General features: G+C 65.9%; 48 protein-coding genes and 1 tRNA gene (2 of these 49 only partly in view). 18 read left to right on the forward strand and 31 right to left on the reverse strand.

The features are described from left to right. Positions 1–795: the 5' portion of an HPr(Ser) kinase/phosphatase gene (hprK, locus tag C7R54_RS12575; RefSeq protein ID WP_129150773.1), read on the reverse strand. It extends 132 nt beyond the left edge of the window; the window shows 795 of its 927 coding nt (coding positions 1–795); it begins with the start codon at positions 793–795; its stop codon lies off the left edge, out of view. Between the two features lie 16 nt (positions 796–811). Then, complete coding sequence (locus tag C7R54_RS12580; RefSeq protein ID WP_129150774.1) at positions 812–1267, reverse strand: PTS sugar transporter subunit IIA; 456 nt, start codon at positions 1265–1267, stop codon at positions 812–814. A gap of 196 nt (positions 1268–1463) precedes the next feature. On the opposite strand from C7R54_RS12580, the gene C7R54_RS12585 reads away from it, so the two are divergent. After that, positions 1464–3035, forward strand: coding sequence for an amidase (locus tag C7R54_RS12585; RefSeq protein WP_158021197.1), 1572 nt, complete (start codon positions 1464–1466; stop codon positions 3033–3035). Here the strand turns inward: C7R54_RS12585 and C7R54_RS12590 are convergent. Next, positions 3001–4374, reverse strand: a complete 1374-nt coding sequence (locus tag C7R54_RS12590; RefSeq protein ID WP_129150776.1) for a citrate synthase family protein — start codon at positions 4372–4374, stop codon at positions 3001–3003. The genes C7R54_RS12585 and C7R54_RS12590 overlap by 35 nt on opposite strands. Here C7R54_RS12590 and C7R54_RS12595 point away from each other — a divergent pair. Both C7R54_RS12595 and C7R54_RS12600 read left to right on the forward strand, forming a co-directional pair. Then, positions 4348–5553 carry a mandelate racemase/muconate lactonizing enzyme family protein gene (locus C7R54_RS12595; protein ID WP_129150777.1) on the forward strand — a complete coding sequence of 402 codons (1206 nt, stop codon included), beginning with the start codon at positions 4348–4350 and terminating at the stop codon, positions 5551–5553. The two genes, C7R54_RS12590 and C7R54_RS12595, sit on opposite strands and share 27 nt — an antisense overlap. 30 nt (positions 5554–5583) lie before the next feature. Further along, entirely contained in the window at positions 5584–6558 is a 975-nt protein-coding gene (locus C7R54_RS12600; protein ID WP_129150778.1) for a Bug family tripartite tricarboxylate transporter substrate binding protein, read from the forward strand. A gap of 242 nt (positions 6559–6800) precedes the next feature. Here C7R54_RS12600 and hpf read toward each other — a convergent pair whose 3' ends face one another. From hpf to C7R54_RS12630, 6 genes are all read right to left on the reverse strand, one after another. Beyond that, entirely contained in the window at positions 6801–7124 is a 324-nt protein-coding gene (gene hpf / locus C7R54_RS12605) for a ribosome hibernation-promoting factor, HPF/YfiA family (RefSeq protein WP_129150779.1), read from the reverse strand. Positions 7125–7321: 197 nt separating this feature from the next. Then, positions 7322–8110, reverse strand: coding sequence for an LPS export ABC transporter ATP-binding protein (gene lptB / locus C7R54_RS12610; RefSeq protein WP_192903645.1), 789 nt, complete (start codon positions 8108–8110; stop codon positions 7322–7324). A 93-nt stretch (positions 8111–8203) separates the two neighbouring features. Continuing rightward, entirely contained in the window at positions 8204–8932 is a 729-nt protein-coding gene (gene lptA, locus C7R54_RS12615; protein ID WP_129150780.1) for a lipopolysaccharide transport periplasmic protein LptA, read from the reverse strand. Then, the gene (gene lptC / locus C7R54_RS12620) at positions 8929–9609 is read right to left on the reverse strand and encodes an LPS export ABC transporter periplasmic protein LptC (RefSeq protein ID WP_129150781.1); all 681 of its coding nucleotides are present in this window, start codon (positions 9607–9609) and stop codon (positions 8929–8931) included. Before lptC ends, lptA begins: the two co-directional genes overlap by 4 nt. A gap of 14 nt (positions 9610–9623) precedes the next feature. Next, positions 9624–10235: a KdsC family phosphatase gene (locus C7R54_RS12625; RefSeq protein WP_129150782.1), complete on the reverse strand. Its 612-nt coding sequence runs from the start codon at positions 10233–10235 to the stop codon at positions 9624–9626. After that, positions 10232–11221, reverse strand: a complete 990-nt coding sequence (locus tag C7R54_RS12630; protein ID WP_129150783.1) for a KpsF/GutQ family sugar-phosphate isomerase — start codon at positions 11219–11221, stop codon at positions 10232–10234. Before C7R54_RS12630 ends, C7R54_RS12625 begins: the two co-directional genes overlap by 4 nt. Before the next feature lie 192 nt (positions 11222–11413). Here C7R54_RS12630 and purT point away from each other — a divergent pair, with 192 nt between their 5' ends. Next, positions 11414–12637, forward strand: a complete 1224-nt coding sequence (gene purT, locus C7R54_RS12635; RefSeq protein WP_129150784.1) for a formate-dependent phosphoribosylglycinamide formyltransferase — start codon at positions 11414–11416, stop codon at positions 12635–12637. Between the two features lie 146 nt (positions 12638–12783). On the opposite strand, the gene C7R54_RS12640 is transcribed toward purT, so the two are convergent. Further along, a complete protein-coding gene (locus C7R54_RS12640) occupies positions 12784–14400 on the reverse strand; it encodes an ABC transporter substrate-binding protein (RefSeq protein ID WP_129150785.1) in 1617 nt (538 codons plus the stop codon). Between the two features lie 594 nt (positions 14401–14994). After that, the gene (locus C7R54_RS12645; protein WP_129150786.1) at positions 14995–15204 is read right to left on the reverse strand and encodes a hypothetical protein; all 210 of its coding nucleotides are present in this window, start codon (positions 15202–15204) and stop codon (positions 14995–14997) included. Between the two features lie 273 nt (positions 15205–15477). Between C7R54_RS12645 and C7R54_RS12650 the strand changes: the two genes are divergently transcribed. From C7R54_RS12650 to C7R54_RS12665, 4 genes are all read left to right on the forward strand, one after another. Then, a complete protein-coding gene (locus tag C7R54_RS12650) occupies positions 15478–16137 on the forward strand; it encodes a TetR/AcrR family transcriptional regulator (RefSeq protein ID WP_129150787.1) in 660 nt (219 codons plus the stop codon). 18 nt (positions 16138–16155) lie between these two features. Then, positions 16156–17307 (forward strand): acyl-CoA dehydrogenase family protein, encoded by a 1152-nt coding sequence (locus tag C7R54_RS12655; protein WP_129150788.1) that lies wholly within the window; start codon positions 16156–16158, stop codon positions 17305–17307. Between the two features lie 120 nt (positions 17308–17427). After that, positions 17428–18654 (forward strand): CaiB/BaiF CoA transferase family protein, encoded by a 1227-nt coding sequence (locus tag C7R54_RS12660; protein WP_129150789.1) that lies wholly within the window; start codon positions 17428–17430, stop codon positions 18652–18654. 147 nt (positions 18655–18801) lie between these two features. Further along, positions 18802–20346, forward strand: a complete 1545-nt coding sequence (locus C7R54_RS12665; RefSeq protein WP_129150790.1) for a 3-hydroxyacyl-CoA dehydrogenase — start codon at positions 18802–18804, stop codon at positions 20344–20346. A gap of 100 nt (positions 20347–20446) precedes the next feature. Here C7R54_RS12665 and proB read toward each other — a convergent pair whose 3' ends face one another. The 4 genes from proB to rplU form a co-directional block, all read right to left on the reverse strand. After that, entirely contained in the window at positions 20447–21595 is a 1149-nt protein-coding gene (gene proB, locus C7R54_RS12670) for a glutamate 5-kinase (protein WP_129150791.1), read from the reverse strand. 148 nt (positions 21596–21743) lie between these two features. Next, a complete protein-coding gene (obgE, locus tag C7R54_RS12675) occupies positions 21744–22886 on the reverse strand; it encodes a GTPase ObgE (RefSeq protein WP_129150792.1) in 1143 nt (380 codons plus the stop codon). Between the two features lie 124 nt (positions 22887–23010). Beyond that, on the reverse strand, positions 23011–23271 hold the full coding sequence (gene rpmA / locus C7R54_RS12680; protein ID WP_129150793.1) for a 50S ribosomal protein L27: 261 nt from the start codon (positions 23269–23271) through the stop codon (positions 23011–23013). 39 nt (positions 23272–23310) lie between these two features. After that, positions 23311–23622, reverse strand: coding sequence for a 50S ribosomal protein L21 (gene rplU / locus C7R54_RS12685; RefSeq protein ID WP_094851156.1), 312 nt, complete (start codon positions 23620–23622; stop codon positions 23311–23313). Positions 23623–23946: 324 nt separating this feature from the next. On the opposite strand from rplU, the gene ispB reads away from it, so the two are divergent. Beyond that, positions 23947–24912, forward strand: a complete 966-nt coding sequence (gene ispB / locus C7R54_RS12690; RefSeq protein ID WP_129150794.1) for an octaprenyl diphosphate synthase — start codon at positions 23947–23949, stop codon at positions 24910–24912. Between the two features lie 43 nt (positions 24913–24955). After that, a tRNA-Pro gene (locus tag C7R54_RS12695) sits at positions 24956–25032 on the forward strand. Positions 25033–25119: 87 nt separating this feature from the next. On the opposite strand, the gene C7R54_RS12700 is transcribed toward C7R54_RS12695, so the two are convergent. The 8 genes from C7R54_RS12700 to C7R54_RS29420 form a co-directional block, all read right to left on the reverse strand. After that, complete coding sequence (locus C7R54_RS12700) at positions 25120–26478, reverse strand: Fic family protein (protein ID WP_240039498.1); 1359 nt, start codon at positions 26476–26478, stop codon at positions 25120–25122. A gap of 548 nt (positions 26479–27026) precedes the next feature. Next, the gene (locus C7R54_RS12705) at positions 27027–30779 is read right to left on the reverse strand and encodes a hypothetical protein (protein WP_129150795.1); all 3753 of its coding nucleotides are present in this window, start codon (positions 30777–30779) and stop codon (positions 27027–27029) included. A gap of 475 nt (positions 30780–31254) precedes the next feature. Further along, positions 31255–32361, reverse strand: a complete 1107-nt coding sequence (locus tag C7R54_RS12710) for an RCC1 domain-containing protein (RefSeq protein WP_129150796.1) — start codon at positions 32359–32361, stop codon at positions 31255–31257. A gap of 152 nt (positions 32362–32513) precedes the next feature. Continuing rightward, entirely contained in the window at positions 32514–33302 is a 789-nt protein-coding gene (locus tag C7R54_RS12715) for a hypothetical protein (protein ID WP_129150797.1), read from the reverse strand. A 198-nt stretch (positions 33303–33500) separates the two neighbouring features. Next, the gene (locus C7R54_RS12720) at positions 33501–36809 is read right to left on the reverse strand and encodes a hypothetical protein (protein WP_129150798.1); all 3309 of its coding nucleotides are present in this window, start codon (positions 36807–36809) and stop codon (positions 33501–33503) included. Between the two features lie 2 nt (positions 36810–36811). Then, positions 36812–37906 (reverse strand): hypothetical protein, encoded by a 1095-nt coding sequence (locus C7R54_RS12725; RefSeq protein ID WP_129150799.1) that lies wholly within the window; start codon positions 37904–37906, stop codon positions 36812–36814. Between the two features lie 497 nt (positions 37907–38403). Next, the gene (locus C7R54_RS12730) at positions 38404–39519 is read right to left on the reverse strand and encodes a porin (RefSeq protein WP_129150800.1); all 1116 of its coding nucleotides are present in this window, start codon (positions 39517–39519) and stop codon (positions 38404–38406) included. Positions 39520–39688: 169 nt separating this feature from the next. Then, positions 39689–40138: a DUF4148 domain-containing protein gene (locus C7R54_RS29420; RefSeq protein ID WP_338026162.1), complete on the reverse strand. Its 450-nt coding sequence runs from the start codon at positions 40136–40138 to the stop codon at positions 39689–39691. Between the two features lie 63 nt (positions 40139–40201). Between C7R54_RS29420 and C7R54_RS12740 the strand changes: the two genes are divergently transcribed. Further along, positions 40202–41143, forward strand: coding sequence for a LysR family transcriptional regulator (locus C7R54_RS12740; RefSeq protein WP_129150801.1), 942 nt, complete (start codon positions 40202–40204; stop codon positions 41141–41143). On the opposite strand, the gene C7R54_RS12745 is transcribed toward C7R54_RS12740, so the two are convergent. Beyond that, complete coding sequence (locus tag C7R54_RS12745) at positions 41144–42337, reverse strand: pyridoxal-phosphate-dependent aminotransferase family protein (RefSeq protein WP_129150802.1); 1194 nt, start codon at positions 42335–42337, stop codon at positions 41144–41146. It lies immediately after the preceding gene. A gap of 165 nt (positions 42338–42502) precedes the next feature. Between C7R54_RS12745 and C7R54_RS12750 the strand changes: the two genes are divergently transcribed. From C7R54_RS12750 to C7R54_RS12780, 7 genes are all read left to right on the forward strand, one after another. Next, positions 42503–43255, forward strand: a complete 753-nt coding sequence (locus C7R54_RS12750; protein WP_129150803.1) for a GntR family transcriptional regulator — start codon at positions 42503–42505, stop codon at positions 43253–43255. Positions 43256–43304: 49 nt separating this feature from the next. Beyond that, complete coding sequence (locus C7R54_RS12755) at positions 43305–43928, forward strand: flavin reductase family protein (RefSeq protein ID WP_129150804.1); 624 nt, start codon at positions 43305–43307, stop codon at positions 43926–43928. A gap of 99 nt (positions 43929–44027) precedes the next feature. Then, positions 44028–45281 carry an HlyD family secretion protein gene (locus C7R54_RS12760; RefSeq protein ID WP_240039499.1) on the forward strand — a complete coding sequence of 418 codons (1254 nt, stop codon included), beginning with the start codon at positions 44028–44030 and terminating at the stop codon, positions 45279–45281. Next, complete coding sequence (locus C7R54_RS12765) at positions 45278–46885, forward strand: DHA2 family efflux MFS transporter permease subunit (protein ID WP_129150805.1); 1608 nt, start codon at positions 45278–45280, stop codon at positions 46883–46885. Before C7R54_RS12760 ends, C7R54_RS12765 begins: the two co-directional genes overlap by 4 nt. A gap of 2 nt (positions 46886–46887) precedes the next feature. Further along, complete coding sequence (locus tag C7R54_RS12770) at positions 46888–48630, forward strand: efflux transporter outer membrane subunit (protein WP_240039500.1); 1743 nt, start codon at positions 46888–46890, stop codon at positions 48628–48630. Between the two features lie 50 nt (positions 48631–48680). Then, positions 48681–49601, forward strand: coding sequence for an endonuclease/exonuclease/phosphatase family protein (locus tag C7R54_RS12775; RefSeq protein WP_129150806.1), 921 nt, complete (start codon positions 48681–48683; stop codon positions 49599–49601). After that, entirely contained in the window at positions 49602–52298 is a 2697-nt protein-coding gene (locus tag C7R54_RS12780) for a penicillin acylase family protein (protein WP_129150807.1), read from the forward strand. A gap of 43 nt (positions 52299–52341) precedes the next feature. On the opposite strand, the gene C7R54_RS12785 is transcribed toward C7R54_RS12780, so the two are convergent. The 7 genes from C7R54_RS12785 to C7R54_RS12815 form a co-directional block, all read right to left on the reverse strand. Beyond that, positions 52342–53631, reverse strand: a complete 1290-nt coding sequence (locus tag C7R54_RS12785; protein ID WP_129150808.1) for an NAD(P)/FAD-dependent oxidoreductase — start codon at positions 53629–53631, stop codon at positions 52342–52344. Positions 53632–53643: 12 nt separating this feature from the next. Next, positions 53644–54375 carry an amino acid ABC transporter ATP-binding protein gene (locus C7R54_RS12790; protein WP_129150809.1) on the reverse strand — a complete coding sequence of 244 codons (732 nt, stop codon included), beginning with the start codon at positions 54373–54375 and terminating at the stop codon, positions 53644–53646. Beyond that, a complete protein-coding gene (locus C7R54_RS12795; protein WP_129151058.1) occupies positions 54372–55025 on the reverse strand; it encodes an amino acid ABC transporter permease in 654 nt (217 codons plus the stop codon). Before C7R54_RS12795 ends, C7R54_RS12790 begins: the two co-directional genes overlap by 4 nt. A gap of 4 nt (positions 55026–55029) precedes the next feature. After that, the gene (locus C7R54_RS12800) at positions 55030–55785 is read right to left on the reverse strand and encodes an ABC transporter substrate-binding protein (protein ID WP_129150810.1); all 756 of its coding nucleotides are present in this window, start codon (positions 55783–55785) and stop codon (positions 55030–55032) included. 240 nt (positions 55786–56025) lie between these two features. Continuing rightward, the gene (locus C7R54_RS12805; RefSeq protein ID WP_129150811.1) at positions 56026–56358 is read right to left on the reverse strand and encodes an FxLYD domain-containing protein; all 333 of its coding nucleotides are present in this window, start codon (positions 56356–56358) and stop codon (positions 56026–56028) included. Between the two features lie 131 nt (positions 56359–56489). Then, positions 56490–57131 carry a 3-oxoacid CoA-transferase subunit B gene (locus C7R54_RS12810; RefSeq protein ID WP_129150812.1) on the reverse strand — a complete coding sequence of 214 codons (642 nt, stop codon included), beginning with the start codon at positions 57129–57131 and terminating at the stop codon, positions 56490–56492. Next, positions 57128–57671 carry the 3' portion of a 3-oxoacid CoA-transferase subunit A gene (locus C7R54_RS12815; RefSeq protein ID WP_129150813.1) on the reverse strand. 146 nt of this gene lie beyond the right edge of the window, so only the last 544 of its 690 coding nucleotides appear in the window; its start codon lies off the right edge, out of view; the stop codon is at positions 57128–57130. The genes C7R54_RS12810 and C7R54_RS12815 overlap by 4 nt, the downstream gene beginning before the upstream one ends.

Genomic DNA, 57671 nt, shown 5'->3' on the forward strand with positions numbered 1-57671 from the left:
CACTTGCAGCATGACCTTGCGGATGGGCAGTCCCAGCATGTCCTGGGTGATGTCCTGCAGCGGCAGCCGTTCGAACTTGTCCTGCGCCGTGGCGCGCACCAGGTGCACGATCAGCTTCAGGCGCATTTTGCGGCGGACCGAGGTCTCGCCGAAGATGGTGCGGATGTCCAGCAGGCCCAGGCCGCGCACTTCCAGCAGGTTCTGTAGCAAGGACGGACAGTGGCCTTCGATCATGTTGGGCGCGGTGCGTGACAGCTCCACCGCGTCGTCGGCCACCAGGCCGTGGCCGCGTGAAATCAGTTCCAGCGCCAGTTCGCTCTTGCCCAGGCCCGACTCGCCCGTGATCAGCACGCCCAGGCCCAGTACGTCGAGGAACACGCCGTGCACAGTCGTGGTCGGTGCGAGCTTCTTGCCCAGGTAGATACGCAGCAGGTCGATCAACTGCGCGGCGGCCACCGGCGTGCCCAGCAAGGGCACCTGGTGCTGCTCGCACTGGTCGATCAGGTCTTGCGGCGGCGCCAGGCCGTCCGCCAGCAGAATGGCCGGCACGCCGCCGATCAGCAGCTCATCCATGTGGTGCATGCGGCGGCGCAGGTCGAAGCGGGAGTAATAGGCCAGTTCTTCCTGGCCGAACACCTGTATGCGCGAGGGGTGGATGAGGTTGAGGTGGCCGACCAGGTCGGCGGCCGCCATGCCGTCATCGGGTATCACGCGCTCGGCGGCGCCCTGTCCCGCGATCCAGTTGAAGGGGATTTTGTCGGCGTTGTCGTCGACCAGTTCCTGGACGGTAAGCATGGCGGTATCGAAGGGGTCAGAGTTTGCCCGTCGTCAGCATGCGGTGCACTGCAGCCGGATCGGTTTCGGTGTGGAGCGCTTCGCGCAGCGGCTTATTGGACATCAAATGCGCCAGTTCCGCGAGTATGTCCAGGTGTTGTTGCGTCGCCGCCTCGGGCACCAGCAGCACCAGCAGCAGCGTCACCGGCTGGGCGTCCGGCGAGTCGAAGGCCACGGGTTGCGCCAGGCGGATGAATGCGGCGACCGCGCGGTCGAGGTTCTTGACGCGCCCATGCGGCACGGCGACACCCTGGCCCAGGCCGGTCGAGCCGAGGCGTTCGCGTGCGAACAGACTATCGAAGACAGTGGAACGCGCCAGGCCGTTATTGTTTTCGAATAGCAGGCCCGCTTGTTCGAATGCGCGCTTCTTGCTGGTGGCCAGTAGGTCCAGCACGACATTGCCCGGGGGCAGAATACGGGACAAATGGTTCATTTGGCTGATTATAGGGCGATTGCGGCGCCGCAAAAAGATACGTGGGCGGCCTACCGACGCCCGGCCCCCGCCGCCCGCCCATTGTGGCGAAGTGGACGTTGCTTCGGCGAATCAACCTGGACGCCCACTGGATGCCCCAGGATCATGGGAACCCGATGGCCGTGCGTCCAGCCGCGGCCCGAAAGGGGAGTTTCCAGTGACAGTACGCATTATCCGTGGAATATTGGCGGCGAATGCCGCAGCGCTAGCCATCGGGGCGGTGGCCGCGCCGGCCCGGACGGTCGACCTGGCCTCGGCTTCCGTGTCCGGCCTGCTCGATGCCCAGGCTTCAGGGCGGCTGAGTTGTGCCGGGATTGCCCAGGCCGCCCTGAGCCGCATTCACCAATTGGATCCGCAACTGAAGGCATTCATCACGGTCAATCCGCGGTTGGCGGAGGAGGCGGCCGCCCTGGACGACCGGCGACGCGCGGGCGGCTCGCTACCCTTGCAGTGCATTCCCGTCGCCCTCAAGGACAATATCGAAGTGGCGGGCATGCCCACGACCGGCGGTTCCGTGCTGTTGCGCGACTATTACCCTGCGCGCGATTCGACCGCGGCCAGCCGGCTGCGCGCCGCTGGGGCCTTGATCGTCGGCAAGACCAATCTCGATGAACTCGCGGTCGCTGGCAGCACCATCAGCTCCATCCTGGGCCAGACCTTGAATCCCTACGATCGTACCCGCTACGCGGCGGGTTCCAGCGGAGGCTCCGCGGTGGCGGTATCGACGGGCATGGCTGTCTGCGCGCTGGGAACCGAGACCGTCAACTCCTTGCGCAACGCAGCCAGCTCCGCGGGCGTGGTCGCCGTGCGCACGTCGCATGGCGCCGTCAGCCGTGCCGGCGTCATGCCGCAATCGTCCACCATGGATGTGGTGGGCCCGCTATGTAAAAGCGTGGCCGACACCGTCCGCATCCTGGACGTTATCGCGGGTCGCGACACGCGCGATCCGGAGACCACTGCCTACGAGGGCATGGCGCCGTCGATTTCCAGCGCGAACGCGCGGGCCGCTCCGCTGGCGGGGAAGACCTTCGGTGTCATGCGCACGCTGTTCGGCAAGGATCCCGAGCACGCGCCCGTGAACGACGTGATGGCATCCGCCATCGCCCGCATCAAGCAGGCGGGCGCGACAATCGTGGAAATCGACGATGCCGAGTTCGACTCCGACGTCACGACACGGAAGCTGAACGTCAGCAACTATGAGTTCAGGCCCTTGTTCGAAGCCTATCTCGCCACGCTGCCGGCATCGATACACCTGGCCACCGTGCGCGAATACTACGACGCGGGGCGTTATCCCAAGGTGACGATGGAGAAATTCCTCCATAATGCCGTCACCTGGAAGGCTCCGCTGGACATGCCGGCGTACAAGGCGGCATTGGCCTATCGTGCGTACATGCACGACAAGATCATGGGCATGATGAGCGACCTGCGCCTGGATGCCATGATCTATCCATCCCAGAAGCGTCCCCCCGTCGCGCTGGATGACAAACCGCGCGCGGAGCGCAATGGCGTTTTCGCATCGGCGCTGGGCTTTCCCGCCATCGACCTCCCCGCGGGCTTCACCGCTCCTACCCCGCAGGCGCCGCAGGGCTTGCCGGTGGGGCTGGACATGCTGGGCAAGCCGGGCATGGACCAGCAGTTGCTGGAACTTGCGTTGGGCGTCGAAGGCGCGCTCAAGGGCAGGCAGGCGCCGCGCATCATTCAGGCACATATTGGGCACGCGGCCGAATGACGTAGGGGCTGTGATATTGCTCCAACGCATGGGCGTTCCAGCCTACGGTCCTGGAGATGATGAAAAGCGCGGCGCAGGCGTCGGCGGGCAAGCCCAGCACGTGCGCGGCGGCGGCCACCGCGAAGTCGTTCTTCGGCAGCACGCCGCATTGCGTCCGCGCGGCATCCAGGAAGGCATCGATGCGCTGCATGCTGCCGGGCGCCGCGTGCGCGCGTAGCGAATGAAGAATCGCGCCGGCACGTGGATCGCCCTTTGGATATAGCGGGTGGTTGAAGCCCGGGAGCGTTTCGCTTCCCGGCTCGTGAACGGAGACCAGCCGCATGGCGTCCTCGCCATCGACAATACGCGCGATCAGCGTATACGCTTGCGTAAAATCCGCATGCTTGACGCCGCGCGCCGCGCAGCAGCCGGCCAAGGTCGCCGCATAGGGGCTGGCCAGCGTCGACGCCGTGCATCGCACGACGAAGCTGGAAGGATTAAGCTCGTGGTCCGCATGCAGGACGAGGATGCGGCGCAGCACGTCATGGCGCGGCAGGGGCAGGCCCCACGCATCACCCAGCACCTCATGCACCGGCTTTCTCCAGCGCGTCGATCCCGCTGCGATCGATACCGCGGCATAAACGATGCGGCTGGCGACAGCGGTGAGGGCCGCGTGCGAGCGGAAGTCCAGGTCCGTATTCTTGCCGTCCTGCAGCAGCAGCCAGGCGCTGAAGCGGTTAAGGAAAGGGCCGCGTTCCAACGGACTGATTTTCAACCCGCCGCCTTCCTCGTCACCCGGGCAATCATCGCTCGCGCGGTCCTGTTGATCAAAAATTCCCGCTGATGTCCCTTTATCCCATAGCAAGGCCGCCGTGTCCTCCAGCGTTGCCGTTTCGCTATAGGCGATGGCGTCGATGCCACGAAACCAGGGACGCCCCCCCTTGATGGCGCAAACGGCGCTGTCCAGCACCGGCAAGCCGAAATTCAGTGACGCCCGTGCCGCGGTCTTGGGATTGCGACCGCGATCGCGGCGCCGCACGTAGTCCTGTACCTCGGCGCGGTTGAACAGGCTGCCGCCCGACACGTCATCGATCGTGCGGCCCAGTTTCCCCCGGCTGATATACGAATAAAGCGTGCGCAGCGATACGCCAAGCAGTTCGGAAGCCTCCCTTGAACTGATCATGACGCTCTCTTCTTTTTTGGTCATTGCGTGGTTTTTCGCGCGTTGATTTGCCGAATCTACGTATCGCCAGCGGAAGGCCGTCGATAACATCGAAGACTGTTCCCGCACCTCATTTCCTAGGCCGGCGTACGCCGCGATAAAGCGATTCTGATGAACATCCACGAAAAAATCCAGCAAGCCCTGCTCTTCAACGATGACGCCAGCGTGATCGACGTGGCGCTGACCGGCATGGCGGTGGCGCCGCGTTCGAACTGGCTGTTCGTCGAGCTGATACTGGACGACGGCCGTGTCGGCACCGGCGAGGTGACGCTGCGCGCCCACGAAGCGATGATCGCCACCTTGCTGTCTCAACTGATGCCCAGCATCAAGGGACGCAAGCTGGCGGAACTCGCCTCGTTGCGCCATGCCTATCCCGGGTTCCCATCGGGCAAGGTCGGCAATGCCTTGTTGAGTGCGCTGGACCAGGCCTGCATCGACCTGGCCGGTCAAGATGCCGGCATTCCCATCAGCGCCCTGTGGGGATCGGGGCCACATCGCTTGCTCGACGCCTACGCCACCGTCAATCGCAGCGTGAAGCAACGTACTCCCGAAGGCTACGCAGATGCGTGCGCGGCAGCCGTGCGGGCGGGCTTCCCCGCCGTCAAGGTGATGCCTTTCGACACGATAACGCCGGCCACGGCGCATACCGCCGACGCCGGACGGGAGATGGAGCGGGTCGTGGAACGGCTGGACGCGATACGCCAGGCCATCGGCCCCGACGCGGCGTTGATGGTCGACTGCCATTGGCGGCTGGACGAAGCCGCGGCGCACCGTTTTTGCGATGCCGTGGCAGGCCTGCGCCTGCATTGGCTGGAGTGTCCGGTGCCCGAATCCACCGAGTGGCATCCGGCGATCACGCGTCTGCGCGACCGCGCCCATCGTAGCGGCATGCTGCTGGCCGGCGCCGAGAACATCATCGGATGGTCCGGCGCGCTGCCCTTCCTGGAAGGCGGCCTCTATGACGTCATCATGCCCGACATCAAGTATTGCGGCGGCTATGCCGATTTCGCGCGCATCGTCGAGGGCGCATCGCGCTACGACGTGACGGTATCGCCGCACAATCCCTCCGGCCCCGTCGCGCACGCGCACACCGTACATCTTTGCGCGGGGATGGGTCTGCGGCAGCCCGTGGAGCAGCAGTTCGCGGAATCACCCCTGTTCGATACGTGCGTGGTGGGCGAGGCGCCGGCGTTCAAGGACGGACAGTTCTCCGCGGGAAGCGCGCCGGGCCTGGGGTTGCGGATCGATCACCGTGTCGCCGCGGCTTACCCAGCGGTGCCGGTGGCATTGTCCATGGCGGATCCCAGTTTCGCCTGACCCGGGAAAACAATCATCAAGGGAGCAAGCATGATCACTCGCCGGAAATTCCTTTCGACCTCCGCCGCCGCTGCCATGTGCACGGCCATCCGCCCCGCCGTGGCGGCGTCCAGCTATCCCGACCGACCCATCCGCCTCGTCGTGCCTTACGCGCCCGGTGGAGGTTCCGACGTATTGGCGCGCCTGGTCGCGCGCACCGTGTCGCGGCGGGCAGGCAGCAATATGATCGTGGACAACCGGGGTGGCGCGGGCGGCGCCATGGGGTTGGAGATGGTCGTGCGCGCCAAGCCGGACGGCTATACCTTGGTGCTCCTGTCCACTTCGCACGCGACGAATGGCGCCGTCATGCATCTGAACTACGACGTCGTGAAGGACACCCAGGCTGTCGGACAGATCGCCCAGGGGCCCTGGATACTGGTGGTCAATCCGCAAGTGCAGGTGAAGGACTTGCACGGCTTTCTCGAATTGGCGCGGGCAAGCCCGGGCCTGTACAACTACGCCAGTTCCGGGGTCGGCTCGTCCACCCATCTGGCGTCGGAATTGTTCGCCGAGAAGGCGTCGATCAAGGTCTCGCACGTGCCCTACCGCAGCTCCGGCCTGGCGCTCACCGACCTGCTTGCCAATCGTGTCCAATTCATGTTGGCCAGCGCGGCATCGGTGGCGCCGTACCTCCGTGACGGCAGGCTCAAGCCTTTGTGCATATCGACCGCCTCACGCAGCGCCTTGATGCCGGATATCCCCACCGCCCAGGAAGCCGGCGTGACCGGCTTCGACGTCACGCTCTGGCATGGCTTGTCCGCGCCGGCGGGCACGCCGACCGAAGTCGTCCATTTTCTCGCTGCGCGCCTGACCGAGGCGCTGGAATCGCCGGACCTTCGTCAGCAATTTGCCCTGGAAGGCCTGGAACCGCAGGCATCCACGCCGGAACAATTCGCCGACATGGTGGCCCGCGACGTGGCGCGTTGGCGCGACATCGTCCGGACGGCGCACATCAAGCTGGAGTGAACGTGTGCTGGCCCGAGCGGGTCGGCTGGCGTGAATAAGGTGTTTCTGGGGGAATAAGGCGGAGGTGTTGCCGAGGGGGAGGGGGCGGAGGTCTGTCAGGCACCGATGTGCCCCGGACTGCAAACGCGGGGACATCGGCGACTTACTGCGATGGCAGGCTTTGCACCTGCTTCATGGTTCCCTGGGCCGGTGGCCGGGAAATCAGCTCAGATGACGAGCATTCGTGAGGCGCTGCGCGGAACTCAGACCGCGATGGGTTGCCGCTTCACGGACTCGTTATCGTGGCTTTGCACCTTGTCCTTGTGCTTGATGACCTGACGGTCGATTTTGTCGGCTAGCAAGTCGATGGCCGCATACAGGTTTTCGTCCTGGGCCTCGCAGTGGATGTCCTTGCCGCGTAAACGCATGGTGATTTCCGCACAATGCCGCAGCGGTTCGACCGAAAGCATGACTTGTGTATCGATGACGTGATCGAAATGCCGGAGTACTCGCGCCAGCTTGTTGACTACATATTCCCGGAGAGCCGGGGTGACGTCGAGATGACGACCGCAGATGCTCAGATTCATAGTGCAATCTCCTTCTGCCAGAAAACAACGGGTTGCGCGCGATGCGCGTTAATTTCGTAACAATCCTCCTCTGCAGAATGGGTGGTCCGTAATCCTAGTGTAATGACTCTGGGTCGTAATTCAAGACCCTCGGAGACCCTATTGACGCCCTTTTACAAGCGGGCCGGGTGGTTACATATGCGGGTGGTAAGGCCGCGTCACATGCGGAAATGTTCACCCAGGTACACGCGGCGCACGGCGGGATCGCTGATGATGTCCTCGGGATTGCCGTCGGTCAGCACCTTGCCCTCGCTGATGATGTAGGCGCGATCACAGATGCCCAGGGTTTCACGCACGTTGTGATCGGTGATCAGCACGCCGATGCCGCGGCTTTTCAGGAAACGCACGATACGCTGGATTTCGATCACCGCGATCGGGTCCACGCCGGCGAAGGGTTCGTCCAGCAGGATGAAACGTGGGCTGGTCGCCAGCGCGCGCGCGATTTCCACGCGGCGGCGTTCGCCGCCCGACAGGGAAATGGCGGTGTTGCGGCGGATGTGGCCGATCTGCAGCTCGTCCAGCAGCGCTTCCAGGTTTTCGTTGATCTTGGCGTTCGAGATCGAACGGCCATTTCCATCCACCTGCAACTCCAGCACCGCGCGGATATTCTGCTCCACCGTCAGGCGGCGGAACACCGACGCATCCTGCGGCAGGTAGGACACGCCCAGCCGCGCGCGCTTGTGTATGGGCAGCGCCGTTATGTTGAGATCGTCGATTTCGATGCGGCCTGCATCGGCCGGCACCAGGCCGACGATCATGTAGAAACTGGTCGTCTTCCCGGCGCCATTGGGACCCAGCAGGCCGACCACCTCGCCGCTCGATACCGACAGCGACACGTCCTGCACCACGGTGCGGCTGTTATAGGTCTTGCGCAGGCCGGTTGCCCGTAGCTGGCTGGGCGGCCCCACCGGCTTGGCGGGGGAGGTGGAAGTGGCTTCAGTGATCATCGTGGCTGCAGTAGGGGGCGTGCGGCCCGCGCGCGGTATCGCGGTCGAGACCGCGGCGGACAGGAGCGGTGTTCAGGGGTCGCGCCGGAAAGCTCAACGCGTGTTCTTGGCCGGCGGAGGGGACGGCAGGGGCGCCTTGGCGGCCTGGGCACGGCGGCATTCCTCGATGGCGGCGTCGGTGCGCGCGCGCGGCTCCACGATGGAGCGCACGCGGCCGCCCGGCGCCGACGAGCCCGGGCCGCCCACGGCTTCGTAGGTGCCCGCCTTGTCGTTATAGCGAACGCGCTGGCCACGAATGGTATCGAACTGCTTGCCGCAGATATAGCGCGTGACGACCGCCTGGCCGATCAGGTCGAACTGGCTCTTCGGGCCGTCATACTCGGCGCGCTGGCCCACGCCTTCGATGAGTTCGAAGTTCTCGGGCCGTTCCTGGCGGATATTGACCATCCTGCCGGCGTTGTTCATCGTCGCCACGCCGAACTGGCCGCCCTGCGCGTCCTCGTGCAACTCCAGGTTGTCGGATTTCATGGTGAGCAGGCCGCGCGTCATGATGACGTTGCCCGTGAAGACGCTGGTTTTCTTGACGTCGTCGTAGTGCAGCGTATCCGACAGGATTTGCGTGTTCGGCTCTTCCGCCGGCGTGGCGGCCGCCTTGCCCTTGGCCGGCGCGGCGCCGTTCTGGCCCGAGCCCTGGCTCGCGTTCTGGCCCGATTTGGCGGCGGAGTTCGCCGGCGCCTGCTGTGCGGCCACGGAGCCGGCGGCGCCCGCGAGCAGCACGCCGAACACCAGGGCCGAGAGGGAAAAAGGTCGAATGTGGGTCATGGTTTTTTTTGTTGCGGGGCGGATTCGGTATTGGCAGGCGAGGGCTTGGCGCCGTCGGCGGGTTTTCCATTTCCCGATTTGCCGGACGACGAATGTCCCTGCGTATCGGTATTGTTGATATTGACGTTGGTTGCCGAAAAGACCTCGAGCTGGCGTGTCTTGTTGTTGTATTTCATGCCCGTGCCGTTCATCGTCGATTGCCCGCGCGTGACCAGGGCGGGCAGGTCGGTGTACATCACGTCGTCATCGGGCAGGATGATGAGCTTCTGGCTGTGCACGTCCATGGGAGGCGTCTCCGCGTCCGGCATGCGGTGCAGGTGGGCGTTCTTTTCCATGACGATGCGCTTGCCGCCTTCGTACATGGTGCCGGTCAGCGACGTCCCGATGGTGACCGGCGTGCCGGGACGCAGCCCGACCGCGCGCGGCATGGTGACGACATAGGAGTCGTCGTCCGGATAGTGCTCGCCGTAGTCGCCTTCCAGGCGATTGATGGGCTTGCCGTCCACGTCCGCGCGCACCATGGTGAAATTGCGCGACCAGGCGTCCATCTCGTGGGTGAAGCGGCGCGGCGGGTCGTTCTGGACGGCCCGCTGCGTGTACTCGGCGGCCCACCATGTGCCGACCACAAGGGCCAGCAGCAGGAACAGCGCGATGAGCGAAGGGAAACGTTCTTTCATTCCAGCCTGTGTCTTTATTGGATGACGCCGGGGCCCAGCAGGCCGGGCGTGGACAACAGCGCGCCGAGGCGTCCCTGCGCCGCCAGCAGCAGGTCGCAGCATTCGCGCACCGCGCCGCCGCCGCCGGGCTGGCTGGACACCCAGTGCGCCCCTTGCGAAACATAGATGGGGGCGTTGGGCACGCTGGCCGCGAAACCGGCGCGCTGCATGGCGGGCAGGTCGATGATGTCGTCACCCATGAAACCCGCCTGCTCCAAGGGTACGTTGTGCCGTTGGGCAAGCTCGGCCAGGGCCTTGCCCTTGTCGCGCACGCCTTGCATGACGTCGGCGATGCCCAGTTCGGCCGCGCGGCGGTCGACGATGGGGCCGGACCGGCCCGTGACCAGCGCCACGCCGATGCCGCCCTCGGCGAGCAGCCGCAGGCCATGGCCGTCCAGCGCATGGAAACGCTTGAACGTTTCGCCGTTCTCACCGTAGTAGAGGCTGCCGTCGGTCAGCACGCCATCGACATCGAACACCATCAGGCGCACGGCCGCAGCGCGTTCCCTGGCCAAGGGCGGGACACGGGCCAGGATCAGCGCTTCGGCCGGATGCGGCAGGGTTGTTCCACTCGCCATCATGTTCATACCACCTTTGCCGCCATCAGATCGTGCATGTGCAGCGCACCCAGCAGCGCGCCGTTCTCGTCCAGCACCAGCATCTGGTTCAGACGCAGGGTATCCATTTGTTCCGCTGCCACCACCGCCAGGGCATCGGGCCGTACCGTGCGAGGCGCACGCGTCATGCCCTCGATGATGGTCAGACCGCGGATGTCGCCACGGCGTTCAATCAGCCGGCGCAGGTCGCCGTCGGTGAAGATGCCGATGGGATGGCGATTTTCGTCGATTACGACGGTCATGCCCATGCCCTTGGCCGACATTTCCTCCAGCGCGCGCGACAGCGTGGCGTCGGGACCCACCGTGGGCAGGGCATCGCCTTGCCGCATGACGTCGCGCACGTGCGTGAGCAGGCGCCGGCCCAGCGCGCCGCCCGGATGGGAGCGGGCGAAATCCTCGGGGCCGAAGCCGCGCGCCTCCAGGCAGGCGACCGCCAGCGCATCGCCCATGGCCAGCGCCGTGGTGGTGCTGGCGGTAGGCGCCAGGTTCATCGGACACGCTTCCTGCGCCACGCTGACATCCAGGTGGATATCCGCCAGCCTGGCGAGCTCGGACGATGGGTTGCCGGTCATCGCGATGACGCGGGCGCCGATGCGGCCGGCCACGGGCACGATCGTCAGCAGTTCCGACCCCGAGCCGGAATACGAGATGGCCAGCATGACGTCCTCGGCGGTGATCATGCCGAGGTCGCCGTGCGCGGCTTCGCCGGCATGCATGAAGAAGGCGGGCGTTCCGGTCGACGCCAGGGTGGCGGCGACCTTGCTGGCGACGTGGCCGGTTTTGCCGATGCCGGTGACGACGATGCGGCCGCGACAGTGCAGCAGCATGTCGACCGCCTGGGCGAAGGTGTCGTCCAGGCGCGCTTCGAGGTCGCGCAGGGCTTGCGCTTCAATGGCCAGCGTGCGGCGGGCCGAGGCCAGGGTAGCTTCGGGAGTCGTTGCGGGAAGTGCGTTCATTGGCCGATTTTAATCGCAGCGCGGCAAGTTGCCCCCGGCTAGTGGCTATGGCATCCTGGCGGCTCGTCTTGCGCCTGGCCTCGCCCTCGTTTTTGGCCGTTTTCGGCCCCATCGCGTGCAGGGGGCCGAGTCCCGCTCCGGGCCAATGGTAGCCTTGCGCCCTGTTTCCTTACATTTCATCAGGTTTTTTCCATGTCTTCGATTCCGGCCCCCGTCCTGGGCACGCCCCTGTCCTCCGCCGCCACCCGTGTCATGCTGCTGGGCGCCGGCGAACTGGGCAAGGAAGTCGTCATCGCCCTGCAACGCCTGGGCGTGGAAGTTATCGCGGTCGACCGCTATGCGGATGCGCCGGGGCAGCAGGTCGCCCACCGGGCCCACGTCGTCTCCATGACTGACCGCGACGCCCTGCGGGCCATCATCGAGCAGGAAAAGCCGGATGTCATCGTGCCGGAAATCGAGGCCATCGCCACGGACCTGCTGGTTGAACTGGAGGCCGCGGGCGTCGTGCGGGTCACGCCGACGGCGCGCGCCGCCCAGCTGACCATGAACCGGGAAGGCATACGCCGGCTGGCCGCCGAGACCCTGGGGCTGCCCACGTCGCCCTACCGCTTCGTCGACACGGAGGACGAGTTGCGGGCGGCGATCGACAGCGGCATCGGCTATCCCTGCGTCATCAAGCCCGTCATGTCCTCGTCGGGCAAGGGCCAATCGGTCCTCAAGGGCCCGGACGACATCGCGCGCGCGTGGCGCTATGCCCAGGAAGGCGGCCGGGTGGGCGCGGGCCGGGCCATCATCGAGGGCTTCATCCGTTTCGATTACGAAATCACCTTGTTGACGGTACGTTCACGCGGCGCCTCGGGCGAGATCCAGACCGGCTTCTGCGCCCCCATCGGCCATAAGCAGGTGGACGGCGACTACGTCGAAAGCTGGCAACCGCACCCCATGTCGCCCAAGGCGCTGGACGCCGCGCGCGATATCGCCCTGAAGGTGACCGGCGAGCTGGGCGGACTGGGCATCTTCGGCGTCGAGCTGTTCGTGGCCGGGGACCAGGTCTGGTTTTCCGAGGTCAGCCCGCGCCCGCACGATACCGGCATGGTGACCATGATCACGCAGGCCCAGAACGAGTTCGAATTGCACGCGCGCGCCCTGCTGGGCCTGCCGGTGGATCCCGCCCTGCGCCAGCCGGGCGCCAGCAGCGTCATCTATGGCGGCGTGGAAGCCCGCGCGGTCAGGTTCCACGGCGTGGCCGACGCGCTGGCCGAGCCGGGCACCGACCTGCGTCTTTTCGGCAAGCCGGAATCCTTCGTCAAGCGCCGCATGGGCGTGGCCCTGGCCACGGCCGACGACGTCGAGGCCGCCCGAGCCAAGGCCCTGCGGGTTTCAGGCAAGGTCCGCGTCGAGGCGGCCGAGGGCTGACACTGCTTGCTGCCCTCCAGGAGAGGGCGTTCCGTCCGCGGCGCGCCGGCTGGCGGTCCAATGTAAAACAGCCTCCCGTGGGGAGGCTGTTTTACGTCCGGCGCGGGGAGGCCCCACCAGTGCGGCGTAGGGGGGCCTTTTCCTGCTTACTTCGCGGGCTTGACCGACATGGCCAGCGTGAACTGGTCGCGACGGCCTTCGTACGTGAGGCCCTTGCGGAAGGCCCAGATCGAGCTTTCGAAGTGCAGCGGGATCAGCGCGAGGTCGTCGAGGGCGATCTTGGTCGCCTGTTCATACAGGGCGCGGCGCTTCTCGGGGTCCACGGTGACCGAAGCAGGGATATAGAGCTTGTCGAAAGCAGGATTCGAGTAGCCGCCGTAGTTGCTGGTGCCCAGCGACTTGGGCGCATCCAGCGAGGCGACCCACAATTGGAAGAGCGCCGATGCCTCGCCCACTTCCGACGGCCAGCCGCCCAGCGAGAAGCTGAACTCGCGCTTGGCGCGCTTGGGGAAGTAGATGGAGGCGGTCATCGCATCGACATTGGTCTTGATGCCGACGCGCGACAGGTACTGCGCCACCGCTTGCATGATCTGGCCGTCATTGATGTAACGGTCGTTGGTGCCGGAAATGGTCAGCTCGAAGCCGTTCGGGTAGCCGGCTTCTGCCAGCAGCTTCTTGGCGCCTTCGGGGTCGTACTTGATTTCCGGGGCCTTGGGCAGGCCGCCGAACATGCCGTCCGGCATGAACTGGTAGGCCGGGGTGGCCACGCCGTCCATGATGCGGGCGTCTATGGTCTTGCGGTCGATGGCCATGGAGATGGCGCGGCGCACGCGGACGTCCTGCAAGGGGTTCTTGCCGTCGGCCGCCTTGACGAAGGGGCTGGGGGCGCGTGCTACGTCGGGCTGGAAGAACACGAGCCGGGTGGAAGGCGTGGCGATGTAGCCGAACTTGGGGTTGTCCTTCAGGCGCTGCAGGTCGCGGGCGGCCGGGTTCTCGATGACGTCGAAGTCACCCGAGAGCAGGCCCGTCAGGCGCGGGCCGGCATTGGGCACGGGCACCATCTTGACCTCTTTCCAGGCCGGCTTGGTGCCCCAGTAGTTTTCGTTGCGCTCCAGCTCGACGCCCGTGCCCTTGGTCCAGGACTTCTGGACATAGGGGCCGGTGCCGATCGCATCCTTGCCGTTGTTGAAGTCGGCATTGGTCGGCCAGGGGCCGGTGACGCCGCAGCCCTGCGCGGGATCGAACGCCAGCTTGCCGTGCGGGACGATGCCGTTCCAGATGATGGACAAGGACCGGGCCAATTCCTGCGGCATGACGGGCAAGGGGTCGCGGGTCTTGATGATGACCGTGTGCGCGTCCGGCGTCTTCACGTCCGCGAACAGCTTCGTGAAGGTGGCATAGGAGTCGGAAATATTGGTCTTGTTGTTCAGCGTGCGACAGATGCTGAACAGCACGTCCTCGGACGTGAAGGGCTGGCCGTTGGAAAACTTGACGCCGTCGCGCAGCTTGATTTCCCACGTCAGGTCGTCGGTGTTCTTCCAGGAGGTCGCCAGCCGCGGCACCAGGTTCATGTTGGCGTCGCGCCCGATCAGCATCTCGTACACATGCGCCGCCAGGGCTTCGTTGGCGGTGTTCTTGTGATAGTGCGGATCGGCTGAAGTCGCTTCCGCCGAGACGGCGATCTTCAGCGATTGGGCCTGCGCGGGGAGCGTCGCGGCGATGCCGGCGGCGGCGAGCAGCCCCAAGGTAAGACGAGACAACATAGAAACTCCGGAAAAACGCACGCCCCCATGGCAGCTTAAGCCATGGTTACGCACCGTTAGGACGGGGGCGATTATCCGGATGGGGGGGAAACGCTGTCAATTCGCTGTTACCCGCAAGAACGGGCAAAGGAAAACCGGGACGGCGTATGGAGAGGGCAGAGGGGAGGGGGAAGTCTGCGGCCGGAGCGGTTCGCGCAACGCGTCCGAAGGGACGGGGCGAACCGCGGCGGTCGCGGGCTTGTGCTGCCGAGGTAGTGAAGCTGCTTACATCTACCGGCGAATTCGCCAGTACTGCCGCGAATTCGCCGGTGCTTGCTGCTCGCCGGTACTGCTGGCGCCTACAAGTGCTGCGGATACGTCCGTACTGCTATCTGCGGTGCTGCAACGGCTATCTATACTGCTACAACGATACTGCTACATCTTCCAATTGCTGCCAACTACTTTCATCACGTCAACAACGTACAACGGTTAGGTGCAACAACTGCATGGACAACTATGTACAACAACCACTACTGGCTACTGCGACTGCGGTGCTACGTACTGCTGACTACAGGTGCCAGGGCGCAAAGTCCGGGGACTTCGCCGGGCACCTGCTTACCACTGCGAACCGGAGAAGCGGTTGCTGGTGGCGCGCGCCTGGTTCATGGTTTCTTGCACTTCGTCGATGAAATCGAAGAAGGCGCCAACCGCGCGCTTGATGGCGGCGAAGGGATGGGCAACGGTTTGTTGAGTCATGGTGGCTTCCAGGATGTCGCGTTCGAGGGCGTCGGTGAGGCGGGCGTTATTCAGGGCAATGTTCGTCATGGTCTTTCTCCAGGGTGCTGCGTCGTTTGCTGCATCAGTGAAAACCATTATAGGGAATACCCTATGTGCAATGCAACATGAATTTAGGGGTAAACCCTAGGGATGTTGTAAATAGGCATGACGGCGCGGGAGAGGAAGGGCGGCTCCCACAGGGAAACATGCGCGAGAGGAAAGATCTGGCCGCCTCCTCCGCAGGCGGGGATGGGGCGACAGGCAGGCGCAAGCCGCACAAATTTATTTACCGTCCAGACGGTAAGTAATTAGAATATGGCCATGAGCAAGACTTCCTCCTCTTCCACGGCCATTGGCGCCACGGCATCCCCGCCGCCGCGTCCGCGCGCCGGCCGGCCGCCCTCCATGCCGGCGCCACGCGCCAGCATCCTGGCCGAGGCCGCCCGCCTGTTCGCCGACAGTGGCTACGAGAACAGCGCCATGGCCGATGTGGCGGCGCGCCTGGGAATGTCCAAGGCGGCCATCTACCACTACTTCCGCACCAAGCAGGACATCTACGACGCCATCATCATCGAGACGCTGGACGGACTGGGCCGGGCCGTGGGCGACGCCGTGGCGGCGGCCGAGGGGCCGGCCGAGCGCCTGCGGGCCTTCATGCTGGCCCACGCCCGCTATTTCGAGGCCAACCATTCCGCTTTCGTCGCCATGCTGGTCGGCTATTCCGGCATGAGCCCCGTCTACCGCGACGACGCGGCTCAACTGCGCGACGACTACGAGCGCCTGCTGCGGCGGCTGATCGCCGAGGGAGTCGCCCAGCGCGTCTTCCGCGACATCGACCAGGCCGCCACCGGCCGGGCCATTCTGTCCATGCTCAACTGGATGGCCCGTTGGTACAAGCCAGGCCAGGGACAGGACGCCGAATCGGTGGCCGCCGGCTACTACGACTTGCTGCTGGGCGGCCTGCGCCGCCCAGCCCCTTGATATACCAGGAGATCCACGATGGCACTCGACCACGAAACCCTTACGCTGTTGCTCGACGCGGTGCGCCGCTTTGTCGACGAGCGGCTCATTCCCGCCGAGCATGAAGTCGCCGAGACCGGTGCGATTCCGCCCGCCATCGTCGAGGAAATGCGCGAACTGGGCCTGTTCGGCCTGTCCATTGCCCCGGAATACGGCGGGCTGGGACTGAATATGGAAGAAGAGGTCCAGGTCGCCATGGCGCTGGGCCATACCTCGCCCGCCTTCCGCTCGCTGGCCGGCACCAATATCGGCATCGGCTCGCAATCCATCGTGATGGCCGGCAGCGACGAGCAGCGCAAGCACTACCTGCCCAAGCTCGCCAGCGGCGAGATCATCGGCTCCTTCGCGTTGACCGAGCCGGAAGCCGGCTCCGACGCCATGTCCCTGCGCACGTTCGCACGGCGCGATGGCGACCATTACATACTCAACGGCACCAAGCGCTTCATCACCAACGCGCCCATCGCCGGGCTGTTTTCCGTGATGGCGCGCACCAGCCAGGAACGCAAGTCCGACGCCATTTCCTGCTTCCTGGTGGAGGCGGGCACGCCGGGCCTGACCCTGGGCAAGCCGGACAAGAAGATGGGGCAGGCCGGCGCGCTGACCAGCGACGTGATCTTCGACAACTGCCGCGTACCGGCCTCGGCGCTGCTGGGTGGCCAGGAGGGGACGGGTTTTCGCACCGCCATGCGCGTGCTCGACAAGGGGCGCCTGCATATCTCGGCGCTGTGCGTCGGCACGGCGCAGCGCCTGATCGCCGATGCCGTGCGCTATGCGGCCGAGCGCAAGCAGTTCGGCAAGCCCATCGCGGAGTTCCAGCTTATCCAGGCCATGATCGCGGACAGCCAGGCGGAAGCCTACGCGGCGCGCTGCATGGTCATGGACGCCGCGCGCAAGCGCGACCGGGGGGAGAACACCACGCTGGAGGCGGCCTGCTGCAAGCTCTACGCGACCGAGATGGTCGGCCGGGTGGCGGACCGCGCCGTGCAGATCCACGGCGGCGCGGGCTATGTCTCGGAATACGCCGTCGAACGCTTCTACCGCGACGTGCGCCTGTTCCGCATCTACGAGGGCACCACGCAGATCCAGCAACTGGTCATCGCCCGCGAGACGATGAAGGCGCACGGATATTGACCGGTCCGCCCCTGCCGGCATTTGGGGCAAAATAGCCCCAGCGCGGCAGACCGCCGGCCTCCATGCAGTTCCTACGCGGCGGACGGCGTCCGCCTTCTACAACCGTTATCTCCCGGGTTTATGTCCACTCGTCCTGCTCCCCTCACCGGTATTCGCGTTCTCGATCTGACCCGCGTGCTCGCGGGCCCCTGGTGCACCCAAAACCTGGCCGACCTCGGCGCCGAGGTCGTCAAGATCGAACGGCCCGGCGCGGGTGACGATACGCGCGGCTGGGGGCCTCCGTACCTGAAGGACCAGGACGGCAAGGACACGAGCGAAGCGGCTTACTACCTTTCCGCCAACCGCAACAAGATGTCGGTCGCGCTGGATATCGCCTCGCCGCGCGGCGCGGAGCTGGTGCGCGACCTGGCGCGCCAGAGCGACATCCTGGTGGAGAACTTCAAGGTCGGCGGCTTGCGCAAGTACGGTCTGGACTACGAGACCCTCAGCAAGGAGAACCCCGGCCTCATCTATTGTTCCATTACCGGCTTTGGCCAGACCGGCCCCTACGCCAGCCGTCCCGGCTACGACTTCATGATCCAGGGCATGGGCGGGCTCATGAGCATTACCGGGGAACGCGATGACCTGCCCGGCGGCGGCCCCCAGAAGGCCGGCGTCGCCGTGGCGGACCTGATGACCGGCATGTATTCGACGGTGGGCATCCTGGCGGCGCTGCACGAACGCGGCCGCAGCGGCCTGGGCCAGCACATCGACATGGCCCTGCTGGACTGCCAGGTCGCCATGATGGCGAACCAGAACCTGAACTACATGACGTCGGGCAAGGCGCCGCGTCGCGCGGGCAACGCGCACCAGAACCTGGTGCCGTACCAGGTCTTCGCGGTCAGCGACGGCCACATGATCGTGGCCGTGGGCAACGATAGCCAGTTCCGCGCCTATTGCGGCGTCATCGGCCTGCCAGAGCTGGCGGATGATCCGCGCTTCAACACCAACCCCAAGCGCGTGGTCAATCGCGAGATCCTGGTGCCGCTGCTGGTGGAGCGCATGGCCCAGGGCGAACGCGACCACTGGCTGGCGGAGCTGGAGCGCGCGGGCGTACCCGCCGGCCCCATCAACACGCTGGACCAGGTGTACGAGGATCCCCAGGTGGTCTTCCGCCAGATGAAGCGCGAACTGCCGCATCCCGTGGCCGGCACCACGCCGATCGCGGGCAGCCCGCTACGCCTGTCGGGCAGCCCCGTCGAATATCGCCGCCCGCCGCCCATGCTGGGCGAGCACACCGCGCAAGTGCTGCGCGAGCGCCTGGGATTGTCCGACGCGGAGATCGAGGCCCTGGCCGCCGGTCATTGAACCGTCGCGCGGGCCCAGCACAATTCTCGCAATTCCACTTGAACGACCCTACGCGGAGCGGCCGCGAGACGCCGCCGCTTCGGGAATCAACGCCGGCGCCATGGCAGGCGCCGGCCCGGTACACGCAGCAAAGCAGGAGACAGGAACATGAAGCCGATTGAAACCGTGGGCGTGGTGGGCGCCGGTGCCATGGGGCGCGGCATCGCGCAAATCGCCGCCCAGGCGGGCCTGAGCGTCAGGCTGTTCGACACGAACGTCGATGCCGTGCAGGCCGCCCGCGCCAGCTTGCAGCAGACGTGGGACAAGCTGGTGCAAAAGGGCAAGATGGAGCCTGCCGCGGCGGACGCCGCCTTGCGGCGCGTGATCGCGTGCGCCGCGCTGGAGGACCTGGCGGATTGCCAGTTGGTGGTCGAGGCCATCGTCGAACGCCTTGACGTCAAGCGTGAAGTCTTCGGGAAGCTGGAAGCGGTGGTGGCCGACGATTGCATCCTGGCGTCCAACACGTCGTCGCTGTCGATCACGGCGATCGCCACGGGCTGCCGCCTGCCGGGCCGGGTGGCGGGCTTCCATTTCTTCAATCCCGTGCCCCTGATGAAGGTGGTCGAGGTCATCGACGGACTGCGCGGCGATCCCGCCGCCGGCGACGCCCTGATGGACCTGGCCCGCCGCATGGGCCACACGCCCGTGCGGGCGCGCGACATGCCGGGGTTCATCGTCAACCACGCCGGCCGCGGCCTGAACACGGAAGGCCTGCGCATCGCGCAGGAATCGGTGGCGCCTTTCGACCAGGTCGATGCCATCATGCGCGAGCAGGCGGGCTTTCGCATGGGTCCCTTCGAGTTGATGGACCTGACCGCGCTCGATGTGTCGCACCCCGTGATGGAGTCGATCTACCGGCAGTTCTTCGACGAGGCGCGCTTCCGGCCGTCGCCGTTGACGACGGTGCGGCTGGCCGGCGGCCTGGTCGGCCGCAAGGCGGGAGAGGGCTTCTATCGCTACGTCGACGGGCAGAAACAGGCACCGGCGGAAGCGGCCGCGCCCGCCTTGCCGGGCAGGCTCAAGGTGTGGGTGAGCCATGTCCATCCCCACGGCCAGGAGTGCGCGCTGGGGTTGTTGAAGCAGCTGAAATCCGGTCCCTTGCAGGCGGATATCGAACTGTCCACCGCCAGCGAGGCGCCTGACGATGCATTGATCGTCGTGACGCCCTACGGCGAGGATGTTTCCACGGCGGTGTATACGCAGGGCCTGGACCCGGCCCGCACGGTGGGCGTCGATACGTTCAATGGCCTGAAGGCCGGCCAGCGTCGCACCCTCATGGTGTCGCCGGCCACGGAGCCGCGCTGGCGCGTCGCGGCGCATGCGCTGTTCGCCGCCGACGGCGCGGCCGTCAGCGTGGTGCAGGACTCGCCGGGTTTTGTCGCCCAGCGCATCATCGCCTGCATCGTCAACATCGCGGCGGACATTGCCCAGCAGCAGATCGCCACCCCGGAGGACATCGACCAGGCCGTGCGCCTGGGCCTGGGCTATCCCATGGGGCCGTTGGCGTTGGGCGACGCGCTGGGGGCGGCGCGCATCCTGGAAATCCTGCGCAACATGCAGCGCGTGACAGGCGATCCGCGTTATCGCCCCAGCCTGTGGCTGCAGCGCCGCGTGCAATTGGGATTGTCATTGCAGGCCAAGAGCCTGGCCTGACGGGGGGCAAGCAGCGCGGCGAAAATGCACCGGCGCCGCGGCCCATGTTCGCTTCCGACTCCGGCTCCCGGGTCGGGCTGTCGCCCCCCTTGCCGACGCCTTAGAGCACCACGAGATTATCGCGGTGCATCAGCTCCGGGTCGGTCATGCTGCCGAGAAGGGCGGCGATTTGCGACGAAGGGTGCCGCATGATGCGGCGCGTGTCGGCGGACGAGTAGTTGACCAGGCCGCGCGCGCATTCGTGCCCGTCCTGGTCGACGCAGGCGATGACGTCGCCGCGCTCGAAATCCCCATGCACTTCGGTCACGCCGATAGGCAGCAGGCTCTTGCCTTCGTTCATCAGCGCGTGCACCGCGCCGGCGTCCAGCACCACGTGGCCGCGCAGGCGCAGGTGGTCGGCCAGCCATTGCTTGCGCGCGGACCACACGGGCAGCACGGCGCGCAACTCGCTGCCTATGCATTCGCCCTGGGACAGCCGCACCAGCACATCGCGTTCGCGGCCGGAGGCGATGACGGTATGGGCGCCGCTGTGCGCGGCGCGCTTGGCCGCCAGGATCTTGGTCAGCATGCCGCCGGTGCCGACGCCGCTGCCGGCGCCGCCGGCCATGGCTTCCAGCTCCGGATCACCGGCCTGGGCGTGCGCCACGAAGCGCGCGTCCGGGTTCTTGCGCGGATCGGATTCGTACAGGCCGCGCTGGTCGGTGAGGATGATCAGCGTGTCGGCCTCGATCAGATTGGTGACCAGGGCGCCCAGCGTGTCGTTGTCGCCGAAGCGTATTTCATCGGTGACCACCGTGTCGTTTTCATTGACGATGGGCACCACGCCCAGCCGCAGTAGCGCGAAGAGGGTGGACCGCGCGTTCAGGTAGCGGTGCCGGTCGGCCAGGTCCTCGTGCGTCAGCAGGATCTGCGCGGTGCGCAGGCCGTGTTCGGCGAACGCGGCTTCGTACGCCTGGGCCAGGCCCATCTGGCCGACGGCCGCGGCGGCCTGCAGTTCGTGCATGACCGACGGCCGCTTGCGCCAGCCCAGGCGCGCCATGCCTTCGGCGACGGCGCCGCTGGAGACCAGCACGATCTGCTTGCCCTGCTGGCGCAGCGAGGCGATCTGCGCGGCCCAGTGGGCGACGGCGGCGCGGTCCAGTCCGCGGCCTTCATTGGTGACGAGGGAGGATCCGACCTTGGCCACCAACCGGTTGGCGGCGGCGACGACGGAGACGGGGGCTTGGGCGGCTTGGTTGGCAGCGATCATGGCGCGGGCCGGGGCGGTACGTTGAAACGAAGCCCGGAGATGGCGGCGCGGGTCCGGCTGGGGCCGGTGGGATTTCCTGCGCTGCCGGTGGCGGGCGGAAACCTGCGGAGCGAACCCCGCAGGCACGGTGACGGAACGGAATTATGGCTTATTCGTCACCGCCGCGCGGCGCGGCGTCGGAGGGCGCGGCCAAGCCGCGCGTGCTGTCGAAGCGGGGGTCCTCATGGACGTAGGTGCCGTCGGCCTGGTCCTGGGCGATCTGGTCCTTGCGCTTTTCCGCGTCCAGGTAGTCTTGCAGCGCCCAGATCAGGTCTTGCGTGCCGTCGCCCGTCAGGCCGGAAACGGCGTAGACCGGACCCGTCCATTCGAAGGCCTCGCAGAAGCGCTTTTGCAGGTCGGCGGCGTCGTCGGCCACCATGTCCAGCTTGTTCAGCACCAGCCAGCGCGGCTTGCTGGCCAGGTCTTCGTCGTAGCGGCGCAATTCCTCGACGATGGCGCGGGCGTCGGCCACGGCCTGGGGGATGGGATCCACGTCCGGGTCGGGCGAGGACACGTCCACCAGGTGCAGCAGCACGCGGGTGCGCGCCAGGTGGCGCAGGAACAGGTGGCCCAGGCCGGCGCCCTCGGATGCGCCTTCGATCAGGCCGGGGATATCGGCCACCACGAAACTGCGCGACGCGGAGGTGCGCACCACGCCCAGGTTGGGATGCAGCGTGGTGAAGGGATAGTCCGCGATCTTGGGCCGCGCGTTCGAAATCTTGCTGATCAGCGTCGACTTGCCGGCGTTGGGCAGGCCCAGCAGGCCGACGTCGGCCAGCACCTTCAACTCCATGCGCAGGCGGCGTTGTTCGCCTTCCTTGCCGGGCGTCCACTGGCGCGGCGCGCGGTTGACGCTGGACTTGAAGTGCAGGTTGCCCATGCCGCCCTGGCCGCCGGCTGCCAGCACCACTTCCTGGCCATGGCGGTTGAGGTCGAACAGTTGTTCGCCCGTGTCGGCGTCGTGGATGATGGTGCCGACCGGCACGCGCAGCACGATGTCGGCCGCGGCCGCGCCGTATTGGTCCGACCCACGGCCGTTTTCGCCGTTGCGGGCGCGGTGCAGGCGCGCGTAGCGGAAGTCGATCAGGGTGTTGATGTTGCGGTCGGCGACCGCCAGGATGCTGCCGCCGCGACCGCCGTCACCGCCGTCCGGGCCGCCTTTGGGGATGAATTTCTCGCGGCGAAAGCTCGCCACGCCATTGCCGCCTTTGCCGGCAATGACTTCTATGGTGGCTTCATCGACGAATTTCATGATGGGGACCGGATAAGGATGAGGGAGATGTATGAAGACAAAAAGGCCCTGCCGCGCGCGACAGGGCCTTTTTCGGCTGTGCTTGTTCTTACCGTACGAAAGCCTGGAAGGCTGCGGACGGCAATTACTCGGCAGCGACGATCGAAACCGTCTGCTTGTTGCCGGCGCCCTTGATGGCGAAATGCACCTTGCCATCGACCAGCGCGTACAGCGTGTGGTCCTTGCCCATGCCGACGTTCACGCCAGCGTGGACGCGCGTGCCGCGTTGACGCACGATGATCGAGCCAGCCGGGATCAACTGGCCGCCGTAGGCCTTGACGCCCAGGCGCTTCGATTCTGAGTCACGGCCGTTCCGCGTAGAGCCGCCGCCCTTTTTCTGTGCCATTTTTTAGCTCCTGCTAATAAAGGGTGTACCGGATGGACATCAAGCCGTGATGGCTTCGATGCGGATCTCGGTGTAGTTCTGACGGTGGCCTTGATGCTTCTGGTAGTGCTTGCGACGGCGCATCTTGAAGATCTTGACCTTGTCGTGCCGGCCATGCGCAAGAACCGTAGCCTTGACCAAGGCGCCGGAAACGAGGGGCGTACCAATCTTCAACTGGTCGCCTTCGCCAACGGACAGCACTTGATCCAGGGTGATTTCTTGCCCAATGTCAGCAGGTATCTGTTCTACCTTGAGTTTTTCGCCTGCGGCAACGCGATACTGCTTGCCGCCGGTTTTTATGACCGCGTACATGGGTTAATTCCTTGGATGAGTTCTGTAAAGAACGAGAAACTTTCGGCGCACGGGCGTACCCGTACGGAATGCCGAATCGAGGATTCTAGCCCGCCCGTTTGGCAAAGTCAAAAAAACCTGCGCTGGGTCAACGAGTTACGTGTCGTCTCGGGGCAACGGGGCGGATCCGGCGGCGTGCCGCGGATGGCGCGGGAAGGTCTACCCCCTGCCTGTCGCCGGTGGCTTAACCCGTATAATCCCACGATCCCCCGGGGCGGCAAGTACGCAAGCGGGGCACAAGTTACACGGGCCGTCGCTCGGCTCGCTCAGACCGCCGGAAACGTTTTGAATCTCCCCGATCTTATCGCTCCTATCGCCGATGACATGAAGTCGGTGGATGCCGTCATCCGCGGCCGCCTGGATTCCGAAGTCGTGCTGATACGCACGATAGGCGATTACATCATCGGCGCCGGCGGAAAGCGCATGCGGCCCGCCTTGCTCCTGATGATCGCGCGCGCCCTGGGCTACCCCGGGACGCACCATCACACCCTGGCCGCCGTGGTGGAGTTCATCCACACCGCCACCTTGCTGCACGACGACGTGGTGGATGAATCCGACCTGCGTCGTGGCCGCCAGACCGCCAATGCCGTGTTCGGCAATGCGGCCAGCGTGCTGGTGGGCGACTACCTGTATTCGCGTGCCTTCGAGATGATGGTGGACGTCGATTCGATGCGCGTCATGGCCATCCTGTCGCAGGCCACCACCGTGATCGCCGAGGGCGAGGTGCTGCAGCTGCTCAACGTGCATGATCCGGACGTCTCGCAGGAGCGCTACCTGCAGGTGGTGCGCTACAAGACCGCCAAGCTGTTCGAGGCCGCGGCCCAGGTCGGCGCCGTCCTGGCCGGCGCCACGCCGGCGCAGGAGGAAGCGGCGGCTGCCTATGGCCGCCACATCGGCACCGCGTTCCAACTGGTGGACGACGTGCTGGACTACAGCGGCGACGCGCAGGCCTTGGGCAAGAACGTCGGCGACGACCTGCGCGAAGGCAAGCCCACCCTGCCGCTGATCCGCGTCATGGAAGTGGGCACGGCGGCGCAGCGCCAATTGATCCGCGACGCGATCGAAACCGGCGATGCCGATTTCGGCGCGGTGGCCGCGGCCATCAACGATACGGACGCCCTCGCGCATGCACGGGAAGCGGCGCGCGCCGAGGCGGAACGGGCCCGCGTAGCGCTGGCAAATTATCCGGTTTCCACTTATCGCGAAAGTCTGTTAGAATTCTGCGCTTTCGCGGTGAATCGAGATCGATAGCGATCACGACCAGCCGATAGTAGCGAAAACTGGTAGTGAAAAACGGGGCGTAGCTCAGCCTGGTAGAGTACTGCGTTCGGGACGCAGGAGTCGGAGGTTCGAATCCTCTCGCCCCGACCATTGATTTGGTCAAATTTTCCTTGTACCGGCAAGGACTCAAGCGCACAGCAGATTGCTGTGCGTTTTTGTTTTTACAGCGGGCTGTTTTTACAGCGGGCGTCCGGCGGCGATCCAGTCGTCAACGGATCGAGTCGACAGGTCGAAGCGTGCCGCATTGAATTCGTGCAACCCTTCAAGTTCCGAGCGCAGAAGCGGCTCGAATTGCTCGCGTTCGTGAGGGGGCAAGGCAAGGGTCTCGAGCGTGTTTGCCAGCGGGCGGCGGTAATGGACCACGGCCTGTACGGCTTCGATCAGTTTGGGGCCGAACTTGGCCCGCAACGGATTTCCCACAGGCGTTTGCCGCAATACCAAGGCGTACTTTGCGCAGGACCGCCGGTAGGTCCACGCGAATAAATCCGCCGCCGGCGCTAGGTCGCGCAACTCATAGTAGGCCAGCATGGCCTGCGCATAGTCGTCCTGATCGACGTCCAGAAAAGACAAGGGGGCGCAATTGAAAACCATCAGCGGGATGTTGGCGGCAAGTCGGCTGACGCGCTTGTTGCCGTCCTCGAACGGTTGCAGATAAGCCAGGCTGACCCAAAGGAAGAATGACGCCTCCACGGGGTTGTTGACCTCCGCTGCCTTATCCAATATCTGCTGGAGCATTTCCTGGAGGAGTTGGGGCGCCTGTGTCGGCAGGTACACGGTTCCGGTGATGCGTACCATCGTCGAGCGAATGGCTCCCAGGCTGCGAGGGTTGGGCAGAAACCCGTCCATAAGCAAGGCGTGGATGTTCCGCACCATGCGCGCATGGAGGCCTTCGACCGGCACGTTGGCCACCATGAATTCGATGGCGCGCTTATGGTTGAGAAGCATTAGTGCTTCAGGATCGCCTCCTGACGCGCCGCCCCGAAATAGCCGCTCCGTGTCGAGCATCGACATCGTATTGCCCTCCAGCCGGGAGGAATACCACGATAGGTCGATGAGCAATTGCTCGAGCACGTCGCGGGCGTAGGTGCCGGCGGGCCGATGGCCAGGCATGCCGCCTTCCGACAGCAGGCCGTGTGCGACATCCGCTGGAAGCCAAGTGCTGACATTCGGCTCGTAAGCGTCGACGAGGCCTCGGTCATAACCTATAGGTTTGCGAGCGCCCAAGGGGCGCCGAAGCTGCTGCAGGGCATTTTTTGCCGGTAGAGACCAACTGACAACACTGGGGAAGGCGGAAGGAGGCCGTGCCGGCGTAGGACTTGCCGCCTCCGTGGGCAGGATGTACCGAACGGACGGTCCCTGGCCTTCGCGTATCAGGGCACCCGCGGCCACTAGTTGTTGCAGCGCCCGCCGCAGTGTGCTCGCTGGCGTTCCAAGTTCTTTGCCGAGGTCGCGCGGCGCTGCGCCCCGCTCGTCCCTCTTGAAGCCGACACGGGCGACAGCGTCGAGAATTCGCTGCGCTAACGGTTTGCCTGTCACCACCAACTCCTCAAAACCAATCTCCACCTCGCGAGCAGGGGCTGCGGGACCTGGATAATTGTAGAGTATTGAGCGATTATTCGCTCGATTAGCTCAGTAACGACTCAGCGTGCGCCCGAAATTCGCTCGAAGGCACCCAGATAGCGAGCAGGCAGCGTCGGGAGGCGGCAGGCAGTCGTAGCCGCGCATCCCGCGTGAGCGTTTTTTGGCCGATTGATCGATTATTCGCTCAATCCGCCTCTAGGTTGACAGGAAGCGCTGGCCCGGCTGCGCACCGGCACTCTGATTTCCCTTGGGAAGCCTATGTCTGGGCGTCGCCAGGAGCGCGCCATCGTCGATACCTGCCCCCATGCGCGTCGCGTCGCGTCGAGTTGGATGGGCCGGGGTTGGTCGGTGCTGTGCGATGGTACGAGTGTCATGGTGATGCTCCGATTCGAGTTGATGCTTTCGGAGAGAGTTATCCCTTGGGGGCGCGGGGGGACGCCGTCGCCGACTTCCCCCGCGTTCCCTCCCCACTGTCGCCCGGCGCCATGGCGCCGGGCGTTTCGTCATCGGATGTTCACCGGTTCCGAACTATCGTTGGCGTTCGGGTTGCTGGCCGTCAACGTCGCGCTGCCCGCCTGGCCGTTCCCATAGACCGTCGCGGATACCTGCCCCGTGCTGTCTGTCTGCAAGCCGGAAGTGGTCGTGGCTGTCGGGTCGCCTTGCTTGAAGCTCGCCTGGGCCGATCCGGTATTGACGATGGTCATGGTGACCGGCTTCTGCGCGACACCCTTGCGCGTATTGTTGTCGGTCAGGTTGAATATCGCCGGCTGACTGCCGTTGACGGCTACGTTGAGCGCGGCGCTGGCGGGCTTGAGCGTATACAGGATCGGTTGCTGGTCCGCCTGCACCGTCAGGTTGAAGCTGGTGCCGGATGAGAGATTGCCCTGGGCATTCACGACGACGCTGCCCGCGGTGCTTCCCGCCAGGATGCGCGGCGCGGTGATATTGCCTTGCGCATCGCCCTGCACCGATACCGATTTGCCATCGCCCGAGAGGATGCGCGCAGCCACATCGGTGGTATCGAAAGTGGCGTCGCCGGTGATGGTGAACGTCATGATGTAGTAGGCCAGCGGGGCATTGCTGGACTTGTCGAAGACGTTGACCTGCAATCGCTGGGCGAAATACTGTTGCACAAGCGCGGTCTGGCCGTCGTTCTGCTTCGTGATATCCAGCCATTCCCTGATCCACGCCCGCAGCGTGAAGTGGGCCGTCTGCGTCGATGTGTCGCTCAAGGGATCGCCCGTGAAGGTGCTGGGGAAGGCGACGACATGGCAATCGCCATAGCCCTGGATCGGGCCGGCGCCCGCGATCACCGTCGGCGCAGTGGCGTGCCCATCGTTGACCGCCACCGTCACCGTGGTGTTGTCCCCCGTGACGCCGCTGAAGCCGGCTCCGTCGGCGGTACCCTGGAATATCTTGAAGGTGACCTGGCCTGTCTGGGCGAACTTGTTCTGCGAGTCCGTCGCCGAGACCGCCAGTGCGATGGGATACGGGTCCGTCGCGTACTGGTCCTGGTAATCCCCCTGGGATACATAGACGTTCGTTACCGTGCCGGGCGCGGGCTGGTCACTGTCCACCGTGAGCTTGAAGATGGTGCCGGGGTCGGCGCCGCCGAATACATGGACCTGGACCCCGCCGGCATTGGCGCCGGCCAGGATGCGGGGCGCCGTGGCGTGGCCATTGTCGTCGCCGCGCACGGTTACCGCTCGGCTGTTGCCCGAGACGATAATGACGTCGGGATCGGCGGTATCGAAGGTGGCCATGCCGGGGTTGGAGATGCTGAACGTCACCAGATACTCGGGGACCGGCGTGTTGTTGCCGCGCGTGTCGGTCGCGCGCACTGTCAAATGCTGCGCAAAGTACTGGTTCGTGGTGGCGTGCTGATTATCCCCGTCGGTTTTCGCGAGGGCGACATAGACGTCGTCCCAGACGCGTTCAGTGAAGTGGGCGGTTTGGTTGGAGGTGTCGGTGGCGGGATCGCCGGAGAATCCCACGGTGGGATAGGCGACGACGTTGAAGCTGCCGGTGCCCGAGGTCAGGGTCGCGGACAGCTTGCCCGCGGTGGCGCGGCCGTTGATGACGTTGACGGTGCTCTTGGTACCCCCGTCGTAGAACACGCCGCTGGCCGTGCCGTTGAAGATCTCGAACGTGACCTGGCCTGTCGTGGCGTCGGTCCCGTCGTAGTTCTTGACGGATGCGGAAAGCGGGGTGGCGTAGGCAAGGCCCATCGTCGTGTCCTGGTAATTGGTGTCAGGATCGACATAGACATAGAAGGCGTTCGTGGGTATCGGCAGGACCGTCAGGTTGAAGGGAAGCGGGTTCTGCGCGACCGTGGCGTCGGCTGTCACGGTGACGGGACCCGCGTCCTTGCCTGCCCTGATGTCAGGCGCGTAGGCCTTGCCGAAGCGATCGGTCCGCACGGTGGCCGAGGCGGCGGTATCGCCGGTTTGCGCGGGCACGCCCTCGTCGTAGACGAACTCCGCCGATCCTTGCAGCGTGAAGGTGACCCACAGGTTCTCGATGTCTTCGTTGTCGGGACCGGCCACGTGGACGACGACGGGAATCGGAAAAAGGTCGCCCGGCTGGGCCTTGTTGTCGTCGCTGCTATTGCCGCTGACCGCTGTCAAGATGGCATGCTTGCTGCGCCATACCCGCTGGTGGAACGTGCAGGGTTGGTCCGCATAGTCGCTGATGGCGGTGACTTCGAAGTAGCCGTAGGACTGTGTCGATTGCAGGATATTGTCGCCGCGCAGCGTGGCCGGGGCGATCGCCGCGCCGCCATTCACGGGCGCGGTGGCGGTCGGGGCGCCGTTGAAGCTGCCGGTGGCCTGGCTCGTACCCTGGCAGGTGAAGGTGACCTGGCCGGCGGTGGCGTTATCGCCCGTGGCAGTCTTGACGGCAACGGTCAACGGGTAGACGAAAGGCGCCTGGAGCACCTGGTCCTGGTAGTCGCCTTCGCCGACGCCGACGGAGACGCCCTCGTTGGCGGGGATGGCCGAGGTCAAGGCATACGTGGGCTGGTCGTTGGATACCGGGCAGGAGGGGGTGACGGTAATCGCACCGCTTTTCCCTGGCTGCGCCAGGATGCGAGGCGCGATGGCCAGGCCGTCGCCGCCCGTGCGCACGACGACCTTGCCGGCATTCCATTGCTCGACGGGGACGTCGTCCTGGCTATCGAATTGCCCCGGGCCTTGCAAGGTAAAGGTAACCAGCATCTGGTCGACGGGGTTCCTGGCGGCGTCCTTGATGGTGGCGGTCAGGCGGAAGGGGAAGTATTGTCCGGGCGCGGCCGTCTGGTTGTTCCTGGCGTCGTCCCGGCCGACGGTGGCGGCGTTGCTGTTCCAGACCCGTTCGGTGAAGCGGGCGACCTGGCCCGAGGTATCCGTGCGCGGGTCTTGGTCTTCGATGTCATAAGTGTCGGGGTAGGCGCAGATGACGTTGGCGGCATAACCCGATGCGGGCGTATTGTTCACGATCTGGGTAACTAGGGTCGGCGCGGTGGCATAGCCCTCGTCCACGGCGACCGACGCGGTGTTTCCATCGGGAAACCAAACCGAGAGCCACTGCCCGTCGGCCATTGGATAGGCGGCGAAGATGATATTGCCGGTGGCCGCGGGCTCTTTGCGCCTGTTTTCGACCTTGACCTGCAGCAGGGTGGGGAATTGGCCACCGGGGGCCGCGGCCGCGACCCTGTCCTGGTAGTCGCCCGCCTGCGTGTAGACGAAGGCGGCGTCCGAATCTGTCCGGGGATCGACGACCTGTAGCTGGAAGTCGTACGACTGCGCGGCAAAGCGTGACGACGCACGGACCGTGACGGTGCCTGCGGTCTTGCCCGCCTTGATGCGTGGCGCGAAGGCGGTACCGTACTCGGAGAAGACCTGCGCGGTGGTGTCGTTGATTGTCAGGAAGCGCTGATTGCATCCGGCGGGGTCAAAGGTGGCGTCGCCTTCGATAATGTCGAAGCGCACGGCCATGGCATGGGTGCCTTGCGTGGACCCTGTGCTGTCCTTGATCTTGACCGAGAGCGGCGTCTGGAAATAGCGACCGAAGGCGGCGCTCAGGCCGTCGCCGGAGCGCGCGGAAAGGGTGGCGGTGCAGTCCTTCCAGATCCGGGCCTTGAACAGACCGATATAAGGCAGGTTGTTCGCGTTGAGATTGACGACGCCGAGCCGAGTATCGAAGACTGTGACAAACGCGCTGGCATAATCGGGTGATTCGACACTGCTCCCCGTGAGGGAACCCGTCTCACATGTCACAGCTAGCGGGGTTTGCGTTAGTTCTATGAATCCTGTTGATGTCGAGACTGTGGCGAGTGGATATACGTTATTCCCGAAAGGGTCGTCCCTTCCACCATAGTAAATGGGCGGTTGCGTGTTCGACAAAACGTCGCCGGTGGGCGCCGTATAGGCCTTGATCCAGAACGACACGTTGGCGCCGACGGGTCCGTCCCGGATGTCGGGGTATTGGTCGGGCTGATGTAAGGTCCAATCCGGGCGCACAGATACCGGCCCATCGGTTGGGGCATCCGGAATAGCCGAGGCCTGTTGACCCGGGAGGACGCTTGCGTCCAAAACCGTTGGTGCGTGCGGGGAAGCTTTGCGCACCGTGCGCGAGGCAGGACGATGAGATGAAGAAGGATCTTTTTTCATGAGCATTCTCTCGCATGGAGCTGCAAATAGGGGGGAACCACGGGACCGGCCTTCGGATCCTCCTTGACTGGAGGCGCGCCGCTCAGCCGAGCGCGGTCGAGAACCCGTCGCCGAGCTGCAACGCGAACCACTTGTTCAGGCTGGACGAGTAGATAGGCTGATCCGGCACCCACGCGTACGGATACGAGCCAGGATCGCTGGTGACCTGCCCATAGCCGTTGCTTCCCCACAGGTAGAGGGCGCGGTTTCCGTTGTTGAGTTCGACCACCACGCCGGAGTTGGCGTCGTTCGCTTCGACCGCGACATAGGACTTGATGCCGGCGGATGGCAGCGTCTGTACCAGGGTGGGCGTATTGGGCGCGTAGGCGAGGTTGTCGCCGATGCCCAGCTGGCCCACCGTTCCCCTGCCCCAGGCCCAAAGCACGTTGTTCTTGTCCAGACCGAGGACATGGGTCTGGCCCACGGCGACGCGGGCCCATTGCCCAGCCTTCGTCGTGGCCCGCGTCACGTCCCTGACGGGATTCATGGCGGTCCCGGGGGTCACGGCGGAGATCTGCCCGTAGGTGTTGTCCCCCCAGATCCAAAGGTCGCCGCTGGCGCTTACCGCGGCGGCCACGTCGATGCCAACGCTGACCTGGACGATATTCTTGTTCGCCGCGAACAACGGCTGGGGCGAGGTGAAGTAAGGCTGTGTGCTGTCGAAGCCGACAGCGCCCAGCGTGTTGTCTCCCCAGGACCACCAGATGCCGCTGCTGGTCCTGCCGATGGCCAGGTCGCGCTTGCTGTATATCTCGACCCAGTCGCCATACCTGTTGAAGTCGCCGAGATGGGTGAGGCTGTCAAGCTGCGTCGTCTGGCCTTGCGTTCCCAGCACGCCCGCGGCGGAGATCCCGGCGCCCCAGAGATTGCCCTGGTCGTCGACGACCAGGGTGTGGAAGGTTCCGGTAGCGACGGCGACTGCGTTGTTGATGACGCCCACGCGTTGCGGGGTCGTGTACTTGTTGGCCTTTCCGGTGCCCAGCCCCAGCTGCCCCTTGTCGTTCTGACCCCAGGCCCACACGTAGCCGTTGGCGTCGATTGCGACGGCGTGCTCGTAGTTGGCGCTGAGCGCGACCCAATTCGTCTTGTCGGAGGGCGAATTGACCTGGTTCTGGCCAGTCTTGCCTTGGTGGGAGGAGTCGTGTTTCATGGCGGGCTCAATAGCAAAAATGATGCGTGACGTAGGGCAGATTGGGGCGGTGGCAATGATGCGGGTGGCCGTCCCTCAACCGCACGCGAGTCCTGCGGTCGGACGGCTGGAGCGGCCGCGGTTGATGCCCGGCGCCGGGACCATCGAGGGTGTCAAGTGACGTTGAGTTCATAAAGCACGAAGTCCCTTGAGAAGCGCGATGACGCATAGACGGTGACGGGCCCGACCGCCGCCCCGGCCTTGATCGGGGGCGCAATGGCAACGCCTTGCTGTGAGAGGACGATGGCTCGCGTCCCGTTCTGGATTTGGCAGTAGCGCGTCGTGACTCCGGAAGGATCGAAAGTCGCACCGCCACCAGTGATATCGAAGATCACCTGCAGGCCATCGGTTGCCCGTGTGGAGCCCACGCTGTCCGTGACCGTCACGGATAGCGTGGCGGGAAAATTCCGGTTGGGCGCCGCCGTAAGCTTGTTTCCATAAAGGTAGGTCAGCTTCGCTGTCATGTTGTGCCACACCCGGACCATGAAAAGCGCCGTCCACGGCATGCACTGGGGCGAGAAAGGCGGCCCGGGAACGGTGAACTCCTCATAGGCGGTGATATAGGCGACACCGTAATCGGGAGAGAGGGGATAGCTGCCGGTGATCTTTTCCGCCACGAAGCTGTCGCAGCAAATGGGGATAATCCCGCTTTCGGTGGTTGGCCCGTTTGCGCTCGTCTCCACTGTGCGCGGCGTCACCGCGGCGGAGGCGCTCGGAATCGTGGCTATCTGGTTGGCGTCGAAGCCGTAGGGATTCTCGGCGTAAGTGAAAGCAACGAATTGCGGGATGGGAGGGATGTAGGCGCCGCTGAGATACTTGCGGGGTTGAGCCACCAGCGTGTCTATGGTCTCGCCCGGGAACGCATCCTTGATGGCGGGATGCTGGCCGGTGAATTGCTCCATGCATACCTGGATGCATATATTTCCCTTGCCGGGATTCAGATCGCCGGGGGCCATTCGGTCTTGCGTCGAAGCCAGGTGCGCCGCGGATGGCCCCAGGCAAGTTGCGTCGAGCTGGGTGGGTCGAGGTTGGCTGGCCCTGCGCGATGGTGCGAGTGTCATGCTGGTGCTCCGATTCGAGTGGATGTCTTGGGGGCGTGGCTATGCCTTGGTGTTGCTGGAGCCACCGTCGCCGACGATGATGTTTTGCGTACCATCGGAAGCCTGTTGGGCGGTGGCCGTGACGATCGCGCTGGCGTTGTTGTCTCCGGACCAGATCGGATGGCGGGCCTGCCCTTTGCTGTCCGTCTTCGTCAAGACGGTCAGCGCGTTGGGATTGCTCATGTCGAAGCTCACGGCGCCGGCAGGGCTGATGGTCAAGGTGACTTCCACGCCCGTTGTGACCGGGACGCCCGCCTGTTTCAGCACGAAGGTCGTGAAGTCCATGTCGTCAGGTTCCATTTCCTCCGTGGATGTCGGCGTCGGGGTCAGCGTGTAGATCTGAGGCGGCGCCGTGCTGTCTATCGTGAGTTTGAAGCTGGTGCTGGAGGCGGCGTCGCTGGTCGCCTGGACTTGGAACGTGTCGGCCTTGGCGCCGGCCAGGATGCGGGGCGCCGTGGCATAGCCCTCGTCGTTGCCGCGTACCGTCACCGATCGGCTGTCGCCCGAGACGATGGGGAAGTCGGGGTCGGCGGTATCGAAAGTGGCCGAGCCGGGGGTGGTGTTGGTGAACGACACCAGATATTGCGGGATAGGCGTATTGCTGCGCGTGTCGGTCGCCTGCACTATCAAGTGTTCTGGAAAGTACTGGCCCGTGGCGGAGTGCTGATTGTCCCCACCCGTTTTCGCCAGGGCGATATACACCTCGTCCCAGACACGCGCGGTGAAGTGGGCGGTCTGGTTGGAGGTATCGGTGGCGGGATCGCCGGAGAATCCGACGGTAGGGTAGGCGACGACGTTGAAGCTGCCGGTGCCCGAGGTCAGGGTCGCGCACAGCTTGCCCGCGGTGGCGCGGCCATTGATGACGTTGACGGTGCTCTTGGTGCCCCCGTCGTAGAACACGCCGGTGGCCGTGTCGTTGAAGATCTGGAATGTGACCTGGCCTGTCGTGGCGTCGGTCCCGCCGTAGTTCTTGACGGATGCGGAAAGCGGGGCGTCGTAGGCGCCTCCCATCATCGTGTCCTGATAATTGGTGTCAGGATCGACATAGACATAGAAGGCATTCGTGGGTACCGGCAGGACCGTCAGGTTGAAGTGGAGCGGGTTTTGCGCCACCGTCGCGTCAGCGATCACGGTGACGGGACCCGCATCCTGGCCAGCCCTGATGCCAGGCGCCAAGACCAGGCCAAAGCGATCGGTCCGCACGGTGGCCGAGGCCGCGGTATCGCCGGGGTGCGTTGGCATGCCGGTGTCGTAGACGAATTCCGCCGACCCCTGCAGCGTGAGGGTGACCCACAAGTTCTCGATGTTCTCGTTGTCGGGACCGACCACATGGACGACGACGGGAATGGGAAAGAGTTCGCCCGGTTTGGCCCTGTTGTTTTCCTGGCCGCTGACCGCGGACAAGACAGCATGCTTGCTGCGCCATACGCGCTGGCGAAAAACATAGGGCGTGGCCGTGTGGTCGGTGGCGGCCGCAACTTCGAAGTAACCGTAGGACTGGGTCTGTTGCAGGACGTCGTCGCCTTGCAGCGTGGCCGGCGCGATCGCCGCGCCATCGTTGACCGAGGCCGTGGCGGACGAGACACCCTTGAAGCTGCCGGTCGCCGCGCTCGTGGATAGGCAGGTAAAGGTGACCTGGCCCGCGGTGGCGTTGTCGCCCGTCGCGGTCTTGACGCTGACGCTCATGGGCATCGGGAAAGCGACATGGAGTACCTGGTCCTGGAGGTCGCCCTCCTCCAGGCCGACGGAGACGCCCTCGTTGGCGGGGATGGCCGAGGTCAAGGCATACGCGGGCTGGTCGTTGGATACCGGGCAGGAGGGGATGACGGTAATCGCACCGCTTTTCCCTGGCTGCGCCAGGATGCGAGGCGCAATGGCAAGGCCGTCGCTGCCCGTGCGCACGACGACCTTGCCGGCATTCCATTGTTCGACGGGGACATCGTCCTGGCTATCGAATTGCCCCGGGCCTTGCAGGGTAAAGGTGACCAGCATCTGGTCGACAGGGTTCCTGGCGGCGTCCTTGACGGAGGCCGTCAGGCGCAGGGGAAAGTATTGCCCCGGCGCGGTCGTCTGGTTGTTCCTGGCGTCGTCCCGGCCGATGGTGGCGGCGTTGCTGTCCCAGACCCGTTCGGTGAAGCGGGCGACCTGACCCGTGGTATCCGTGCGTGGGTCTTCGTCTTCGATGTCATAAGTGTCGGGGTAGGCGCAGATGACGTTGGCGGTATAACCGGATGCGGGCGTATCGCCCTCGTTGCGGGCAGTCAGGGCCGGCGCGGTGGCATAGCCCTCGTCCACGGCGACCGTCGCGGTGTTTCCGTCGGGAAACCAAGTCGAGAGCGACTGCCCGTCGGCCGCGGGATAGGCCGCGAAGATGATATTGCCGGTGGCCGCGAGCGCTTTGCCCTTGTTTTCGACCTTGACCTGCAGCAGGGTGGGGAACTGGGTACCCGGGGCCGCGACCGCGACCTTGTCCTGGTAGTCGCCCGCCTGCGTGTAGACGAAGGCGGCGTCCGAGTCTGTCCGGGGATCGACGACCTGTAGCTGGAAGTCATACGACTGCGCGGCAAAGCGAGACGACGCGCGGACCGTGACGGTGCCTGCGGTCTTTCCCGCCTTGATGCGTGGCGCGAAAGCGGTGCCGTACTCGGAGAAGACCTGCGCGGTGGTATCGCTGATCGTCCTGAAGCGCTGGTTGCATCCGGCGGGGTCAAAGGTGGCGTCGCCTTTGATAATGTCGAAGCGCACGGCCATCGCATGGGTGCCTTGCGTGGCCCCGGTGCTGTCCTTGATCTTGACCGAGAGCGGCGTCTGGAAATAGTGACCCAATGCAGCGCTCAGGCCATCTCCGGAGCGCGCGGAAAGGGTGGCGGTGGTCCCTTTCCACACCCGCAGCTTGAACAGGCCGGCATAGGGCAGATTGTCCGCGTTGAGCCACGGGACGTCGAGCTGGTAATCATGGGCCAAGACAAACGCGGTGCCGTAATCGGGCGATTCGACACTGCTGCCGTTGAGGGCATTCACCGCAACGGTCAGGATGGTGGGCTGTGTCAGCTCCATGCTCGATGACGAGACCGACGCGGAGGGCAGGGGATACACGCCGTTCCCGAACGGGTCGCTCATTCCGCCATAGATGATGGTCGGTTTCATGCCCCACATGAGACCGCCAGTGGGCGCCGTATAACCCCGGATCCAGAAACTGGCGTTGTCGCCGAGGAAGCCGTCCCGGATGTCGGGATAAAGATCGGGTCGATGCACGTCCCAGTCCACGCGCACGGACACTGGCGCGCCCAGCTTCGGGTCCGGAGTCATCGCTACGCTCCCAGCGTTCCGTACTCGCTGTCGCCCCAGCCCCACACGCTGCCCATCGGAACGCTGGGCGGCGGAGGCGTCGCCTGCTTGACTTGCGCATGGCTCGTCGGCGACGCGGTGCCGTCGACGGTATAGGAGATGACGTAGTCCCCGCCGTTGGGCACCAGGGCCACCTTGGCCCTGGGGACCTTATAGGGATAGGGCGTGGAGATGCCGGGCGCGGGCTGCGCCCAGTCCGATCCGGGAACCATGTTGCCGTTCTGGTCGAATCCCAGTCCGAATAGTTTGACCTGGCTGGTGGGCGTGATCCTGCTGGTCTTCGGGATCGTGGCCGGGATGTCGCCGGTAATCCGGTCCAGGTCGATCACGTTGCCGCCGTCGAAGACAGGCGCCGGGAGCTTGTCCGGAACCGGGGTATACCAGTCACTGCCGGCGATATGGGTAACGTCGGACGTGAAGCGCTGATATCTGTCCGGCGCGGCGGAGCTGCTGTGCTGGGTACGCTCGACGTCGAACCATACAAGGGCGTATTGGTTCGCGGCGGGCGCTGGCGTCAATCCGCCGAACGAGAAGGTGCCGGATATGATGGGAGACGCCAGCAGCTTGGGGCTCGTGTACTGCCGCGGGTTCGTCCACCCATCACCGTTGTTGTCGTATATCCACCAGGTGACCGTGACGGCGTCGGTGGCTTGCAGCGTGAGATTCGAATTGAAGTTGTTCTTCAGGGACGTCACCACGTTCATGCCGGCCGATGGCGCATTGGCATTGGCTGGCGTGACAACAGGCTTGTCGGGGTACTGCTGGGTGCTGATGACTTGCGGCTTGGCGATATCCGAGTACGCCGTATTGCCTATCCTGTCGGTCACGCTGTACCAGCACCAGACCTCGCCATTGCAGATCTGGTTCTGGCTGATGTTGACCGCCTGGAAGGGGGCATACGCGGGGTTGGTCGTGGGCGGCTCCCAGCAGCCCCACACCATGACCGTGACGTCGTTCGCACCCGCGTCGGCGACCTCGGGGGTCGCGGTCACGCCCACGGCCGTTTGCAACTGCCTGCTGGTATTCAGGGGGGAAATGGTGGGAGCGTAGAGGTCCATGGTCGCGTCAACTTAGTCTGTGATGACCACGTGGCCCGTGACCGAAATCCAGGTCGACCGCGTCGTCTGAAAAGCTCGTCGGGAGCCCGTGAACATCCACGAAATCGGTCTCGCCTGGAGGACCTCGCGTCGCGGATGTTGGAGTCCAAATTGTGTCCTAGATGAGCGGTCAGCCTGGCGTAATCACTAGTAACGCCGTGATACGCCAGCAGAGGGGACATGGGCTCGCGCCGCGTCGCGTGGCGTTCGCGCCAGGAGCATCTTGCGTTCGGGCTAGCCAAGGGTGGGGCGGCCCAAATGAAAAAAACCGCGGGCAGAAAATCTGCTCGCGGTTCCGCGGTAAGGAAGGAAATAACGCTTTGCTGGAGACGCCGGTCCCACTCCGTCTACCGCTGTAGCCCGTGTCACGCGCGGCCGGCCGGGCTGGTTGTCACTCTCCGGACCGAACGGAGTAACGGTCCGGACAGGCAGGCCGCGCGAGAACGCCGGGAGGCTGCCTAGAACTTGTGGCGGATACCCGTGGCCACGACCGTGTCGGTGACGCCGTCGTGGAACGCGTAGTTGTTCGCGTACGAGGCATACGCGTACAAGTTGGTCCGCTTGGACAGGTTGTACGTGAGGCCGGCGGCGTAGACGTTGAAGGTCTTGTCGTCGCCCGTCAGCCTGCTGTTGTTGGGATCGGCGCGCTGCCAGGATCCGAAGACCGAAGTGGCGGCGCCGACCGGGACGGTGACGGCCAGCAGCGTGGACGTGGCGGTGAAGCCGTCGGCGCTGCGATAGTTGCCGAAGTCCTTGTAATAGGCGCCGGGTGAGGTCGCCAGCGACTGGCCGACGAACCAGCCGTCGCGCGTCTGGCTGACGGCGGCGCCGATCTTGACCACTTCGAAATCGTAATAGCCGCCCAGCGCATACTGCTGCGGGCGCGCCGACGTCTTGCCGCCGACGGCGTCATTGGTCGGGTCCAAACGGTCATACGACGCAGCCAGGAACAAGGGGCCGTTGCTGTAGGACAGGCCCGTGGTGAGTTCGCGATTGTTGTCGCCGGTCGGAAACTTGCCGGAACCGTCGTTCAGGGAGTCGTCCGCGTTGAACGAATAGCCCAGGCCGAACTTGAAGCCGTTGACGGTCGGGGTCTGGTACAGCACCAGATTGTCCACGCGCATGGTGTTCATGGCGCTGAAGGTGGTGCCCATATTCGCCGAGTTGTAGCTGAGCCCGAACGGGTCTATCTGGCCGAACAGCTTGGAGGCCATGTTGGTCTGGCGGCCGAACTCCAGGCGCCCCCACGTCGTGGAGTCCAGGCCCACCGTGGCCTGCCGGCCGAACATGCGGCTGTTCTGCGCCGACTTGCCGTTGGTGACCGTGAAGCCGTTTTCCAGGGTGAAGACCGCGGACAGGCCGTCGCCCAGGTCTTCCGTGCCGCGCAGGCCCCAGCGGGAGCCGCTGGACGTGCCGGACGTTTCGCCGATGCGGGACGCGTGGAAGCCATCGCCGCGGATGCGCTCGTAGGCCACGCCGGCATCGATGAGGCCGTAGAGGGTGACTGAGGTTTCCGCGTGCGCGACGCCGGCGCACGCCGTGGTCAAGCCGAGGGCGAGTAGGGTTTTTTTCATGCTTCTCTCAAGATCGAAAAAGAGGAACGACACTTCGATGCCCGTGCGAGGAACCGAACACGGGCGCAAGTTTCAATTCATTTCGATCTGAGAAAAAGGGCAAATTCGGATAACACCATTCCGCCAATGGCGAGATGGTGTTATCCGCCTGTCATTTACCGCGGGACAGTCAGTCCGGTTGCAAGGTTTGCGGCGGATAGTCCAGTTCACCGAACGTGTATTGGCCGTTGGCCTTGGCTTGCGCAAGCTCCTCTTGGACTTGTGCGCGCGTCTTGCGCGGAGCGGCCGCGCCGGGCGCCTGCGTTTGTGCTTGCGTTTGCTGTGCGGGCGTGGCCCGCGGCGCGAGCGGAACGACTTGCGCGGGAGCGTCCGGATCTTGCGGAGGCGTGAAGGCAAAGGCGGTCGACGCGCCTGCCAACAGGATGCAGGCGGCCAGGGCCAGAGGGGCAGTCTTCATCATGTTCTTATCCTGATTCGAGCGCCCGCCGGGAGAGCACGGACGGGCCACACGTGACTCGGTTGTCACGAAACGGTCAGAATTATGGATTTCCTGCGCCTCGGTAAAAACCCTTATAACGGCGAACACATTTTCATGAGTGCACGCAATGAGGCGTGCCATGCAGGCCTAAAATTTTGTCTACAAGTTGACAAGCCGGGCCCCATCCGGCACGAGACCCGCATCATGGATCTGCATTTGAACGATATTGCGCTGTATGTCGAAGTGGCGCGGCACAAGAACTTCAGCCGCGCGGCGGAAGTATTGAACATGCCCGCGTCGACCCTGTCCCGGCGCGTGGGCGAGCTGGAGAAGCACGTCGGCATGCGCCTGCTCAATCGCAGTACGCGGCGCATAGACCTTACCGAAGCCGGGCAGATCTACTATGAACGTTGCCGCCATCTGGTGGACCGGGCGCGTGTGGCGCACGAACAGCTGACCGACATGGCCAGCGCGCCGAAGGGCTTGCTGCGCGTCTCCATGCAAAGCAGTCTCGCTCATTTGTTCCTGCCGGTCGCAATGGCGGAGTTCACCCGGAAGTATCCGCTTATCGAGTGCGAGTTCGATGTCAGTTCGGCGCCCATCGATCCCATCAGCAACCCCTACGACGTGGTGCTGCGCTTCGGCAAGCAACCCGATTCGGGATTGATCGCGCGCCAGCTACTGAGCATGTCCTGCGAGATGTACGCGATGCCAGCCTACCTGGAGCAGCATGGCGTTCCGCGCACGCCGCAGGATCTGGCGGAGCACGAGTGCCTGCGTTCGCTGATCGACGAGCGTCGTTCGGAATGGGAGCTGCGGCGCGGCAAGGATGTGGCGGTGGTGCCCGTGTCCGGGCATATGTCCGCCAATCAGTCCAGCCTGTTGTATCGGCTGGCCGTTTCCGGGCTGGGCATCGTGGCGCTGCCGGTGTTCGAACGCGTGCGCCAGGCCGTACGCGAGAGCGGGTTGGTGCGGGTGCTGCCGGAGTGGCAGCTGGCGCCGCTGCCGCTGTACGCGCTGCTGCCGTCGCGTGTGCTGCCGGCCAAGACGCAAGCCTTCCTCAGCTTCATCGAGCCCCGCCTGAACCTGGGTTTCTCCATGGCGGAGAACGAAGAGGACAGGGAGGCCGAAGCAGCGGCCGCCTGATCAGTGCCTTCGCGCGGCGTGCTCGCGCAACACGTCCATGGCGGCCTGCACGCCGCCCGCGCGGTGCGGCACGCCGGCCAGCGCCAGGCCCATTTCGACGCCCGCCAGCGTGCCCATCAAGCTCAGGTCGTTGAAATCGCCCAGGTGGCCGATGCGGAACACCTTGCCGCTCAATTTGCCCAGGCCCTGGCCTAGCGACATATCGAAGCGGTCCAGCACGATGGCGCGGAAGGCGTCGGCGTCATGGCCTTCTGGCATGCGCACGGTCGTCAGCACCGGGCTGAATTCGGCCGCGTTCGCGCAATTGTTCTCCAGGCCCCACGCGGCCACGGCCGCGCGGGTGGCGGCGCCATGGCGCGCGTGGCGCGCTTGGACCTGGGCCAGGCCGGCCTCGCGCAGCATGTCGCAGGCCTCGGACAGGCCATAGAGCAGATTGGTGGCGGGCGTGTAGGGCCAGCTACCTTTCTGGTTGGCCTGGATGATGTCCTGCCAGTTCCAATAGCTGCGCGGCATGCCGCCGCGCTCCGCAGCGGCCAGGGCCTTCGCGCTGATGGCGTTGAAGGACAGGCCGGCCGGCAGCATCATGCCTTTCTGCGAACCCGAGATCGTGACGTCCACGCCCCAGTCGTCGTGACGGTATTCGACCGCGCCCAGCGAGGACACGGTGTCGACCATCAGCAAGGCGGGGTGGCCGGCGCGGTCCATGGCCGCACGCACGGCAGGGACATCGGACAGGACGCCGGTGGACGTTTCGTTATGCACGATGCATACGGCCTTGATGCGATGCTCGCGGTCTTCGCGCAAGCGCCGTTCGATGGCACTGGCATCGACGCCGTGGCGCCAGTCGCTGGGCAGTGTTTCCGTGACGAGGCCCAGCTTGCGCGCGAGGTTCTGCCACAGCGCGGCGAACTGGCCGGTTTCGTACATCAACACCTGGTCGCCCGGCGCCATGGTGTTGACCAGCGCGGCCTCCCAGGCGCCGGTGCCGGAAGCGGGATAGACCATGACCGGCTGGGCCGTGCCGAACAGCTCGCCGAGGTCCGCGAGGATCTTGCGCGCCAGCACCTGGAACTGCGGGCCGCGGTGATCGATGGTGGGATAGTCCATCGCGCGCAGGATGCGATCGGGGACGTTGCTGGGACCCGGTATTTGCAGGAAGTGCCTGCCGCCGCGGTAGGGAGCGCGGAAAGTCATGGGGGATATCCTTGTTTTTGCATGCAATTTTGCTGCGAGGATGCTAATGCAACGCCGGCCTTGCGGCATGCGGGTTTTCCCTAGTCGTTGTGAGCGGGACGGGAGACGGCCAGGCGTCGTCTTTTCTCGGTAAAGTTCGGGTTCCCATTTCCCCTGGTCCCGTTGATGTCCATCGCTTCCGACCCGCCGCCTCAAGCCAGCCAGGACGGCCTGCCGGTCCTGCACGAGGCCGTGGCCGGGCGCCTGCGCACGCTCATCGTCCAAGGGCGACTGGCGCCGGGACAGCGGCTCAATGAGCGCATCCTGTGCGAACAATTGAAGGTTTCGCGCACGCCCCTGCGCGAAGCGTACAAGGTGCTGGCCGGCGAGGGCCTGGTGCGCCTGCTGCCCAATCGCGGCGCGGAGGTGCTGCGCCTGACCGAGCCGGAAATCATCGAACTGTTCGAATTGATCGGAGGCCTGGAAGCGTTGGCGGGGGAGCTGGCCTGCGCGCGCATTGACGCCGCGGCATTGATGGAAATCCGCACGCTGCATGCCGAGATGATGGCGTGCCATGCGCGCCGCGACCTGGCGCCCTATTTCGACCTGAACCGCCGCATCCACGAGGCCATCAATGCGGCCGCCGGCAACAGCATGCTGACGGAAACGTATCGGCGGGTGAACATGCGCTGCCAGTCCTTGCGCTATCGCTCGAATTTCGACCAGGACAAGTGGGATGCCGCCATGGCCGACCACGCCGCCATGCTGGAAGCGCTGGAGCGGCGCGACGGGGCGCGCATGCGCGTCCTGCTGACAGCGCATTTGGCGGCCAAGTGCGAGGCCGTGCTCAAGGCCATGCGGTCCGAGCCGCCGCGCGACCCGATGCAGCGCCGCGCGCCGCGTGCCGCGGTGGCGCTGGCCGCGGCGCTGGCCCGCTGAGAGTGGCGTAATATCACGCGCATTCCAGCTTTTTTCCCTCCGTCTTGCCATGTCCGATATCCATTTCTACGAACCCGCCGCTGGCCATGGCCTGGCGCATGACCCGCTGAACGCCATCGTCGCGCCGCGCCCCATCGGCTGGGTGTCGACGCGTTCGGCCGATGGCACCTTGAACCTGGCGCCCTACAGCTTTTTCAATCTGTTCAACTACAAGCCGCCCATCGTCGGTTTCTGCAGCCTGCGCCGCAAGGACAGCCTGGTCAACGTCGAGGCGACAGGCGAGTTCGTGTGGAACCTGGCCACGCGCTCCCTGGCCGATGCCATGAATCTCAGCAGTGCCCCGGCACCCGCCGACGTGGATGAATTCAGGCTGGCCGGCCTGACGCCGGCGCCGTCGCGCCTGGTCCAGGTGCCGCGTGTCAAGGAGACGCCGGTCGCCTTCGAATGCAAGCTGACGCAAATCGTGCGGCTCAAGGGCAAAGGCGGCGAGGACATCGATGCCTGGCTGGTGCTGGGCGAAGCGGTCGGCATTCATATCCGCCGCGACCTGATCAAGGACGGCGTTTACGACACCGCCGCCGGAGAACCCATCCTGCGCGGTGGTGGCCCCAGCACGTATTTCGGCATCACGCGCGATAACGAGTTCCACATGGATAGGCCTGCCTGGCCTTGATCGTTTCGGGGCCGGGCGGCCGCCCTCCGCCATCGCCTCGGCCGCTACCCGTTCAGTTCGCTGTCATGCCGAGGCATGGTGCTTGCCATCGACCCTCGGATGAGCAATCTGAAGGGCATGGGCATGGCCGAAGAGACCGAACACGATCCCCGAGCAGCCGACCAGCACGGCCACGAGGCCGGGCGGCGGGACGATGCGCGCGACGATGGCGAGAGGCGGGACCGCCGCGGTAGCCAGGACGGCGGTGGCCGGGACGACGGCGGCCGGGAAAACGGTGGCCAGGACAGCGACAACAAGGACAACGGCAACCATGGCCGGAAACGCGGCAAGAAGCCGCTGATCATCCTGGGCATCGTCGCGCTGGTCCTGGTGGTGGGTGGCGTGGTGTGGTGGTTCCTCACGCGCAACCAGGTAAGCACGGACGACGCCTATACCGAGGGCAATGCCGTGACCATCGCGCCCAAGGTCGGCGGCTATGTCGTCCAGCTCAGCGTCGATGACAACACGCGGGTGAAAAAGGGCGACTTGCTGTTGCGCATCGACCCGCGCGATTACGTCGCGGCGCGCGACCAGGCCCTGGCCCAGCGTGCCCTGGCGGCCGCCCAGCTGAACCAGGCACGCACCCAGCTTGCGCTGGCGCGCGTGCAGTATCCCGCGCAGTTGTCGCAGGCGCGGGCCCAGGAGAAGTCCGCACAGGCCAACCTGGCCAATGCGCAGGCCAGCTATCGGCGCCAGCGCAGCGTCGATCCGCGCGCCACCAGTCAGCAGAACGTCGATGCGGCGACCGCCCAACAACGTACCGCCCTGGCCGAGGTCGCCAATGCGCAGGCGCAGGTCCAGGCGGCCGACGTGGTGCAGCAGCAGGTCGATCAGGCGCAGGCGCTGGTGCGGGCCCGCGAGGCCCAGTTGCAGGCCGCCGATGCGCAGGTCGAGCAGGCCGAGCTGAACCTGTCCTATACGGAAGTCCACGCGCCCAGCGACGGCTGGGTCACCCGCCGCAATGTGAATGTCGGCTCGCTGTTGCAGGCCGGCGCGACCGTGTTCGCGCTGGTGCCTCCCACGGTGTGGGTGACGGCGAACTTCAAGGAGACCCAACTGGACCGCATGCGGCCGGGCAATGCGGTGGATATCGACGTCGACGCCTATCCGCGCCTGAAATTGCATGGGCATGTGGATAGTATCCAGCTGGGCACGGGCTCGCGCTTTTCGGCGTTCCCGGCGGAGAATGCCACCGGCAATTTCGTCAAGATCGTGCAGCGGGTGCCGGTGAAGATCGTCATCGACAGCGGAATGGACCCGGACCTGCCCTTGCCGCTGGGCCTGTCGGTGGTTCCTACCGTGGTGCTGCAATGAGCGCGGCCGCGCAAGCGTCCGCCTCCCAGGGGGCCGCCGGCGAGGCGTCCCATTGGCGGCCGCAGTCCAATCCCTGGACCATCGCCATCGTGGTGACGATGGCGGCGTTCATGGAAGTGCTGGACACCACCATCGTCAACGTATCGCTGCCGCATATCGCCGGCACCATGTCGGCCAGCTACGACGAGGCCACCTGGACGTTGACCTCGTACCTGGTAGCCAATGGCGTGGTGCTGCCGATCTCCGGCTTCCTGTCGCGCATGCTGGGGCGCAAGCGCTACTTCATGATCTGCATCGTGGCCTTCACCGCCTGCTCCTTCCTGTGCGGCATCGCCACCAACCTGGGCGAGCTCATCGTGTTCCGCATGCTGCAGGGCTTTTTCGGCGGCGGGCTGCAACCTTGCCAGCAATCCATCATTCTCGATACCTTCGCGCCTTCGCAGCGCGGCCGCGCGTTCTCGGTGTCCGCGGTCGCCATCGTGGTCGCGCCGGTGCTCGGCCCCACGCTGGGCGGCTGGATCACCGATAACTTTTCCTGGCGCTGGGTCTTCCTGATCAATGTCCCGGTGGGCGTGCTGACGGCGCTCGCGGTGATGCAGGTGGTGGAAGACCCGCCCTGGCAGGAACCGGTGCCCAAGGGCAAGCGTCATGTCGACCTGCCCGGCATCGGGCTGATCGCGCTGGGGCTCGGCAGCCTGCAGGTGATGCTGGATCGCGGCGAGGACGAGGACTGGTTCGGTTCGACCTTTATCTGCGTCTTCGCCGGGCTGGCGGTGGTGGGGCTGGTGGGTGCGGTGCTGTGGCTGCTCCATGCGCGCCGGCCAGTGGTGGACCTGAGGGTCATGCGCGACCGCAACTTCAGCCTGGGCTGCGTGACCATCGCCGCTTTCGCGGCGGTGCTGTATGGCAGTTCCGTTCTCATTCCCCAGTTGTCCCAGCAGCAGCTGGGCTATACGGCGACGCTGGCCGGCCTGGTGTTGTCGCCCGGCGCCTTGCTGATCACTTTCATGATCCCCATCGTCGGCAAGATCATGCCCAAGGTGGAAACCCGGCACCTGATCGCGGTCGGCTTTTTCTTCCTGGGCGCGGCCTTGTTTTATTCCCACCACCTGGTGCCGCAGATCGATTTCAACACCCTGGTGCTGATGCGCATGGCGCAGTCCTTCGCGCTGGCCTTCCTGTTCGTGCCCACCAGCACCCTGGCCTACGTAACGCTGCCCAAGGAACTGAACGACGATGCGGCGGCGCTGTTCACCATGTTCCGCAATGTGGCGGGGTCGATCGGCATTTCGCTGGCCACGGCGGGCATACGCGAACGCCTGCAAGTCCGCATGGCCCATATGGTGGGCAACATGTCGCCGTTGTCGCAGCAATACCAGGACACCGTCCAGCGTGTGGGCCAGGCCTTGCGCGACTATGCCGGCGTGGTGGGCGACCAGACCCAGGCCGCGACGGCGCATATGTACCAGACCTTCGTATCGCAGGCCACTATCCTCGCCTATATCGACGTCTTCGCGATATGCGGCATCTTCGCATGGTGTTTCATTCCCTTGACCTTCTTCTTCTCGTCCACCCACGCCTCGGGCGGCGCCGGAGGACATTGAGCATGGCCCGGTCGATGATGACGATTCCATTGCGCTCACCCTTGGGCGCGCGGCTGTCGTGCGGCGCGTCTGGTGGCGGTCCCCGGGCGGCACGCCTGGCCGCGCTCACCCTGGCGGCGTTCCTGTGTGCGGCTTGCACGGTCGGACCGGACTTCAAGCCGCCGGAGGCGGGGGCGCCGGACGACTACGCCGATCGCCAGCGGGCGCCGCTGCCCCAGGTGGCGTCGGTGACGGAAAAGACCGATCCCGATCCGCAGTGGTGGCACGGTTTCAACGATCCGGTGCTGGACGCCTTGATCGACCGGGCCATCGCGGACAACCTCACCCTGCGCCAGGCCGTGCTGCGCATCGTCGCGGCGCGCCAGCAGGCACGCGCCGCCGGCGCTCGCGGCTTGCCGCAGGTCAATGGAACGGGCAGCTACACATACCAGAAACTCGGCTTGAAGGGCATCCTGGAGTCGCGCGGCATTCCCGGCAAGATCGATAGGCTGGGCGCGCCGGATTCGCCCCTGAACGACATCGCGCCCGACGCCGGCGCCCAGGCCAGCAGCGCGGGCAAGCAATTCCTGGAGGAAGCGGACAAGCCGGTGAATCTCTATACGCTGGGCGTCGACGCCAGCTGGGAGCTGGATTTGTTCGGCCGCGTGCGGCGCGGCGTCGAGGCTGCCAATGCGCAAACCGAATCGGCGATGGAAGACCGCAACGACGCGCTGGTGTCGCTGGAAGCCGAGGTGGCGCGCACCTATGCGATGCTGCGCGGCGCCCAGCTGCTGGACCGCATCGCCCGCGACGAGGTGCGCGTGGCGCAGGACACGTTGGACCTGACGCGCAGCCGGCAGCGATCGGGCCTGGCCAGCCAGACCGATGTCGAACGCGCCGATGCGCAGCTGGGCGCCGTCGCGGCGCAGTTGCCGCAATTCGAGCAGCAGGCGGCCCAGGCCTTGAACGCCCTGGCTGTTCTGCTGGGCCAGCCGCCTGGCACGCTGGACGCCGAGCTGTCCACGCCCGGCGCGGTGCCGCCGGTGCCGCCCGCCGTGCCCGTGGGCCTGCCGGCCAGCCTGGCGCGGCGGCGGCCGGATATCCGCCGCGCCGAGGCGGACCTGCACGCCGCCACGGCGCAGGTCGGGGAATCCATCGCGGAAATGTTCCCGGACATCTCCTTGACGGGACAATTCGGCTTTCGCGCCACGCAGGCCAGCTACCTGACGCGCTGGGCCAGTCATTTCTATTCGATCGGACCGCAGGTCAGCATTCCCATTTTCCAGGGCGGCGCGTTGCGTGCGCAGGTCGCCATCGCCAAGGCCGACCAGGCGGCGAGCGTGCTCAACTATCGCCAGACGGTGTTGTCCGCCTTGCGCGACGTCGACGACGCACTGGTGCGCTATCGCACCGACCAGGCGCGCCAGGTGACCTTGCAACGGGTGGCCGACGCCAATGCCCGCGCCTTCGACCTGGCGCGCGACGGCTATCGCAGCGGGCTGAACAGCTTTATCGACGTGCTGGATACCGAACGCCAGCTCAGCGACAGCCGCGTGCAGCTGGCGCAGCAGACGGTGCAGGTCACCACGGACCTGGTCGCGCTGTACAAGGCGCTGGGTGGGGGATGGCAGGGGCATGAGATCGACCCCGCGCGTCTGGGCGATGCCGCCGCGGAAGCCGCGGGAGCCGGGACGGCCGGGACAGACCGGGCTGATGGCGGTGCGTCGTCCCAGCCCGTCGGCGGCGCGGTGCCCGCCTTGCGCTAGACCGGTGACCCGCCCGGCTGCTAAAAAGGCAGGGGCAAGGGAGGCCGCGCATGAAACTGGTTTGCTGGAATATCCAATGGGGCCGTGGCTGCGACGGGCGGGTGGATCTGCCGCGCATCGTGAGCGAGGCCAGGCGTGTCGCGGATTTCGATGTCCTGTGCGTGCAGGAAGTGAGCCGGGGCTTCGATACGCGGCAGGGCGCGGGTGACGGCCCAGGCGAGGGCGATGCCGCGGGCCTGCCTGGCGGCACCGGGCCCGACCAGTTCGCGGAATTGGCCCGGCTGTTGCCTGGATACACGGTGCTGGAAGGCGTGGCCGTGGATTTGCCGCCGCCGGCGCCCGGGGCGCCGCGCCGCCACTTCGGCAATGCCATCGCCACGCGCCTGCCGGTGCGGCAGGTCTGGCGACACAGCCTGCCCTGGCCGGCCGATCCCGGCGTGCCGTCGATGCCGCGCATCGCGCTGGAGGCGGTGATCGATAGCGGCAAGGGCCTGGTGCGCGTGATCACGACGCACCTGGAGTACTACTCCGAAACGCAACGCCTGGCGCAGGTGGAAGCCTTGCGCGTCATGCACGCCGAAGCGTGCGCGCACGCACGCAGGCCGGCGCCCCTGGAGAAGCCGGGCACGCCCTTCGCGGCCACGGACCGGCCCTCGGCGGCCATCATTTGCGGCGATTTCAACAGCGCGGCGGGCGACAGCGCCTATCTGCGCATGGTGGCGCCCATGCCGGCCACGGCAGGCGCGCCGGATTTCCTCGATGCATGGCTGCTGACGCATCCGGGTCCGGTCGCAGGGCCCGCGCGCGCGCCCACTACGGGGGTATACGACCACGAGCAGTGGGCCGATGGTCCTTTCCCCTGCGATTTCTTTTTCGTGACCGCCGACCTGGCCCAGCGGGTGTCGCGCTGCGAGGTCGACCAGCAGAGCGCGGCGTCGGATCACCAACCCTTGCTGCTGGAATTGCGCTGAATGCGGCCCGTCGAGCCCCGGCGCGGCAAGTGGCGACGTCGCGGCCTGGGCGCGCTGGCGACCGTTGTGCTGGTGGGCGCGACCGCCGCATTGGCGGCCTGGGGCTATCTGCGCGCCAGCCTGCCGCGCCTGGACGGCGTCGTGGCGGCGGCCGGCCTGGCATCGTCCGCGCGCATCGAACGCGATGCGCAGGGCGTTACGACGGTGACCGCGGCCAACCGCCTTGATCTCGCCTACGCTACCGGCTATGCGCACGGCCAGGACCGGTTTTTCCAGATGGACCTGCTGCGCCGGGTCGCGGCGGGCGAGGTGTCGGCCCTGGTCGGAGCGGACGCCGTGCCGCTGGACCGGCGCAATCGCCTGCACCGCTTCCGTGCACGCGCCGAGGCCGCGTATGCGGCGCTGGAGGCCGGGCAACAGACCTTGCTAAGGCGCTATGCCGATGGGGTCAACGCAGCCATGCGCGCGACGCGCGCCCGGCCGTTCGAGTACGCGCTGCTGCAGGCGCAACCCGAACCCTGGCGTCCGGAGGACACCTTGCTGGTGGTCGACGCCATGTACCTGGACCTGCAGTCCGGCGAGATCGCACGCGTGCTGGGACGTGGCATGCTGCGCGACAGCCTGTCGCCCGATATGCTGGCCTTCCTGACGCCCGCCGCCACCGAGATCGATGCGCCGCTGGACCAGGCGCCCATGACGATACCCGCGTTGACGGTTCCCGCCGAGCGGCCGGACTGGCTGGACGGGTCGGTGACGACGGGGCGTGGAGCTGCCCCCGTATCGGTGGCGAAGGAAGCGGCGTCGGCGATACACGGCGCTGTCGAGCGCCGGCGAGCCGACGCCACCGCGAGCGCGCCGGCGCCCAGCGTCGGCGGCGCGGGATCGCTTTTCGGCGCGACGGTGGCGCAGGCCATGCAGGCCGGCCTGGACAACAGCGCTTCCGTGGGCAGCAACAGTTTCGCGGTGGACGGCGCGCACGGCGCCGGTGGGCGGGCCATGGTGGCCAACGATATGCACCTGGGCCTGGGCTTGCCGAATATCTGGTATCGACTGACGCTGGTGCTTGCGGGCCCGGACGGCCAGCAAGCGCGGCGACTTTCGGGCGTCAGCCTGCCGGGCGCGCCGCTGGTGGTGGCGGGCAGCAATGGCGACGTGGCCTGGGGCTTCACGAATAGCTATGGCCACTACATCGACCTGGTGCGCGTGGACCGCGACCCGGGCGACCCCCGGCGTTATCGCGGGGCCGACGGGCAGTGGCGGCAGGCGGAGGACCATGTCGAGACCATCGCCGTGCGCGGCGGCGAACCGGTGCGCCTGGACGTGCACGAAACCCCATGGGGGCCATTGTTCCGCAGCGGCGGTGCTTCCTATGCCATACGCTGGGTGGCATACCTGCCGCAGGCGGTCGACCTCGGCCTCATGGCCATGGAGCAGGCGCGCGATCTTACGCAAGCCTTGGCGGTCGCACAGCGCGCCGGCGTGCCCGCGCAGAACATCCTGGTCGCGGACCGCCATGGGCGCATCGGCTGGACCTTGGCCGGCCCGCTGCCGGCATCCGTCCTCGATCCGGGCGGCTATCCGGTGCCGGCTGCGGCGTCGGGTGACCCGGGGAGGACAAGCGGCCAGGTGGCGGATGCGGCGCCAAAGAGCGGCCATATGGTGGACGTGGCGAATGTGGCGGCCCCGGCAGGGCCGGCGCCCCCGTCGGCCCCGGCCCTGCGCCGCCTGGCGCCGGCCGACTACCCCATCGTCCTCGACCCCCCATCCGGCCGCCTGTGGACCGCCAACAGCACGCAACTGGGCAACGCCGCCCTGCAGGCACGCATCGGCGACGGCGGCGCCGATATCGGCACGCGCAGCCAGCAGATCCGCGACGATTTGCTGGCTAGCCCGAGCAGCCAGGAAGGCGATCTGCTGGCCATACAGCTGGACGATCGCGCGTCCTGGCTGGCGCCCTGGCGCGATCTGCTCCTGGGCACCCTGGATGCCGATGCCACCGCGGGCCATCCGCGGCGCGCGGAGATGGCGCGCCTGGTAGCCGGCTGGAACGGCCGTGCCGATGCCGACGCCGTCGGCTACACGCTGGTGCGGGCGTTTCGCGAGGCCTTGTACCAGGCCTGGTTCGGCGGTCTCGATGCCCGCCTGGCGGCCCGTACCGACGCCGACCGCCAGGCAGGATTGCCGGCCTGGCCGCTCGCACTGGGCCGCGCGTCCTCACGCATGGAAGCCGTGATGCGGGCGCTGGCGCGCGAGCGCGCGTGGGTGCCGCGGCGCTATGCCGACAACCGCGCTTTCATGCTGGCGATGGCGGACGACGTCATCGCCCAGGCCGATGCGTCCGGCGGCCTGGCGCAGGCGCGCTGGGGCGATCGCAACCGCCTGGCCCTGGCCCATCCCTTTGCCCGTCTGCTGCCACCCGCGCTGCGCGGCTGGCTGGCCGCGCCGGACACGCCGATGCCCGGGGACCAGCATTTGCCGCGCGTGCAGCGGCCGGCCTTCGGCGCATCGGAACGGTTCGCGGTATCGCCGGGACAGGAGGCCTTGGGTATCCTGCATATGCCGGGCGGCGCATCGGGACATCCGTTGTCGCCCTATTTCCTGGCCGGCAATGCGGCATGGGTGGAAGGCCGGGCCACGCCTTTCCTGCCTGGCAAGACAAGGCACCGCCTGGATCTCAAGCCGATGAAGCAGCCGTGATGCCGGCGGGCCGCTGGTCGCGATTGGCTCGACGGTCTGCCGCCTACACGCCGCCGTCCCGCATCCGGTACCAGGTCACCACCGCGTTGACGTACAGGCGTCGCAGCCCATACAGCGGAAAGGCCTGGATCGGCGCCACCGGCACCGGCAGCCCGGCGCGGTCGCCAGTGGCGACATAGGCGGCCATGGCCCGCCCCATGGCGGTCTGCAAGCCGACGCCGCGACCTTGGCAACCGATGTCTATCAACAGGCCGGGCTCGGGCTCATGCAGATGCGGCAGGTAGTCGCGCGTGATGGCCACCCGGCCGCACCAGCGGAATTCATAAGGCACGCCCGCCACCTGTGGGTACATCTTCACCATCACGCGTTCGAGGTGGGCCCAGTCAGCCGGCCCGCGCGGTTCGCGGAAGGGGCCGCGCCCGCCCATCAACAGCCGTCCCTGGTGATCGAGTCGGAAATAGAGCAGCAGGTTGCGCGTGTCCGAGCACACCTGTCCTTGCGGCAGGATCCCGGCGCGGATGGCTGGCGACAGCGGTTGCGTCGCGACCTGGAAGGTGTTGGCGTCGATGATGCTCGGTTGCAGGTCCGGCCACAGGTCCGCGCCATAGGCATTGGTGCACATCACGACGCGTGTTGCGGTCACGGTGGCGCCGGCGCTGGTCGTGGCGACCCAGTCGGCGCCGCTGCGCTGCAGGCTGTCCACGGGCGTTTCGGTATAGAGGCGGGCCCCCGCGGCCAGCGCCGCGCGCGCCAGCCCGCGCACATAGCTCAGGGGCTGGATGGCGCCGGCGCGCGGGTCGAGCCAGCCGCCCAGGTAGCGGTCGGTTCCCAGCAGGCTGGCCGCTTCGGCCGAGTCCAGCGTGCGCGCCGCGACGCCCTGCCGGCGCCATTGTTCCGCGCGCTGCTGCGCTACCGCCAGCGCCCGCGGGGTATGCGCGCCCTGGATCCAGCCTTGCCGCACATGCGGCACGTCCATATCGTGCCGGGCGATCAGGTCGAACACCAGGTCGGCGGTGGCGCCGGCGAACTGGATGAGGTTGGCGCCGCGCTCTGGACCGTACATGCGCAGCAGGTCGTCGGGATCGTGCTTCAGGCCCGGGATGACCTGTCCGCCGTTGCGGCCGGATCCGCCGAAGCCGATCTCGCGCGCCTCCAGCACCACCACGTCGATGCCGCGCTGGGCCAGGTGCAGCGCGGTGCTCAGGCCGGCATAGCCGCCGCCGATGACCAGGACGTCGGCGCGCTGCGAGGCGTCGATGGCCGATGTGGGCGGCGGCGGCGCGGCCGTGGCGGCCCACAGCGCCGGGGAAAGCGGGAACATGTCGTGCCGCATGGCAGGCGATCCTCACATGGGGTGCAGGACGCGGCGCAGGAAATCCTGCGTGCGCGGATGGCGGGGCTGGTTCAACACGTCGGCGGCGGGCCCCTGCTCGACGATGACGCCGCCGTCGAAGAACAGTACGCGGTCGGCCACTTCGCGGGCGAAACTCATCTCATGGGTGACGACCACCATGGTCATGCCGGCCTCCGCCAGCTTGCGCATGACGCCCAGCACGTCGCCCACCAGTTCGGGGTCGAGCGCCGAGGTCGGCTCGTCGAACAGGATGGCCTTGGGCTGCATGGCCAGCGCGCGCGCGATGGCCACGCGCTGCTGCTGCCCGCCGGACAATTGCGCCGGATGGGCGTTCTCCTTGTCGGCCAGGCCGACGCTGGCCAGCAAGGCCCGGCCGCGTTCGGTGGCCGCCGCGCGGGGCTCGTGCTTGACGTAGATGGGACCCTCGATGACGTTTTCCAGCGCCGTGCGGTGCGGGAACAGGTTGAAGCGCTGGAACACCATGGCCACCTGGGTACGGATGGCCGTGATGGACGGCGCGCGCGTGTCGACGCGCTGGCCGTCGATGGCGATGCTGCCTTCGTCGTAGCGCTCCAGCCCGTTGATGCAGCGCAGGATGGTGGACTTGCCCGAACCGGACGGGCCGATCACGCACACGACCTCGCCCTTGCTGACGTGCGCGTCCACGCCCTTGAGCACTTCCAGTGCGCCGAAGCGCTTGCGCACGCCGTGCAGCGTTATCATCGCCGGCCGCTCCTTCTCTCCAGATGCCTGACCAGCATGATCAGCGGCACGCACATGACCAGGTACATCAGGGCCACCAGCGTGAATACGGTGGCGTTCTTGAACGTCGACACCGCGATCAGCTTGCCTTGCAGGGCCAGTTCCGCCACCGTAATGGTGGAAGCCTGGGACGAGTCCTTGAGCATCATGATCATGATGTTGCCGTAGGGCGGCAGGATGATGCGCACCGCCTGCGGCAGGATGACCCGCCGCATGGTCAGGCTCCAACTCATGCCCATGGCCATGGCGGCCTCGACCTGGCCCTGGTCGATGGCCTGGATGCCGGCGCGGAAGTTCTCCGCCTGGTAGGCGGAATAGGCGATGCCCAGGCCGATGATGGCGGCCTGCATCGCCGTCAACGCGATGCCCACGTCCGGCATGACGAAGTAGATGTAGAACAGCAGGACGATGATGGGGATGCCGCGCAGCAGGTTGATCATCATGCCGCTGAAGCGCGTCAGCAACGGAATGCCCGAGACGCGCATGAGGGCCCAGACCATGCCCAGCACGGTGGAAAACGCCAGCGAGCCCAGCGTCACCAGGACGGTGAGCTTGGCGCCTTGCAGCAGGATGGGCAGGTATTGGGCGGCGTCGCTGAAGAATCCGGCCACGGCGTCAGGCACCAAGCCCCCACTTCTTCAGGATGCGGTCGATGCTGCCGTCGGCCTTGAGCTTGGCCAGCGCGGTATTGATCTTCTTCAGCAGTTCGGTGTCGTCCTTGCGCGTGGCCAGGCCAAGGCTGCCGACCACCGTGGGCTCGTAGCTGGGCACCATGTGCAGGTTGGGGAAGCCGCCTTGCGAGATCGTGTATGCCGCGATGGGATAGTCCATGAAGCCGCCCTGGATGCGCCCCGCGTTGGCGTCACGCATCATGTCCGGCGGATTGTCATACAGCTTCACTTCCTTGAAGACACCGCTCTTCTGCACGGGTTCGACGAAGGCGGTGCCGACCTGCACGCCTACCGTCATGCCCTTCATGTCGGCGAAGGTTTTGTAGGCCTTGGTGTCGCTTTTGGGCACCATCAGCCCTTCGCCGTAGCGGTAGACGGGTTCCGAGAAGCTCACCACCTGCTGGCGCTGCGGCGTGATGAACATGGCGGCCGAAATGATGTCGATGCGCCTGGACGTCAGCGACCCGATCAACGCGGAGAAAGTCATCGGCTCGATCTGCACCTCGAAGCCGGCTTCCTTGCCCACGGCCTTGACGATGTCGACCATCACCCCTTCGATGGTATTGGTCTTGGTGTCGAGGAAAGTGAAGGGACTGCCCGTGGGCGTCGAGCCCACCTTGAGCACGGTCTGCGCCTGGGCGCCGGCGGCGGCCAGCGAGAGCGCGGCGAACATCGAGACGAACAACTTTCTGGCGTGCATGTCCATGTCCTTCTTCGTCGGTATCGGCCTTGCCGCGGCCGCGCGGGAGCCCTGGGCGGCCCTGGTGGCGCGGGTTCGCCGCCGCATGGAAGCAATCCCGGAGACGAGCGCGGAAACAACCCGGCAGAAAACCGGAAGGATGAGCGGCGACAACGCCGCTCCATGCTATGCGTGGGCGTTGGCCGCGGACAACCTAGGGACTTCCCGCCCGGCCGCGGCCCGGTGCCGAGGTCGCCGGCGTCACTGCACGCGGACCTCGAAGGCCGTGAAGCGCGTGAACGGTTGCGTGGCCGTGGCGCGTATGCCCCAGTTGCCGCCGTTGGGCAGGTTGTAGGTGATGTCGGAGGCCTCGCCGACCTTGTTGCCTTGGGCGTCGTACAAGGTGAAGACGACGGCGGCGCTGTTCAGGAGCCGTCCCGTCCCGTTGTGCAGCGTACCGGTGATCATGGTCTGGCCGGTGCCGTTGTCGCGCATGGCTTGCAGCGCGTCGAGCGTCACGCCCTGCGGCAGCGATTGCGCGCCCGCCAGGCCGGCGGCGCAGGAAAGGAGGAAAGTGGCGAACAGGCGTTTCATGGCGGCTTCCGGTTTGGTTGAATTCCGTGGCGCGGAATCCGGGAGGATGCACCACGGTCCGGTGGTCCCGTAGTCTCGCCATCGACGCACGTTGCGTGCCAGGCGGACGCAACGTGCCAGCCCCGGCAGGGCTACGCGAAATGCAGCGGCAGTCCGGTGATGCGGCGCAGCTCGTCTTCGCTGATATCGCCGACCCGATCGATAACGTACACGCCATCCGCACGGATGTCGAATACGGCAACGTCGGTATAGACACGCGACACGCAGCGCACGCCGGTCAGCGGATAGCTGCACTGCGCCACCAGCTTGCTGGCGCCGTCACGCGTGGTCAATTCCATCATGACGAAGACCTGCTTGGCGCCGATCGCCAGGTCCATCGCGCCGCCGACGGCGGGGATGGCATCCGGCGCGCCGGTATGCCAGTTGGCCAGGTCGCCCTGGGCCGAGACCTGGAAGGCGCCCAGCACGCAGATGTCCAGATGGCCGCCGCGCATCATGGCGAAGGAATCGGCATGGTGGAAGAAGGAGGTGCCCGGAACCTGGGTCACCGCCTGCTTGCCGGCGTTGATCAGGTCGTAGTCTTCCTCGCCCTTGGCGGGCGCCGGGCCCATGCCCAGCATGCCGTTCTCGGTATGCAGGACGATTTCACGATCGGCCGGCAGGTGGTTGGCGACCAGGGTGGGCAAGCCGATGCCAAGGTTGACGTAGGCGCCTTCCGGAATGTCCTGGGCGACGCGCGCGGCGATCTGGTCACGGGTCAGTTTGCTGCTCATGCTTGCTCCTTGCCGGCGGGCGCGGCATCGATCCGCACTACGCGCTGCACGAATATTCCGGGGGTGACGACGGCTTCCGGGTCCAGGCTGCCGAGCTCGACGATTTCGTTGACCTGGGCCACGGCCACGCGCGCTGCGCTGGCCATGATGGGCCCGAAGTTGCGGGCCGTCTTGCGATAGACCAGGTTGCCCCAGCGGTCGGCCTTCAGCGCCTTGATCAGCGCATAGTCGGCGTGCAAGGGCGACTCCAGCACATAGTGGCGGCCATTGATCTCGCGCGTTTCCTTGCCTTCGGCCAGCGGGGTGCCGTAGCCGGTGGGCGAGAAAAAGCCGCCGATGCCGGCGCCGGCGGCGCGGATGCGCTCGGCCAGGTTGCCTTGGGGCACCAGTTCCAGTTCGATCTTGCCGGCGCGGTACAGGCCGTCGAAGATCTGCGAATCGGTCTGGCGCGGAAACGAGCAGATGATTTTGCGCACGCGGTTGGCGCCCAGCAGGGCGGCCAGGCCGGTGGTGCCGTTGCCGGCGTTGTTATTGATGATG

The sequence above is a fragment of the Achromobacter aloeverae genome, assembly GCF_004121055.1.
Taxonomy (GTDB): Bacteria; Pseudomonadota; Gammaproteobacteria; order Burkholderiales; family Burkholderiaceae_B; genus Bordetella_C; species Bordetella_C aloeverae.

What these genes read in the sequence shown, in the direction of transcription:
- C7R54_RS12765 (WP_129150805.1), top strand. Translation starts at nt 45,278, where the DNA reads ATGAGCGCGGCCGCGCAAGCGTCCGCCTCCCAGGGGGCCGCCGGCGAG.
- C7R54_RS12600 (WP_129150778.1), top strand. Translation starts at nt 5,584, where the DNA reads ATGATCACTCGCCGGAAATTCCTTTCGACCTCCGCCGCCGCTGCCATG.
- C7R54_RS12740 (WP_129150801.1), top strand. Translation starts at nt 40,202, where the DNA reads ATGGATCTGCATTTGAACGATATTGCGCTGTATGTCGAAGTGGCGCGG.
- C7R54_RS12625 (WP_129150782.1), bottom strand. Translation starts at nt 10,235, where the DNA reads ATGAACATGATGGCGAGTGGAACAACCCTGCCGCATCCGGCCGAAGCG.
- lptA (WP_129150780.1), bottom strand. Translation starts at nt 8,932, where the DNA reads ATGACCCACATTCGACCTTTTTCCCTCTCGGCCCTGGTGTTCGGCGTG.
- C7R54_RS12755 (WP_129150804.1), top strand. Translation starts at nt 43,305, where the DNA reads ATGTCCGATATCCATTTCTACGAACCCGCCGCTGGCCATGGCCTGGCG.
- C7R54_RS12630 (WP_129150783.1), bottom strand. Translation starts at nt 11,221, where the DNA reads ATGAACGCACTTCCCGCAACGACTCCCGAAGCTACCCTGGCCTCGGCC.
- hpf (WP_129150779.1), bottom strand. Translation starts at nt 7,124, where the DNA reads ATGAATCTGAGCATCTGCGGTCGTCATCTCGACGTCACCCCGGCTCTC.
- rpmA (WP_129150793.1), bottom strand. Translation starts at nt 23,271, where the DNA reads ATGGCACAGAAAAAGGGCGGCGGCTCTACGCGGAACGGCCGTGACTCA.
- purT (WP_129150784.1), top strand. Translation starts at nt 11,414, where the DNA reads ATGTCTTCGATTCCGGCCCCCGTCCTGGGCACGCCCCTGTCCTCCGCC.
- C7R54_RS12745 (WP_129150802.1), bottom strand. Translation starts at nt 42,337, where the DNA reads ATGACTTTCCGCGCTCCCTACCGCGGCGGCAGGCACTTCCTGCAAATA.
- lptC (WP_129150781.1), bottom strand. Translation starts at nt 9,609, where the DNA reads ATGAAAGAACGTTTCCCTTCGCTCATCGCGCTGTTCCTGCTGCTGGCC.
- C7R54_RS12800 (WP_129150810.1), bottom strand. Translation starts at nt 55,785, where the DNA reads ATGCACGCCAGAAAGTTGTTCGTCTCGATGTTCGCCGCGCTCTCGCTG.
- C7R54_RS12730 (WP_129150800.1), bottom strand. Translation starts at nt 39,519, where the DNA reads ATGAAAAAAACCCTACTCGCCCTCGGCTTGACCACGGCGTGCGCCGGC.
- C7R54_RS12805 (WP_129150811.1), bottom strand. Translation starts at nt 56,358, where the DNA reads ATGAAACGCCTGTTCGCCACTTTCCTCCTTTCCTGCGCCGCCGGCCTG.
- C7R54_RS12655 (WP_129150788.1), top strand. Translation starts at nt 16,156, where the DNA reads ATGGCACTCGACCACGAAACCCTTACGCTGTTGCTCGACGCGGTGCGC.
- proB (WP_129150791.1), bottom strand. Translation starts at nt 21,595, where the DNA reads ATGATCGCTGCCAACCAAGCCGCCCAAGCCCCCGTCTCCGTCGTCGCC.
- C7R54_RS12810 (WP_129150812.1), bottom strand. Translation starts at nt 57,131, where the DNA reads ATGAGCAGCAAACTGACCCGTGACCAGATCGCCGCGCGCGTCGCCCAG.
- C7R54_RS12720 (WP_129150798.1), bottom strand. Translation starts at nt 36,809, where the DNA reads ATGACTCCGGACCCGAAGCTGGGCGCGCCAGTGTCCGTGCGCGTGGAC.
- C7R54_RS12785 (WP_129150808.1), bottom strand. Translation starts at nt 53,631, where the DNA reads ATGCGGCACGACATGTTCCCGCTTTCCCCGGCGCTGTGGGCCGCCACG.
- C7R54_RS12780 (WP_129150807.1), top strand. Translation starts at nt 49,602, where the DNA reads ATGCGGCCCGTCGAGCCCCGGCGCGGCAAGTGGCGACGTCGCGGCCTG.
- C7R54_RS29420 (WP_338026162.1), bottom strand. Translation starts at nt 40,138, where the DNA reads ATGGCACGCCTCATTGCGTGCACTCATGAAAATGTGTTCGCCGTTATA.
- lptB (WP_192903645.1), bottom strand. Translation starts at nt 8,110, where the DNA reads ATGATCACTGAAGCCACTTCCACCTCCCCCGCCAAGCCGGTGGGGCCG.
- C7R54_RS12790 (WP_129150809.1), bottom strand. Translation starts at nt 54,375, where the DNA reads ATGATAACGCTGCACGGCGTGCGCAAGCGCTTCGGCGCACTGGAAGTG.
- C7R54_RS12725 (WP_129150799.1), bottom strand. Translation starts at nt 37,906, where the DNA reads ATGGACCTCTACGCTCCCACCATTTCCCCCCTGAATACCAGCAGGCAG.
- obgE (WP_129150792.1), bottom strand. Translation starts at nt 22,886, where the DNA reads ATGAAATTCGTCGATGAAGCCACCATAGAAGTCATTGCCGGCAAAGGC.
- C7R54_RS12580 (WP_129150774.1), bottom strand. Translation starts at nt 1,267, where the DNA reads ATGAACCATTTGTCCCGTATTCTGCCCCCGGGCAATGTCGTGCTGGAC.
- C7R54_RS12645 (WP_129150786.1), bottom strand. Translation starts at nt 15,204, where the DNA reads ATGACGAACATTGCCCTGAATAACGCCCGCCTCACCGACGCCCTCGAA.
- C7R54_RS12595 (WP_129150777.1), top strand. Translation starts at nt 4,348, where the DNA reads ATGAACATCCACGAAAAAATCCAGCAAGCCCTGCTCTTCAACGATGAC.
- C7R54_RS12770 (WP_240039500.1), top strand. Translation starts at nt 46,888, where the DNA reads ATGGCCCGGTCGATGATGACGATTCCATTGCGCTCACCCTTGGGCGCG.
- C7R54_RS12760 (WP_240039499.1), top strand. Translation starts at nt 44,028, where the DNA reads ATGAGCAATCTGAAGGGCATGGGCATGGCCGAAGAGACCGAACACGAT.
- C7R54_RS12710 (WP_129150796.1), bottom strand. Translation starts at nt 32,361, where the DNA reads ATGAAACACGACTCCTCCCACCAAGGCAAGACTGGCCAGAACCAGGTC.
- rplU (WP_094851156.1), bottom strand. Translation starts at nt 23,622, where the DNA reads ATGTACGCGGTCATAAAAACCGGCGGCAAGCAGTATCGCGTTGCCGCA.
- C7R54_RS12650 (WP_129150787.1), top strand. Translation starts at nt 15,478, where the DNA reads ATGAGCAAGACTTCCTCCTCTTCCACGGCCATTGGCGCCACGGCATCC.
- C7R54_RS12715 (WP_129150797.1), bottom strand. Translation starts at nt 33,302, where the DNA reads ATGGAGCAATTCACCGGCCAGCATCCCGCCATCAAGGATGCGTTCCCG.
- C7R54_RS12640 (WP_129150785.1), bottom strand. Translation starts at nt 14,400, where the DNA reads ATGTTGTCTCGTCTTACCTTGGGGCTGCTCGCCGCCGCCGGCATCGCC.
- C7R54_RS12660 (WP_129150789.1), top strand. Translation starts at nt 17,428, where the DNA reads ATGTCCACTCGTCCTGCTCCCCTCACCGGTATTCGCGTTCTCGATCTG.
- C7R54_RS12775 (WP_129150806.1), top strand. Translation starts at nt 48,681, where the DNA reads ATGAAACTGGTTTGCTGGAATATCCAATGGGGCCGTGGCTGCGACGGG.
- C7R54_RS12665 (WP_129150790.1), top strand. Translation starts at nt 18,802, where the DNA reads ATGAAGCCGATTGAAACCGTGGGCGTGGTGGGCGCCGGTGCCATGGGG.
- C7R54_RS12750 (WP_129150803.1), top strand. Translation starts at nt 42,503, where the DNA reads ATGTCCATCGCTTCCGACCCGCCGCCTCAAGCCAGCCAGGACGGCCTG.